At 67.4% G+C, this 55785-nt stretch carries 58 protein-coding genes (2 of these 58 running past the window's edge); 39 read left to right on the forward strand and 19 right to left on the reverse strand.

The window, feature by feature from the left end; all coding sequences use genetic code 11:
- The 4 genes from SH203_RS06890 to SH203_RS06905 form a co-directional block, all read left to right on the forward strand.
- Window positions 1-1048 carry the final stretch of a TonB-dependent receptor domain-containing protein gene (locus tag SH203_RS06890; RefSeq protein WP_087120094.1) on the forward strand. It extends 2021 nt beyond the left edge of the window, so only the last 1048 of its 3069 coding nucleotides appear in the window; its start codon lies beyond the left edge, outside the window; it ends in the stop codon at window positions 1046-1048.
- 21 nt (window positions 1049-1069) lie between these two features.
- Complete coding sequence (locus tag SH203_RS06895; protein ID WP_143275692.1) at window positions 1070-2410, forward strand: hypothetical protein; 1341 nt, start codon at window positions 1070-1072, stop codon at window positions 2408-2410.
- A gap of 119 nt (window positions 2411-2529) precedes the next feature.
- Window positions 2530-5052, forward strand: a complete 2523-nt coding sequence (locus SH203_RS06900) for a TonB-dependent receptor (protein WP_087120096.1) — start codon at window positions 2530-2532, stop codon at window positions 5050-5052.
- Between the two features lie 10 nt (window positions 5053-5062).
- Complete coding sequence (locus SH203_RS06905) at window positions 5063-6733, forward strand: alkaline phosphatase (RefSeq protein WP_087120097.1); 1671 nt, start codon at window positions 5063-5065, stop codon at window positions 6731-6733.
- Between the two features lie 79 nt (window positions 6734-6812).
- Here the strand turns inward: SH203_RS06905 and SH203_RS06910 are convergent, their stop codons facing one another.
- Window positions 6813-8165, reverse strand: coding sequence for an MFS transporter (locus SH203_RS06910; protein ID WP_087120098.1), 1353 nt, complete (start codon window positions 8163-8165; stop codon window positions 6813-6815).
- Window positions 8166-8378: 213 nt separating this feature from the next.
- Here SH203_RS06910 and cyoA point away from each other — a divergent pair, with 213 nt between their 5' ends.
- The 7 genes from cyoA to SH203_RS06945 are packed head-to-tail and all read left to right on the forward strand — an operon-like array spanning window position 8379 to window position 15253.
- Window positions 8379-9596 carry a ubiquinol oxidase subunit II gene (gene cyoA / locus SH203_RS06915; RefSeq protein WP_234989409.1) on the forward strand — a complete coding sequence of 406 codons (1218 nt, stop codon included), beginning with the start codon at window positions 8379-8381 and terminating at the stop codon, window positions 9594-9596.
- Between the two features lie 13 nt (window positions 9597-9609).
- Window positions 9610-11613 carry a cytochrome o ubiquinol oxidase subunit I gene (gene cyoB, locus SH203_RS06920; RefSeq protein ID WP_087120100.1) on the forward strand — a complete coding sequence of 668 codons (2004 nt, stop codon included), beginning with the start codon at window positions 9610-9612 and terminating at the stop codon, window positions 11611-11613.
- Between the two features lie 3 nt (window positions 11614-11616).
- Window positions 11617-12243: a cytochrome o ubiquinol oxidase subunit III gene (cyoC, locus tag SH203_RS06925; RefSeq protein WP_087120101.1), complete on the forward strand. Its 627-nt coding sequence runs from the start codon at window positions 11617-11619 to the stop codon at window positions 12241-12243.
- Window positions 12240-12629, forward strand: coding sequence for a cytochrome o ubiquinol oxidase subunit IV (gene cyoD, locus SH203_RS06930; protein WP_087120102.1), 390 nt, complete (start codon window positions 12240-12242; stop codon window positions 12627-12629). The genes cyoC and cyoD overlap by 4 nt, the downstream gene beginning before the upstream one ends.
- Before the next feature lie 46 nt (window positions 12630-12675).
- A complete protein-coding gene (locus SH203_RS06935; protein WP_087120103.1) occupies window positions 12676-13392 on the forward strand; it encodes an SURF1 family protein in 717 nt (238 codons plus the stop codon).
- Window positions 13389-14708, forward strand: a complete 1320-nt coding sequence (locus SH203_RS06940; protein ID WP_087120104.1) for an ATP-binding protein — start codon at window positions 13389-13391, stop codon at window positions 14706-14708. The genes SH203_RS06935 and SH203_RS06940 overlap by 4 nt, the downstream gene beginning before the upstream one ends.
- Window positions 14705-15253, forward strand: coding sequence for a response regulator transcription factor (locus SH203_RS06945; protein ID WP_087120105.1), 549 nt, complete (start codon window positions 14705-14707; stop codon window positions 15251-15253). The genes SH203_RS06940 and SH203_RS06945 overlap by 4 nt, the downstream gene beginning before the upstream one ends.
- A 4-nt stretch (window positions 15254-15257) precedes the next feature.
- Here SH203_RS06945 and SH203_RS06950 read toward each other — a convergent pair whose 3' ends face one another.
- Window positions 15258-15695 (reverse strand): HIT family protein, encoded by a 438-nt coding sequence (locus SH203_RS06950; protein WP_087120106.1) that lies wholly within the window; start codon window positions 15693-15695, stop codon window positions 15258-15260.
- 109 nt (window positions 15696-15804) lie between these two features.
- Between SH203_RS06950 and SH203_RS06955 the strand changes: the two genes are divergently transcribed.
- Window positions 15805-16164: a phage holin family protein gene (locus tag SH203_RS06955; protein WP_087120107.1), complete on the forward strand. Its 360-nt coding sequence runs from the start codon at window positions 15805-15807 to the stop codon at window positions 16162-16164.
- Window positions 16165-16167: 3 nt separating this feature from the next.
- Here the strand turns inward: SH203_RS06955 and cobS are convergent, their stop codons facing one another.
- Together cobS and SH203_RS06965 are read right to left on the reverse strand one after the other, a co-directional pair.
- Entirely contained in the window at window positions 16168-17172 is a 1005-nt protein-coding gene (gene cobS / locus SH203_RS06960) for a cobaltochelatase subunit CobS (RefSeq protein WP_087120108.1), read from the reverse strand.
- Between the two features lie 171 nt (window positions 17173-17343).
- A complete protein-coding gene (locus SH203_RS06965) occupies window positions 17344-17772 on the reverse strand; it encodes an organic hydroperoxide resistance protein (RefSeq protein ID WP_087120109.1) in 429 nt (142 codons plus the stop codon).
- A gap of 135 nt (window positions 17773-17907) precedes the next feature.
- Between SH203_RS06965 and SH203_RS06970 the strand changes: the two genes are divergently transcribed.
- From SH203_RS06970 to prfB, 3 genes are all read left to right on the forward strand, one after another.
- Window positions 17908-20322 (forward strand): penicillin-binding protein 1A, encoded by a 2415-nt coding sequence (locus tag SH203_RS06970; RefSeq protein ID WP_087120110.1) that lies wholly within the window; start codon window positions 17908-17910, stop codon window positions 20320-20322.
- A 52-nt stretch (window positions 20323-20374) separates the two neighbouring features.
- Window positions 20375-20575: a hypothetical protein gene (locus tag SH203_RS15625; RefSeq protein ID WP_200808846.1), complete on the forward strand. Its 201-nt coding sequence runs from the start codon at window positions 20375-20377 to the stop codon at window positions 20573-20575.
- Window positions 20504-21626, forward strand: a protein-coding gene (gene prfB / locus SH203_RS06975) for a peptide chain release factor 2 (RefSeq protein WP_143275693.1) whose coding sequence is annotated in 2 segments (ribosomal slippage) — window positions 20504-20572 and window positions 20574-21626 — 1122 coding nt in all. Because the reading frame shifts where the segments join, the coding sequence is not laid out codon by codon here. The genes SH203_RS15625 and prfB overlap by 72 nt, the downstream gene beginning before the upstream one ends.
- 48 nt (window positions 21627-21674) lie before the next feature.
- Here the strand turns inward: prfB and SH203_RS06980 are convergent.
- The 3 genes from SH203_RS06980 to tyrS form a co-directional block, all read right to left on the reverse strand.
- Window positions 21675-22217 (reverse strand): polymer-forming cytoskeletal protein, encoded by a 543-nt coding sequence (locus tag SH203_RS06980; protein ID WP_087120111.1) that lies wholly within the window; start codon window positions 22215-22217, stop codon window positions 21675-21677.
- 115 nt (window positions 22218-22332) lie between these two features.
- Complete coding sequence (locus SH203_RS06985) at window positions 22333-22797, reverse strand: peroxiredoxin (RefSeq protein WP_087120112.1); 465 nt, start codon at window positions 22795-22797, stop codon at window positions 22333-22335.
- 124 nt (window positions 22798-22921) lie between these two features.
- Window positions 22922-24175, reverse strand: a complete 1254-nt coding sequence (gene tyrS / locus SH203_RS06990) for a tyrosine--tRNA ligase (protein WP_087120113.1) — start codon at window positions 24173-24175, stop codon at window positions 22922-22924.
- A gap of 191 nt (window positions 24176-24366) precedes the next feature.
- Between tyrS and SH203_RS06995 the strand changes: the two genes are divergently transcribed.
- The 3 genes from SH203_RS06995 to SH203_RS07000 are packed head-to-tail and all read left to right on the forward strand — an operon-like array spanning window position 24367 to window position 25100.
- The gene (locus tag SH203_RS06995) at window positions 24367-24567 is read left to right on the forward strand and encodes a hypothetical protein (RefSeq protein WP_087120114.1); all 201 of its coding nucleotides are present in this window, start codon (window positions 24367-24369) and stop codon (window positions 24565-24567) included.
- A 3-nt stretch (window positions 24568-24570) separates the two neighbouring features.
- The gene (locus SH203_RS15505; RefSeq protein ID WP_159457545.1) at window positions 24571-24744 is read left to right on the forward strand and encodes a hypothetical protein; all 174 of its coding nucleotides are present in this window, start codon (window positions 24571-24573) and stop codon (window positions 24742-24744) included.
- Between the two features lie 44 nt (window positions 24745-24788).
- Window positions 24789-25100 (forward strand): hypothetical protein, encoded by a 312-nt coding sequence (locus tag SH203_RS07000; RefSeq protein WP_087120115.1) that lies wholly within the window; start codon window positions 24789-24791, stop codon window positions 25098-25100.
- Between the two features lies 1 nt (window position 25101).
- Here SH203_RS07000 and ahpF read toward each other — a convergent pair whose 3' ends face one another.
- The 5 genes from ahpF to SH203_RS07025 form a co-directional block, all read right to left on the reverse strand.
- Window positions 25102-26691: an alkyl hydroperoxide reductase subunit F gene (ahpF, locus tag SH203_RS07005; protein ID WP_087120116.1), complete on the reverse strand. Its 1590-nt coding sequence runs from the start codon at window positions 26689-26691 to the stop codon at window positions 25102-25104.
- Between the two features lie 181 nt (window positions 26692-26872).
- The gene (ahpC, locus tag SH203_RS07010; RefSeq protein WP_087120117.1) at window positions 26873-27436 is read right to left on the reverse strand and encodes an alkyl hydroperoxide reductase subunit C; all 564 of its coding nucleotides are present in this window, start codon (window positions 27434-27436) and stop codon (window positions 26873-26875) included.
- Window positions 27437-27548: 112 nt separating this feature from the next.
- Complete coding sequence (locus SH203_RS07015; RefSeq protein ID WP_087120118.1) at window positions 27549-27890, reverse strand: hypothetical protein; 342 nt, start codon at window positions 27888-27890, stop codon at window positions 27549-27551.
- 27 nt (window positions 27891-27917) lie between these two features.
- Complete coding sequence (locus SH203_RS07020) at window positions 27918-29120, reverse strand: exo-beta-N-acetylmuramidase NamZ domain-containing protein (RefSeq protein WP_087120119.1); 1203 nt, start codon at window positions 29118-29120, stop codon at window positions 27918-27920.
- Window positions 29117-29623 (reverse strand): DOMON-like domain-containing protein, encoded by a 507-nt coding sequence (locus tag SH203_RS07025; RefSeq protein ID WP_087120120.1) that lies wholly within the window; start codon window positions 29621-29623, stop codon window positions 29117-29119. Before SH203_RS07025 ends, SH203_RS07020 begins: the two co-directional genes overlap by 4 nt.
- Before the next feature lie 418 nt (window positions 29624-30041).
- On the opposite strand from SH203_RS07025, the gene SH203_RS07030 reads away from it, so the two are divergent.
- Complete coding sequence (locus SH203_RS07030) at window positions 30042-30998, forward strand: DMT family transporter (RefSeq protein WP_087120121.1); 957 nt, start codon at window positions 30042-30044, stop codon at window positions 30996-30998.
- 76 nt (window positions 30999-31074) lie between these two features.
- On the opposite strand, the gene SH203_RS07035 is transcribed toward SH203_RS07030, so the two are convergent.
- On the reverse strand, window positions 31075-31725 hold the full coding sequence (locus SH203_RS07035; RefSeq protein WP_017504016.1) for an alpha/beta hydrolase: 651 nt from the start codon (window positions 31723-31725) through the stop codon (window positions 31075-31077).
- A gap of 157 nt (window positions 31726-31882) precedes the next feature.
- On the opposite strand from SH203_RS07035, the gene SH203_RS07040 reads away from it, so the two are divergent.
- The 10 genes from SH203_RS07040 (at window position 31883) to SH203_RS07085 (ending at window position 39948) form a co-directional block, all read left to right on the forward strand.
- Window positions 31883-32362 carry an Rrf2 family transcriptional regulator gene (locus SH203_RS07040; RefSeq protein WP_087120122.1) on the forward strand — a complete coding sequence of 160 codons (480 nt, stop codon included), beginning with the start codon at window positions 31883-31885 and terminating at the stop codon, window positions 32360-32362.
- Entirely contained in the window at window positions 32359-33498 is a 1140-nt protein-coding gene (locus tag SH203_RS07045; RefSeq protein ID WP_087120123.1) for a cysteine desulfurase family protein, read from the forward strand. Before SH203_RS07040 ends, SH203_RS07045 begins: the two co-directional genes overlap by 4 nt.
- Window positions 33498-34964 (forward strand): Fe-S cluster assembly protein SufB, encoded by a 1467-nt coding sequence (gene sufB / locus SH203_RS07050; RefSeq protein WP_087120124.1) that lies wholly within the window; start codon window positions 33498-33500, stop codon window positions 34962-34964. Before SH203_RS07045 ends, sufB begins: the two co-directional genes overlap by 1 nt.
- A 62-nt stretch (window positions 34965-35026) precedes the next feature.
- Window positions 35027-35362 (forward strand): GIY-YIG nuclease family protein, encoded by a 336-nt coding sequence (locus SH203_RS07055; RefSeq protein WP_087120125.1) that lies wholly within the window; start codon window positions 35027-35029, stop codon window positions 35360-35362.
- A gap of 157 nt (window positions 35363-35519) precedes the next feature.
- Window positions 35520-36269 carry a Fe-S cluster assembly ATPase SufC gene (sufC, locus tag SH203_RS07060; protein ID WP_087120207.1) on the forward strand — a complete coding sequence of 250 codons (750 nt, stop codon included), beginning with the start codon at window positions 35520-35522 and terminating at the stop codon, window positions 36267-36269.
- Entirely contained in the window at window positions 36266-37420 is a 1155-nt protein-coding gene (gene sufD, locus SH203_RS07065; RefSeq protein WP_234989410.1) for a Fe-S cluster assembly protein SufD, read from the forward strand. Before sufC ends, sufD begins: the two co-directional genes overlap by 4 nt.
- Window positions 37399-38637, forward strand: coding sequence for an aminotransferase class V-fold PLP-dependent enzyme (locus SH203_RS07070; RefSeq protein ID WP_087120126.1), 1239 nt, complete (start codon window positions 37399-37401; stop codon window positions 38635-38637). Before sufD ends, SH203_RS07070 begins: the two co-directional genes overlap by 22 nt.
- A gap of 4 nt (window positions 38638-38641) precedes the next feature.
- On the forward strand, window positions 38642-39031 hold the full coding sequence (locus SH203_RS07075; protein ID WP_087120127.1) for an SUF system Fe-S cluster assembly protein: 390 nt from the start codon (window positions 38642-38644) through the stop codon (window positions 39029-39031).
- Between the two features lie 136 nt (window positions 39032-39167).
- Entirely contained in the window at window positions 39168-39557 is a 390-nt protein-coding gene (locus SH203_RS07080; RefSeq protein ID WP_087120128.1) for an iron-sulfur cluster assembly accessory protein, read from the forward strand.
- Between the two features lies 1 nt (window position 39558).
- Window positions 39559-39948 carry a TfoX/Sxy family protein gene (locus tag SH203_RS07085; protein ID WP_087120129.1) on the forward strand — a complete coding sequence of 130 codons (390 nt, stop codon included), beginning with the start codon at window positions 39559-39561 and terminating at the stop codon, window positions 39946-39948.
- On the opposite strand, the gene SH203_RS07090 is transcribed toward SH203_RS07085, so the two are convergent.
- From SH203_RS07090 to SH203_RS07110, 5 genes are all read right to left on the reverse strand, one after another.
- Window positions 39911-40663, reverse strand: a complete 753-nt coding sequence (locus tag SH203_RS07090; protein WP_087120130.1) for a 1-acyl-sn-glycerol-3-phosphate acyltransferase — start codon at window positions 40661-40663, stop codon at window positions 39911-39913. The two genes, SH203_RS07085 and SH203_RS07090, sit on opposite strands and share 38 nt — an antisense overlap.
- A 40-nt stretch (window positions 40664-40703) precedes the next feature.
- The gene (locus SH203_RS07095; protein WP_087120131.1) at window positions 40704-41765 is read right to left on the reverse strand and encodes a GGDEF domain-containing protein; all 1062 of its coding nucleotides are present in this window, start codon (window positions 41763-41765) and stop codon (window positions 40704-40706) included.
- Window positions 41766-41881: 116 nt separating this feature from the next.
- Entirely contained in the window at window positions 41882-43447 is a 1566-nt protein-coding gene (locus SH203_RS07100) for a DEAD/DEAH box helicase (protein WP_087120132.1), read from the reverse strand.
- A 174-nt stretch (window positions 43448-43621) separates the two neighbouring features.
- Window positions 43622-43804, reverse strand: a complete 183-nt coding sequence (locus SH203_RS07105) for a DUF3606 domain-containing protein (protein ID WP_087120133.1) — start codon at window positions 43802-43804, stop codon at window positions 43622-43624.
- A 93-nt stretch (window positions 43805-43897) separates the two neighbouring features.
- Window positions 43898-44545, reverse strand: coding sequence for a transcriptional regulator (locus SH203_RS07110; RefSeq protein ID WP_143275695.1), 648 nt, complete (start codon window positions 44543-44545; stop codon window positions 43898-43900).
- Between the two features lie 94 nt (window positions 44546-44639).
- On the opposite strand from SH203_RS07110, the gene SH203_RS07120 reads away from it, so the two are divergent.
- From SH203_RS07120 to SH203_RS07135, 4 genes are read left to right on the forward strand one after another with little or no spacing between them, the layout of a single operon-like run.
- The gene (locus SH203_RS07120; RefSeq protein ID WP_087120136.1) at window positions 44640-45503 is read left to right on the forward strand and encodes a 50S ribosomal protein L11 methyltransferase; all 864 of its coding nucleotides are present in this window, start codon (window positions 44640-44642) and stop codon (window positions 45501-45503) included.
- A 9-nt stretch (window positions 45504-45512) separates the two neighbouring features.
- A complete protein-coding gene (locus tag SH203_RS07125; protein ID WP_087120137.1) occupies window positions 45513-47318 on the forward strand; it encodes an aminopeptidase P family protein in 1806 nt (601 codons plus the stop codon).
- 15 nt (window positions 47319-47333) lie between these two features.
- Window positions 47334-47723: a CidA/LrgA family protein gene (locus SH203_RS07130; protein WP_234989411.1), complete on the forward strand. Its 390-nt coding sequence runs from the start codon at window positions 47334-47336 to the stop codon at window positions 47721-47723.
- Complete coding sequence (locus tag SH203_RS07135; RefSeq protein WP_087120138.1) at window positions 47720-48412, forward strand: LrgB family protein; 693 nt, start codon at window positions 47720-47722, stop codon at window positions 48410-48412. Before SH203_RS07130 ends, SH203_RS07135 begins: the two co-directional genes overlap by 4 nt.
- Here SH203_RS07135 and SH203_RS07140 read toward each other — a convergent pair.
- On the reverse strand, window positions 48360-50144 hold the full coding sequence (locus SH203_RS07140; protein ID WP_087120139.1) for a patatin-like phospholipase family protein: 1785 nt from the start codon (window positions 50142-50144) through the stop codon (window positions 48360-48362). The genes SH203_RS07135 and SH203_RS07140 overlap by 53 nt on opposite strands.
- Window positions 50145-50958: 814 nt before the next feature.
- Here SH203_RS07140 and serS point away from each other — a divergent pair.
- From serS to secD, 6 genes are all read left to right on the forward strand, one after another.
- The gene (gene serS / locus SH203_RS07145) at window positions 50959-52392 is read left to right on the forward strand and encodes a serine--tRNA ligase (protein ID WP_087120140.1); all 1434 of its coding nucleotides are present in this window, start codon (window positions 50959-50961) and stop codon (window positions 52390-52392) included.
- A 138-nt stretch (window positions 52393-52530) separates the two neighbouring features.
- Complete coding sequence (gene surE, locus SH203_RS07150; RefSeq protein ID WP_087120141.1) at window positions 52531-53325, forward strand: 5'/3'-nucleotidase SurE; 795 nt, start codon at window positions 52531-52533, stop codon at window positions 53323-53325.
- Window positions 53322-53966, forward strand: a complete 645-nt coding sequence (locus tag SH203_RS07155; protein ID WP_087120142.1) for a protein-L-isoaspartate(D-aspartate) O-methyltransferase — start codon at window positions 53322-53324, stop codon at window positions 53964-53966. The genes surE and SH203_RS07155 overlap by 4 nt, the downstream gene beginning before the upstream one ends.
- Before the next feature lie 192 nt (window positions 53967-54158).
- Window positions 54159-55280 (forward strand): M23 family metallopeptidase, encoded by a 1122-nt coding sequence (locus SH203_RS07160; RefSeq protein ID WP_234989412.1) that lies wholly within the window; start codon window positions 54159-54161, stop codon window positions 55278-55280.
- A 105-nt stretch (window positions 55281-55385) separates the two neighbouring features.
- Window positions 55386-55703, forward strand: a complete 318-nt coding sequence (yajC, locus tag SH203_RS07165; protein WP_087120143.1) for a preprotein translocase subunit YajC — start codon at window positions 55386-55388, stop codon at window positions 55701-55703.
- A 34-nt stretch (window positions 55704-55737) separates the two neighbouring features.
- Window positions 55738-55785 carry the 5' end (the start) of a protein translocase subunit SecD gene (secD, locus tag SH203_RS07170; RefSeq protein ID WP_087120144.1) on the forward strand. 1545 nt of this gene lie beyond the right edge of the window, so the window shows 48 of its 1593 coding nt (coding positions 1-48); its start codon is at window positions 55738-55740; its stop codon lies beyond the right edge, outside the window.

Genomic DNA, 55785 nt, shown 5'->3' on the forward strand with positions numbered 1-55785 from the left:
GCGTATCCGGGGCTCCTATTCCGAAGGCTTCCGCGCGCCGAACCTTGAGCAGACGAATGCGGCCCAATACGGCCGCCTGGCCACCACCAACGACTATGTGCGCTGCGAGGCGCAGCTTCGGAAAGATCCCAACTTCAAGTTCAACGAGTGTTCCCAACCCGCCAGCGCGTCCTTGCTGGTGTCCGGCAACCCCGATCTGCAGCCCGAGGAAAGCACCAACCAGTCCATCGGTCTGGTCCTGCAACCCTGGTTCATTCCCGAGCAATTCGGCCGTTTCACCTTCACCATCGACCGCTGGAAGATCGAGCAGGAGAAGATCGTCGGCCTGCTGGGCGCCCAGCCCAATGTGGTGCTGGACTATTTGAACATCCTTCAGGGCACGCGAAACCCGAACGTGACCCGCGCGCCCGTCAACGCCGACGACATCGCGCTGTTCGACGGCACGGGCATCACGCCGGTCGGACAGATCGTCTCGATCAGCGATCAGTTCATCAATCTGCTGCCTCAGACCGTCGAGGGCGTGGACATCGGCATGCAGTGGCGACTGCGGGGCACGCCGTGGGGCAACTTCCGCGCCAGCCTGAACGCCGCGCATCTGACCAAATTCGATCGGTCGCCCGGCGCCCTGGTGGACTCGCTGTTCGAAGCGCGCCAGGCGGGACAGATCAACGCCCTGACGCCGCTGCCGCTGTCGCAGACCTTGCTGGCCCGCAACGGTCGGCCGGAGTGGCGGGTGACGGGCTCCTTCACCTGGTCGCAAGGCCCGTGGCAGGTCGGCGCCTTCACCCAGTACAACAGCGCCGTGACCGAGACCGGCTTCCTGAGCGCCCAGGGCGATTCCTGGCAGGTCGACAGCCAGATCACGGCCAATCTGTACGGCCAATACGAGTTCGGGAAGGCCGCCGGATTCGCCTCGGACGCCACGATCCGCGTCGGCGCGCGCAATATCACGGACGAGCAGCCGCCGCTGACGTCTTCGGGCTATCTGGGCGCGCTCTACAACCCCTACGGCCGCTACTGGTACGTCAACGTCTCCAAGACGTTCTGAGGAAAAGGGAAGGGCGGCGCGATGAGGCTTCCTGTGCTTTCGACCCTGACGACTCTGGTCGCCGCCCTGATCGCGCCGACCGCTTCGGCGGCGGCGCCTCGCACGGCCGTTGATCCCGCACCGACGGTCGCGACCTGTCCCGATTTCCTGCCGGCGCAGACGCGATGCTGGACGGGCAGGGCGGCCAAGGGCGGCTTCTACTGGATCGCCGTTCCCAAAACCTGGAACGGCGTGCTGGTGGTCCACGCCCACGGGGGGCCGCGCACGGGCGCGCCGGAGGCGAACGATCCGCTGGAGGACCTGGAGCGGTTCTCCATGACGGTGCAGGAGGGCTTCGCCTGGGCCGGCTCGACCTATCGACGGGGCGGCTATGGCGTGCGGATGGCGGCCGAGGACACCGACGACCTGCGCCAGATCTTCTGGGACGCCTTCGGTCGCCCGCGTCGCACCCTGCTGCACGGTCAATCGTGGGGCGGCAATGTCGCGGCCAAGACGGCCGAACTCTATGCCCGCGACGCCGAGGGCAAGGTGGTGTGGGACGGCGTGGTCCTGACCAATGGCGTGATCGGCGGCGGCACGCGCACCTATCGCTTCCGCGCCGATTTGAGAGCCGTCTATCAGTTCTATTGCCGCAACCATCCGCGCCCGGACGAAACGCAGTATCCGCTGTGGCAGGGCCTGCCGGCGGACAGCGGCATGACCCGCGCGCAACTGGCCGAGCGGGTCCAGACCTGCACCGGGGTCGGCCTGCCGGAAGCCCGGCGCTCCGCCGCGCAGAAACGCAATCTGGCCGACATACTGGCTGTGACGGGCATCCGCGAGGATCAGCTGGTCGCCCATCTGTCCTGGGCCACCTTCCTGTTCCGCGACATGGTTCAACGCCGTCTGGACGGGTTGAATCCCTTCGACAACAGCCGGACGGTCTATCAGGGATCGCATGACGATGCGGCGCTGAATGCCGGCGTTTCTCGGTTCACGGCCGATCCGATGGGCGTGGCGCGTCTGGCCTATGACGCCGATCTCAGCGGCCTGATCGTGGCGCCGACCCTGACGATCCACGCCAAGAACGACCCGACGGCCTTCGTGTCGAACGAGGCGCTTTATCGCGATACGGTCGCCGCTGCGGGGCGCTCCGACCTGCTGGTCCAGACCTTCACCGACGAAGACCAGCACAGCCGGCTGGCGACGCCGGAATATGTCGGTCTTTTCCAGGCCATGATGCGCTGGCTGGACGACGGCGTCAGGCCGACGCCCGCCGGCGTCGCGGCCCTGTGTCAGGCGGCGGCCTCGCGCTATGACGGCGGCTGCTATTTCGACCCGGACTTCCACCCTTCGGCGGATGGCGCGTCGCCTCGTCGGTAGGCGGATCAATCGTCGCCGGTCTGTCTTTCCGGCGTTGCGAAGACGACGCGGCGGCGTCGTTCGGCCGACATGGCCCGCGCGTAGGCACGGCCCCAGCTTAGCCGAATCTGGGGAATCCGATGTTCAAGACCACGCTGAAGGCGCGCCTGCTGGCCGCCGCGACCCTGACGACCGCCATGATGGGCGGGACCGCCGCCTGGGCGCAGGAGGCCGCGCCGGTCAGCACCGTGGACGAGGTGATCGTCACCGCCCAGCTGCGCGAACAGAAGACCATCGACGTGCCCTTCGCCCTGACCGCCTATTCCGGCCAGTTCCTGGAGAATTTGGGCGTTCAGGAGTTCGATCAGCTGTCGGCCTTCGTGCCCGGCTTCCTGGTGCAGAACCAGTCTCCGAACAATCCGGGCTTCGTGATGCGCGGCATCACCTCCGACTCGGGATCGGCCACGGCCGAGCCGCGGGTGTCGGTGTTCCAGGACGGGGTGTCCATCTCCAAGTCGCGCGGCTCCTACGTCGAACTGTTCGATCTGGAGCGGGTCGAGGTGGCCAAGGGGCCGCAGTCGACGCTGTACGGGCGCGGCGCCCTGATCGGGGCGGTCAATCTGGTGCAGAACCGGGCGCGGCCCGGCGTGACCGACGCCTACGCCAATATCGAGGCCGGCAACGAGGGCTATCGCATGGTGGAGGGCGCACTGAACCTGCCGGTGGGCGAGACCGCCGGCCTGCGTCTGGCCACGCGGCTGAAGACCCGCGACGGTTCGGTCGATAATCTGCTGGGCGGCGAGGACTATAATTCCATCGACACCCGCGCCGTCCGTCTGTCCGGCGCCTGGACGCCGTCCGACGCCCTGCGGTTCGACGTGATCGGCAACTATCAGAAGGACAAGGCGTCCGGCACCTCGTTCAAATCCATCGCCTATGCGCCCGCCGATCCGAACACCGGCGCGGTGCTGGGCGGCAAAGCGCCGTGGGACGGGGCGGCGCTGACGCCGGGCGCGGCCTTCGACGGCGGCAAGGCGCTGGGTCTGGACCGCGAGGTCTGGGGCGTGACGGGACTGGCGCGGGTCGACCTGAACGCCGACTGGACGCTGAACTCGACCACCGCCTATCGCGAGTTCACCAACTACGAGACCTTCGACGCCGACGGCGTTTCCCTGCCGATCCTGACGGCGGCAGAGGACACCCACGGCGAACAGTGGAGCCAGGACCTGCGCCTGGGCTTCGACAACGGCGGGCGGCTCAGCGGCTTCGTCGGCGCGGGCTGGTTCCACGAAAAGGGGTATCAGCGCACGCCTACGCAGTTCGACGAGCGGCTGCTGCTGGTCCAGCTGGCCGGTCTACTGGACGGTGCGCCCACGGCGGCCGGGGATCGCACCCTGCCGATGGCCGCCTATCCGACCATCGCGCAACTGGCGCTGGGCGGGCTGCTGACGCCGCTGGGCGCCGGCGCCTTCGCCGGCCCCATCGCCGCCAATCTGAAGCCGGCGCATATCGAGACGCCGATCAACAGTTCGGAACTGACCTCCTACGACGTCTTCGCCGATGTGACCTACGCCTTCACCGATCGGTTCGAGATGTCGGCGGGCGTGCGCTACACCCGCGACGACAAGACCACCGGCTTCGCCAGTTCGGTGCAGAGCCGCTCGACCCTGGGCGGTCTGTTGGCGGTGCAGGCGGGCGCCGTTCCGTCGGCGCAGGTTTCGACCTTCCTAGGGGCCTTGGCCAATCCCGCCTATCTGGCCTTGCCGGCCAGCGTCTTCCCGCTGTTCGGTCTCACCTCGCAGCCGACGGCGAACAACGGCGACTTCGGCTATTTCGACTCCAGGGACGACGGCGTGACCTGGCGCGTCACGGCGCGATACGCCCTGACCGACGACGCTAATCTCTACGCCAACTATGCGCGCGGCCGCCGTCCCGAAGTCGTCAGCGCCCGCCCGCCGTCCGCGCCGGGCGTGGCCGCGCGTTTCACCCCCGTCGATGCGGAGACGGTCGACAGCTACGAGGTCGGCGCCAAGTCGGCCCTGATGGACGGGCGGCTGCGGCTGGACGGCGCGGTCTTCCTCTACGACTACCAGAACTTCCAGACGACGGTGCAGCAGGGCACGACCTTCGTGACCACCAACGCCGGTGAGGCCAAGTCCTATGGCTTCGAAGGCCAGGCCAACTTCGCCCTGTCGCCGACGTTCGACCTGTTCGCCACCTATGCCTACAACCACTCTCGGTTCGGCAACGGCGTCTATGACGGCAACCAGTTCCGCCTGTCGCCGGACCATGCCGCATCGATCGGCGCGACGTGGCGGCTGCCGACGGCGGGCGGCGCGTTCGAGGTTCAGCCGACCTACACCTGGCAGTCCAAAATCTTCTTCGACGACGACAACGACCGCCCGGACCTGCAGACGACAGCCCGCGGCGCGATCATCGCCGACCTGATCCAGGACGAATATCAGGACGCCTATGGCCTGCTGAACCTGCGGATTCGCTATGCGCCCGACGGCGCCCACTGGGGCGTGGAGGCCTTTGGCGAGAACATCTTGGACGAGAAATACATCAAGGACGCCGGAAACACCGGCGACGGCCTTGGCATGCCGACCTTCATCGCGGGACGCCCGGCCGCCTATGGCCTGACGTTCAAGCTGAAGCTCTGAGGCGCCTGAGATGAAACTGGATCGCCGCAGTCTGCTGGGGCTGATGGGGGCGGGGGCCGCGACGCCCGCCCTGGCGCAGGGCGCCGCCACGGGCCGGGTCGCCTTTCTGCACGGAGTGGCCAGCGGCGATCCCGACGCACGATCCGCCGTCTTCTGGACGCGCGTCACCCCGGCCGATCCGTCGGGCGGGGAGGTCTCCGTGGTGCTGGAGGTCGCGCGCGATGCGGATTTCCGCGACATCGTTCGCCGCGTCTCGGGTCTGAAGGCGTCGGCCGAGAGGGACTTCACCGTCAAACATGATCTGGACGGGCAAGGGCTGTCGCCCGGTCAGGACTATGTCTATCGCTTCGTCGCGGGCGAAGCCGTCTCGCCGGTCGGGCGGGTGCGGACCCTGCCGGAAGGGGCGACGCCAGAGCTGACGCTGGGCGTCGTATCGTGCCAGCTTTATCCCGGCGGACTGTTCAACGCCTATGACGCCCTGTCGAAGCTGGATCGGCTGGACGCCATCGTGCATCTGGGCGACTACATCTATGAATATGGCGCGGCGGCCGACGACTACGGTATGACGTCGGGGGCGGCGCTGAACCGGGCGCCCCAGCCGCCGCATGAGATCGTGACCCTGGCCGACTATCGGACCCGTCACGCCCAGTACAAGACCGATCCCGATCTGCAGGCCGCCCACGCCCGCGCGCCCTTCATCTGCGTGTGGGACGATCACGAAGTCGCCAACGATACCTGGATGACCGGGGCGGAAAACCACCAGCCTGCGACCGAAGGCGACTTCGCCACGCGCAAGGCCGCCGCGCTTCGGGCCTATTACGAATGGATGCCGATCCGCGAGCCCAGGGCGGACACGCTGAAGGAGGCGATCAACCGCAGCTTCGACTTTGGCGATCTGGCCACTCTGACCATGGTGGAGACGCGGCTGCTGGCGCGGGGCCGGCAATTGACTTTCGCCGACATTCCCAAGACGGCGGAAGGCGCGCCGGACGTCGCGGCCTTCGAGGCCCTGCGTCAGGCGCGGGATCGCGACCTGCTGGGCGAGGCGCAGCGGCGCTGGGTCGGCGAGACGCTCACCCGGTCCAGGGCGGCCGGGCGTCCGTGGCAGATCATCGGCAATCAGGTGGTCATGGCGCGGGTCAAGGGACCGGACATCTCGCGCATGATGCCGGCCGAACAGGTGCAGCAGATGGTCGCCAGCCTGCCTGCCGACGTGCGGCCCCAGGTCGAGGCGGCGATCCAGCTGTTCAAACTGGGCCTGCCGTTCAATCTGGACAGCTGGGACGGCTATCCGGCCGGGCGCGAGCGCCTGTATCAGACCTTTGCGGCGGCGGGCGTTTCGCCGGTCGTGCTGGCGGGCGACAGCCACGCCTTCTGGGTCAACACGCTGTACGACAACGCCGGCGCGCGCCGGGCGGTGGAGTTCGGCACGTCCTCGATCTCCAGCCCTTCGCCCGGCGATCACGTCGGCGGTCTGCCGCTGGGCGTGGCCCTGTCCGCCGCCAACCCGGAGGTCAAGTTCTGCGACCAGACGGCCAAGGGCTATGTGCTGCTGAACATCACGCGCGAGCGGATGACCGGCGAGCTGTGGGCCGTGTCCACCATCATGGCCAAACCGTATGAGCTGAAACGGTTGAAGGCCTTCGTGGTCACGCCGGAGGGCGACATGACCGAAGCCTGATTTCGACGACTCAGCCGAAACGAAAACAGGGCCCGCAGCGACTGCGGGCCCTGTTCTTTTGCGTCGTCGCCGACTGCGATCAAACCGGCTTGGCGCGGTCCTTGTCGGAGGAGCTGCGCGCCAGTTCGCGGTTCAGCCACAGGGCGATCAGGGTGCAGATCGCGCCCGACAGCAGATAGGCGCCGGCGGCGATCAGGCCGAACTCGCTAGAGATCCACAGGGCCGCCAGAGGGGCGAAACCGGCGCCGAACAGCCAGGCCAGGTCAGAGGTCAGAGCCGAGGAGGTGTAGCGGTTGGTCAGGCTGAAGCTGGACGCCACCGGACCCGACGCCTGGCCGAACGACAGGCCCAGCAGGATGAAGCCCGAGATCATGAAAACCAGTTCGCCGACCGCGCCGCCGTTCAGCAGCTGGGGCGCAAAGCCCGAGAAGGCGGCGATGCCGGCGGCGGTGATGGCCAGCAGCGTGCGGCGGCCGTAGCGGTCGGCCAGAACGCCCGACGCAAGAATGGCCATCAGGCCGCAGACGGCGCCGACCATCTCGATCACCAGGAAGCGCACCGGCGTCTCGTTGGTGAACAGCAGAACCCACGACAGCGGGAAGACCGTGACCATGTGGAACATGGCGAAGCTGGCCAGGGGGGCGAAGGCGCCGATGGCGATCTTGGGGCCTTCGTCGCGGATGGCCTGACCGACGGGCGTGGGTTGTAGTTCGCGCGTTTCGAACAGGTTCTGGAAGGCGGGCGTCACCACGATCCGCAGGCGGGCGAACAGGGCCACGACGTTGATGGCGAAGGCCACGAAGAACGGATAGCGCCAGCCCCAGTCCAAGAAGTCGGGGGCCGACAGGGTGTTCAGGAAGAAGGCGAACAGGGCCGAGGCGACCAGAAGGCCGATGGGCGCGCCCAGTTGCGGGATCATGGCGTACCAGCCGCGCTTCTTCTCCGGCGCATTCAGGGCCAGCAGGGAGGCCAGGCCGTCCCAGGTGCCGCCGAGCGCGACGCCCTGACCGATGCGGGTCAGGGCCAGAAGGACCGGCGCCCACATGCCGATGCTCTCATAGCCGGGGATGAAGGCCACCGACACGGTCGAGGTGCCCAACAGCAGCAGGGCGGTGGTCAGCTTGGCGCCGCGACCGAACTTCTGGTCGATGGCGATGAACAGCACCGTTCCCAGCGGGCGGAACAGGAAGGCCAGGGCGAAGATGGCGAAGGACAGCAGCGTGCCGCCGACCGCGCCCGCATAGGGGAAGATCAGCTGCGGGAACACGACCACGGAGGCGATGGCGTAAACAAAGAAGTCGAAAAACTCCGACGTTCGGCCGATAATGACGCCGATGGCGATCTCGCCGGCGTCAACCTTGCCGTGCCCCTCGTGAAGGGCTGCGGCGTCGCGTTCCAGCGACTCGGACGAAGGGGTCGTCGAGGCGGACATGGGCTTGGTCGCTCCGTGTGAGACAGTAATCTTTTGAGGCTTACGGCGGTTGGCCGCATTATGAACGGGCGCCCTTTGCGATGAAAGCGGCCGCAAGAGGATAGGACAGATTGTCCAATGTCGTTCCAGATCGAAGCTGACTATCGGGCGCAGTTCGAACGCCAACCGTCGCGGCGCCTCCCCCTTGCCCGACGCTTTCCGATTGGATCCGCCTTGCGCCGTCTGCGCCTACTTTTGCTCGCGCCCGTCGTGGCCCTGCTGTCGGCCTGTGACCTGGTCGTCCTGAAACCCGCCGGCGACGTGGCGACCCAGCAGGGCGACCTGCTGATGGTCTCCACCCTGCTGATGCTGATCATCATCCTGCCGGTGATGGGGCTGATCGTCTTCTTCGCCTGGAAGTACCGGGCGTCGAACAAGGCGGCCGAGTACCAGCCGGACTGGGATCACTCGACCTCGCTGGAACTGGTGATCTGGGCCGCGCCGCTTCTGATCATCATCTGCCTGGGCGCCCTGACCTGGGCCGGCACCCACCTGCTGGATCCCTATCGCCCCATCGACCGGATCAAGCCGGGCCAGGCCGTCGCCGAGAACGTCGAGCCGCTACAGGTCAATGTCGTGGCCTTGGACTGGAAGTGGATGTTCATCTATCCGCAGTACGGCGTCGCCACCGTCAATGAACTGGCCGCGCCGGTGGATCGCCCGATCCGTTTCCACATCACCTCGTCCTCGGTGATGAACAGCTTCTACATTCCCGCCCTGGCCGGTCAGATCTACGCCATGCCTGGCATGGAGACGAAACTGCACGCCGTCATCAACCGCCCTGGCGAGTATGAAGGCTTCTCGGCCAACTATTCCGGCGACGGCTTCTCGCACATGCGCTTCGCCTTCCATGGCCTGGACCAGGCCGGTTTCGATCAATGGATCGCCAGCGTGCGCCAGAGCGGTCAGACGCTGGACCGCGACCGCTATCTGGAGCTGGAAAAACCCAGCGAAAAGGCGCCGGCGATGCACTTCTCCAGCGTGGACGGCATGCTGTGGGACGCGATCCTGAATATGTGCGTCGAGCCGGGCAAGATGTGCATGGGCGAGATGATAGCCATCGACAAACAGGGCGGCATGACCATGGCCTCGGTGCGCAACACCATGCCGCTAGTCTATGACAAATACGCCGGGCGCGGTAAGTCGCCGGCCTATTTCGGCTCCAACGACAGCTACGTCATGACCATCTGCACGCCGCTGCAGGCCGAGGCGGCCGCCGCCGACCGGGTTCGCCGCGCCGCGCTGGACACGGTCGTCGCGCCGACCAGCCTGGATCGTCTGACCGGGCGCGGCCTGTCGCCCAAGCGGTCTTCGCTGGCCGCACTGAACAATGGGGCGCCCGGCGCCTTCGCTGCGGCGCCGATCGGCGTCCGCTCCGCACCCAACGCCTGAGCGATCGAGTTCGATGAACGCTGACCAAATCCTTCCGCTGATCTTCGGGCGCCTGACGCTTGAGGCTCTGCCCCTGCACGAACCGATCCTGGTCGTGACCATGATCGTCGTGGCCCTGGGCGGCGTCGCCCTGTTGGGCGCCCTGACCTATTTCAAACTGTGGGGCTATCTCTGGAAAGAGTGGTTCACCACGGTCGACCACAAGAAGATCGGGATCATGTACATGATCCTGGGGCTGATCATGTTCGTGCGTGGCTTCGCCGACGCCATCATGATGCGCCTCCAGCAGGCCATGGCCTTCGGCGGGTCCGAGGGTTATCTGAACGCCCACCACTACGACCAGATCTTCACCGCCCACGGCGTGATCATGATCTTCTTCGTGGCCATGCCGCTGGTGACGGGCATCATGAACTATGTCGTGCCGCTGCAGATCGGCGCGCGCGACGTGTCCTTCCCGTTCCTGAACAACTTCAGCTTCTGGATGACGACGGCCGGCGCGATCATCGTCATGGCCTCGCTGTTCGTGGGCGAGTTCGCGCGCACGGGCTGGCTGGCCTATCCGCCGCTGTCGGGCATCGGCTACAGCCCCGGCGTCGGCGTCGACTACTACATCTGGGCGCTTCAGATCGCGGGGGTGGGGACGACGCTGTCCGGCATCAACCTGATCGCGACCATCGTGAAGATGCGCGCGCCCGGCATGGGCATGATGAAGATGCCCGTCTTCACCTGGACCTCGCTGTGCACCAACGTCCTGATCGTGGCGTCCTTCCCGGTCCTGACCGCCGTTCTGGCCCTGCTGACGCTGGACCGCTACGTCGGCACCAACTTCTTCACGAACGACTTCGGCGGCAATCCGATGATGTACGTGAACCTGATCTGGATCTGGGGCCACCCGGAGGTTTACATCCTGATCCTGCCGCTGTTCGGCGTCTTCTCCGAGATCGCCTCGACCTTCTCCAGCAAGAAGCTGTTCGGCTATACCTCGATGGTTTACGCCACGGTCGTCATCACCGTGCTGTCGTATCTGGTGTGGCTGCACCACTTCTTCACTATGGGCTCGGGCGCCTCGGTGAACAGCTTCTTCGGCATCACGACGATGATCATCTCGATCCCGACCGGGGCCAAGATCTTCAACTGGCTGTTCACGATGTATCGTGGGCGCATCCGGTTCGAGCTGCCGATGATGTGGCTGATCGCCTTCATGCTGACCTTCGTGATCGGCGGGATGACGGGGGTTCTGCTGGCGGTGCCGCCGGCCGACTTCGTGCTGCACAACTCGCTGTTCCTGGTGGCCCACTTCCACAACGTCATCATCGGCGGCGTGCTGTTCGGCCTGTTCGCGGCTATCAACTTCTGGTGGCCCAAGGCCTTCGGCTTCAAGCTGGACCGCAAGTGGGGCCTGGTCAGCTTCTGGTGCTGGGTGCCCGGCTTCTGGCTGGCCTTCCTGCCGCTTTACGTGCTGGGCCTGATGGGCGTGACGCGCCGGATGCGCGTGTTCGACGATCCGTCGCTGCAGATCTGGTTCGTGATCGCCGCCATCGGCGCGGGCGTCATCGCCCTGGGCATCGCGGCCATGTTCGTCCAGTTCGCCGTGTCGATCATCAACCGCGACAAGCTGCGCGACACGACGGGCGATCCCTGGGGCGCCCGGACGCTGGAGTGGTCCACGTCGTCGCCGCCGCCGGATTACAACTTCGCCTCGACGCCGGTCGTCCATGACGCCGACGCCTGGTGGGACATGAAGAACAAGGGCTATCAGCGTCCGCTGAGCGGCTACAAGGCCATCCATATGCCGTCCAACACCGGGGCGGGGGTCATCATCTCGGGCCTGTGCCTGGTGATGGGTCTGGCGCTGGTCTGGTACATCTGGTGGCTGGCGGCCCTGTGCTTCGTCGGCGTCCTGGCGGTCGCGATCGGCCATACGTTCAACTACAAGCGCGACTACTACATCCCCGCGGATGAGGTTCGTGCGACCGAAGAGGCGCGCACCCGCGCCCTGGCCGGAACGGAGGCCTGATCCATGAGCGCGACCGCGATCAAGCTGGACGATCCCACCGTCTTCCACCTGGAAGAGGAGCCGCACCACGAGGAAGGCTCCAGCACCATGCTGGGCTTCTGGCTCTATCTGATGAGCGACTGCCTCATCTTCGCGATGCTGTTCGCCGTGTTCGGCGTGCTGGGCGGCAACTACGCGGCGGGGCCGGGGCCCAAGGAACTGTTCGATCTGGAGCTGGCGGCGGTTAACACCGCCATGCTGCTGTTCTCGTCGATCACCTATGGCTTCGCCATGCTGGCGATGGACCGGAACAATGTGCGCCAGACCTTGGTCTGGCTGGCCATCACGGGTCTGTTCGGCCTGGCCTTCCTGGGCATCGAACTCTATGAGTTCGGCCACCTGATCCACGAGGGCGCCACGCCGCAGCGCAGCGCCTTCCTGTCGGCCTTCTTCACCCTGGTCGGCACCCACGGCCTGCACGTCACCTTCGGCATCATCTGGCTGGTGACGCTGATGGTGCAGGTGGGCATGAAGGGACTGATCCCCGCCAACAAGCGCCGGCTGATGTGCCTGTCGATGTTCTGGCACTTCCTGGACGTCATCTGGATCGGCGTCTTCACCTTCGTCTATCTGCTGGGCATGCTGCGATGAGCGCTGAAAATCACTCGCCCGAGTCCCGCGAGACCGATCACCTGGGGCACGAGGCCCATAACCACGGCTCCTTCAAGAGCTATATGATCGGGTTCGTGCTTTCGGTGATCCTGACGGCCATCCCGTTCGCCCTGGTCATGACCGGCGTCCTGCCGAAACAGGCGACGGCGCTGATCGTAATGGCCTTCGCCGTGGTGCAGATCGTGGTCCACATGGTCTATTTCCTGCACATGAACTCCAAGTCCGAGGGCGGCTGGACCATGCTGGCGCTGATCTTCACCATCATCGTGGTGGTCATCGCCCTGTCGGGTTCGCTGTGGGTCATGTATCACCTGAACACCAATATGATGCCCGCGACGCACGACATGACGCAGATGATGGGCTGACGAGGGCGCAATCAGCGGACTTTCCAAAGACAGGACCCGACGACCGATGCGGCTGGCCGTGTCGGTCGGCCTGTTGACGCTGTTCGTCGGTTTCGTGGCGCTGGGCGTCTGGCAGGTTCAGCGCCTGGCCTGGAAGACCGAACTGATCGCCCAGGTCAATGCGCGGGTTCATGCCGCGCCGACGCCCGCGCCGGGGCCTGCCCAATGGCCCGGCCTGACCCGCCAGAACGATCAATATCGGCGCGTGGTGCTGCGCGGGACCTATCTTCACGACAAGGAAACCCTGGTTCAGGCCGTGACCGATGCGGGGGCCGGATTCTGGGTCATGACGCCGCTGGTCGATGCGCGCGGCTTCACGGTTCTGGTCAATCGCGGCTTCGTGCCCCCGGGTCGCAAGACGCCCGAGACGCGCGCCGATGGTCAGACGTCGGGCCCACAAAAGGTCGTGGGTCTGGTCAGGATGACCGAGCCCAAGGGTGGCTTCCTGCGCGCCAACGATCCCTCGCATGACCGCTGGCGGTCGCGCGACGTCGCCGCCATCGCGGCGCGGCGGGGGCTGAGCGATGTCGCGCCCTATTTCGTCGATGCGGATGCGACGCCCAATCCGGGCGGCTGGCCGCTGGGCGGGCTGACCGTCATCCGCTTTCCCAACAGCCACCTGATCTACGCCCTGACCTGGTTCGGTATGGCGCTGCTGACCTTGGTGGGGCTGGCGCTGTTCCGGCGCGAATGGCGGCGGGGCCCTGATCGGAGCCGGGCGTGACGACCTCGCTTCAGCGGCTGCTGGGCCTGGGCGGGCCGAGCGGCGAGGTGGCGACCCACGGTGGGGCCAACCGGCGCAACATGCTGCTGCTGATCCAGCTGCGCTGGCTGGCGGTGGCGGGGCAGATGGCGACCATAGTGATGGTCGAATATGTGATGGGCATTCCGCTGCCCATCGGCTGGTTGCTGGCGGCGCCGGCCGGTCTGGTTCTGGTCAATCTGATCAGCGCGCCGCTGGCCGCACGTCAGGCGGAGGTCGAGGATCGGTCGCTGATGATCGCGCTTCTGGCCGATGTGGCGGCCCTGACCTGGCTGCTGTTCCTGACCGGTGGCGCGGCCAATCCGTTCGCGGCGCTCTATCTGTTGCAGGTGGTTCTGGGGGCGGTTCTGCTGGCGCCGGTCTATGCCTGGGCGCTGATCGCGGTGACGACCCTGTGTTTCGCCGGCCTGGGCCTGCATTCGCGACCGCTGAACCTGCCGGCGGCGCGCGAGGGTTCGCTGCTGGGCCTGTATCTACAGGGCAGCCTGATCTGTTTCGTGCTGATGGCGGTGTTGCTGGTGCTGTTCGTCACCCGCATCAGCCGGAACCTGCGCGACCGGGACGCTGCGGTCGCCGCTATGCGCCAGCAGACGGCCGAACACGATCACATCGTCCGCTTGGGGCTGCTGGCCTCGGGCGCGGCGCACGAACTGGGCACGCCGCTGGCCTCGCTGTCGGTCATCCTCAGCGACTGGAAGCGGATGCCGGCCCTGACCCAGGACGCCGATCTGGATCAGGACATGGCGACGATGCGGGCCGAGGTCGAACGCTGCAAGGCCATCGTGACCGGCATTCTGCTGTCGGCGGGCGAGGCGAGGGGGCTGGCGCCCCAGCGCACAACCCTGCGGACCTTCCTGTCCGATGTCGTGGCCAGCTGGAGCCGCGACGGGGTGGCGGTGGATATTCGCGACGAACTGCAGGACGACCCGACCATCATCGCCGATCCGGCCCTGCGTCAGGTGCTGGGCGTGCTGTTCGACAATGCGGTTGAGGCGGGGGCCGGTCGGGTTCTGGTTACGACCGCACGCATGGGCGACGACTTGATCATCGCCGTGCGCGACGACGGGCCGGGGTTCGCACCCGTCGTGCTGAAAGACTGGGGCAAGCCCTATAATTCGACCAAGCCCCGGAGCGGCGCGGGCCTGGGCCTGTTCCTGCTGATGAATGTGGTGCGGTCGCTGGGCGGCCGGGTCGAGGCTTCCAATCCCCCCGCAGGCGGGGCAGAGGTGCGTCTTACCCTGCCGCTGTCGGCCCTGTCTCCAAAGGATCGTCCATGACCGATGACGCCGCCGCCGACGCCCGCCTGCTGTTGATCGTCGAGGACGACGAGTCCTTCTCGGCCACCCTGCGCCGGTCGTTCGAGCGTCGCGGCTATACGGTCGTCAGCGCCGCCAACCCGGACCAGATGGCCGATGTGCTGAAGGTGCATCGGCCAGGCTATGCGGTCGTGGACCTGAAGCTGGGCGGGGCGTCGGGCCTGACCTGCGTGGAGGCGCTGCACGCTTTCGATCCGGCCATGAACATCGTGGTCCTGACCGGCTTCGCCAGCATCGCCACGGCGGTCGAGGCCATCAAGCTGGGCGCGCGCCACTATCTGGCCAAGCCCGCCGGCACGGACGACATCGAGGCCGCCTTCGCCCGGGCCGACGGCGACGCCGAAACGCCGCTGGGCGCCCGGCCGACCTCGATCAAGACTCTGGAGTGGGAGCGAATCCACGAAACCCTGGTCGAGACCGACTTCAACATTTCCGAGGCCGCGCGACGCCTGGGGATGCATCGCCGCACCCTGGCTCGGAAGCTGGAAAAGCGCCGCGTGAACTGAGGCGTCAGTCCAGCTCGGCCGCGATCCGGTCGGCCAGGGCGCGCAGGGTCGCCGCATCGGCCATCGGCGCATGGCCGTGACCCTTCATCTCGCGGTCGGCCCAGCGGGGCACGATGTGGAAATGCAGGTGGAACACCGTCTGGCCGCCCGCCTCGCCGTTGAACTGCATGACCGCCAAACCCTCGGGCCGCAGGGCCTTTTCGACCGCCTTGGCCGTGCGCTGCAGGGCGGCGGTCATGCGGGCCAGAACCTCGGGCTCGACCTCCAGCAGATTGCGCGCCCGGGACTGTTTGGCGACGATCAGGACATGGCCTTCCGACTGGGGAAACACGTCCATGAGGGCCAGGACGTGGTCGTCCTCCCACACCTTCACCGAGGGTATGTCGCCGCGCAGGATCTTGGCGAAGATGTTGTTCGGGTCATAGGCGCCGTGCAGGCTCATGGGCGTTCTCCGTGCGGTCTGCGCCCTCGATAGCAGCGGCGGACGCGAAGGGGGAGCCTTCGTCCGTTTCACGCATTATGGTCACGCTTGAACAACTGCGAGGCGCGACATGATCCGTTTCATCATCCAGGCCCTGGTCACGATGGCCGGCCTGTGGCTGTCGGCCAAGGTCGTGCCGGGCGTGGACTTCACCAGCACAGGCTCGCTGATCGCGGCGGCCGTCATCCTGGGCCTGGTCAACGCCTTCGTGCGGCCGATCCTGGTCGTCCTGACCTTCCCGATCACCGTCGTGACTCTGGGCCTGTTCCTGCTGGTCGTGAACGCGGCCATGATCGGCCTGACGTCCGTTTTCCTGGGCGGCTTCGTGGTCGACGGCCTGTGGGCCGGCATCGGCGCGGCCATCGTCACCGGCGTCGTCAGCTGGATCGCCGGCGCCTTCATCGGCGGCGGCGAAGAGGCGCGGGGCTAGGCCTTATCCGACCTTCACCCGCGTCGCCGCCTCTGGCAGATCCTCGCCGAAGGCGCGCTGGTAGAATTCGGCGATGGTGGGGCGTTCCAGTTCGTCGCACTTGTTCAGGAAGGTCAGGCGGAAGCTGAGCGCCAGGTCGCCGCTGAAGATTTGGGCGTTCTGGGCCCAGGTGATGACCGTGCGGGGCGACATGACGGTGGAGATGTCGCCGTTCATGAAGGCGTTGCGGGTCATGTCGGCGACGCGGACCATGGCGGCGATGCGGCGTTTGCCCTCGGCGTCCGACCATTCGGGGACCTTGGCGGCGACGATCTCGGCCTCCACGTCATGGTCGAGATAGTTCAGCGTCGTGACGATGTTCCAGCGGTCCAGCTGGGCCTGATTGATCTGTTGCGCGCCGTGGTACAGGCCCGTGGTGTCGCCCAAACCGATGGTGTTGGTCGTGGCGAACAGGCGGAAGAAGCGGTTGGGCCGGATGACGCGGTTCTGGTCCAGCAGGGTCAGGCGGCCCTGCGCCTCCAGCACGCGCTGGATCACGAACATCACGTCGGGACGGCCGGCGTCGTATTCGTCGAACACCAGGGCGATGGGGCGTTGCAGCGACCAGGGCAGGATGCCCTCGCGGAACTCGGTGATCTGTTTGCCGTCCTTCAGGACGATGGCGTCCTTGCCGATCAGGTCGATGCGGCTGACGTGGCTGTCCAGGTTCACCCGCACCAGCGGCCAGTTCAGCCGGGCGGCGACCTGTTCGATATGGGTCGACTTGCCGGTGCCGTGATAGCCTTGGACCATGACGCGGCGGTCGAAGGCGAAGCCGGCGCAGATGGCGATGGTGGTCTGGGGATCGAAGCGATAGGCCTCGTCGATCTCGGGCACATGGCTGTCGCGCTCGACGAAGGCGGGCACGGTCATGTCGCTGTCGACGCCGAACGCCTCGCGCAGGGTCACGCGGCGGGCGGGTTCGAGCGTCATCAGGGCGTCGGGGGAGGCGTCGAGCGGGGAGGTCATGGATGTGCGATTAGCGCACGTTCGGGATCACTTAAACCCCGCTCGTCCCCGCGAAAGCGGGTAGCTTGTTGTTTTGCCCGGCGGTGCGTTGGACGATGACCTGTTGAAGACGTCAGTGATCATCGCCCAAAGCCCTGGGTTCCCGCTTTCGCGGGGATGAGCGGAGGTCTTTTACTTGGCTTCGAGCCGCACATCGACGTTGCCGCGCGTGGCGTTGGAGTAGGGGCAGATCTGGTGCGCCTTTTCGATCAACTCCTCGATCACGGCCTGATCCAGACCGTGGTCGGTGACGGTCAGGTCCACATCCAGGTTGAAGCCTTCACCCCGGGTGTTCTTGCCGAAGCCGACGCCGGCGGTGATCTTGGTGTCGGGGCTGACCGGCGTGCCGGCCTTGCCGCTGACCAGCCGCAGGGCGCCGAGGTAGCAGGCGGCGTAGCCCGTGGCGAACAGCTGTTCGGGATTGGTCCCGTCGCCGCCTTTGCCGCCCATCTCTCTGGGTGTGGACAGTTTCACGTCGATCTTGCCGTCGTCGGTGGCCGAACGACCGTCCTCGCGGCCTCCGCCGGACGCGGTGGCCTGGGCGCGATAGAGAACTTCCATGATGGCTCCTTGGGGCTGGGACGCTTGAGATGGGCGTTTAACGGCGGACGCCAAGGGGACGTTGCATCGCGGCTCTAGCCAGCGACCGGCGACGCGGGCTAAAGCACCCTTTGGGGCGCGTCGTCGGAGTACGCAGTGAAGATTGCCGAACGCTGGTTCGTGTGGGCGGGCATGGTTCTGCTGGGCGCCATCGCCCTGGCGGGGCTGGTGGTCGCCGTCTATGCCGCGTGGCTGTTCCACGACCTGCCCGACGCCTCGGACCTGGCCGACTATCGCCCGCCGACCGCGACGCGCGTCTATGCCGGCGACGGCACCCTGATCGGGGAATTCTCGGACGAGCGGCGAATCTATGTGTCCTACGACCAGATTCCCCAGCCGGTGATCCACGCCTTCCTGGCGGCCGAGGATCGCAACTTCTTCCAGCACGGCGGCATCGACGTGGGCGGCATCGGCCGGGCGTCGCTGAAGAACGTCCTCAACCTGGCGCAGGGGCGCCGGCTGGAGGGCGGTTCGACCATCACCCAGCAGGTGGCCAAGAACGTCCTGCTGACCAATGAATCCAGCCTGAACCGCAAGCTGAAGGAAGCCATTCTGGCCAACCGGCTGGAAGCGACCCTATCCAAGCAGCAGATCCTGGAACTGTATCTGAACGAGATCTTCCTGGGGTATCGCTCGTTCGGGATCGCCTCGGCGGCCTATAACTATTTCGGCAAGTCGCTGGCCCAACTGACGCCCGACGAGGCGGCCTTCCTGGCGTCCCTGCCCAAGGGGCCGAACAACTATCACCCCAAACGTCACCCCGGCGCGGCCAAGGGCCGGCGCGACTGGGTGCTGGGCGAGATGGAGCAGAGCGGCTGGCTGACGCCCGCGCAGCTGGTCGAGGCGCGGGCGCGGCCGCTGGTCACGCGCGATGCGCCCCAGCGCTCGGACTACAAGGACGCCGACTTCTTCGTGGAGGAGGCGCGTCGCCAGGCGGCGGCCAATCCCCAGTTCGGCGAACAGCTGCGCGCAGGCGGCTTCTATATGCGCACGACCCTGGACCCGACGTTGCAGACGGCGGCGCGGCGCGCCCTGATGCAGGGGCTGGAGAACTATGACCGGCGTCACGGCTGGCGCGGCGGCTGGGGCACGACCGAGTTCGAGGAGGGCTGGCAGGCCAAGGCCCTGCGCGGCCAGATTCCGCCCGAGCGCCGCACCTGGGAAGCCGCCGCCGTCGAAAGCGTCAGCGGCGGCGCGGTGCGAATCCGCACCGCCAAGACCGACAAGACCGGAACCCTGCTGGGCGCCGACGTGGCCTGGGCCAACGCCAACCATCCGCTGAAGCGCGGCGAGCTGATCTTCGTGGAGGCCAAGGGCGGCCAGTACGCCCTGAAACAGGTGCCGCGCGTCAACGGCGCCCTGGTGGCGATCGAGCCGCAGTCGGGCCGGGTGCTGGCCATGGTCGGCGGCTACTCCTACGCCCTGTCCAGCTTCAACCGGGCGACCCAGGCCAAGCGCCAACCGGGTTCGGCGTTCAAGCCGTTTGTCTATGCGACCGCGCTGGAAGGCGACTTCACCCCGGCCTCCATCGTGCTGGACGCGCCGATCAGCTTCGCCGGCGGCCCGAACGGCCAGCGCTGGACGCCCGAGAACTACAGTCGCCAATACTATGGCCCTCAGACGCTGCGGCGCGGGCTGGAGCTGTCGCGCAACGTGATGACGGTGCGCCTGGCCCAGTCTGTCGGCATGAAGAAGATCGTGGAGCAGGCGGATCGGATGGGCCTGCCCGGCATGACGCCCAATCTGTCGGTGTCGCTGGGCGCGGGCGAGGTGACGCCGCTGGACATCACGGCCGCCTATTCCGCCTTCGCCAACGGCGGACGTCGGGTGACGCCCTATCTGATCGACTATGTTCAGGACCGCGACGGCGAGACCATCTTCCGCGCCGACAACCGCAGCTGCCGTGAATGCGGCCGGGGCTTCTCGGGTCAGGAATCGCCGCGTCTTCAGCAGCGCGGAACCCAGGTCATCGACCCGATCACCGCCTATCAGATGAGTTCCATGCTGGAAGGCGTGGTCCAGCGCGGCACCGCCGCCAGCGCGCGCGGCCTGGGGCCGTGGGTCGCGGGCAAGACGGGCACGACCAACGAATACCGCTCGGCCTGGTTCGTCGGCTTCACCACCGACATCGTGGTGGGGGTCCTCATCGGCTTCGACGACAACCGTTCGCTGGGTTCCGGCGAGGCGGGGGCGTCGGCGGCCGTGCCGGTGTTCACCGACTTCATGCAGACGGCGCTGAAGGAGCGGCCGGCCCGCCCGTTCGTGCGGCCCAAGAACGCGATCTTCCGCAATGTGAACGGCATCGAGGAAGCCTTCCGCCCAGGCACCGAGCGTCAGGCCCCGCCGCCCGCCCCGACCGGGCCGGCGCAGCCCGCCGGACCTCAGAACTACTATGAGGTCATCCGCCGCGAGCAGGAGGCCGCGAGCGGGGCCGCCGCCGCCGCCCCCACGACCTCGGCCCCGCCGCCGCCGAAGAAGGCGCCGGCCGAGGACTTGAGCGGATTGTACTGAGGCTCTAACACCCACGCTCCGTCATCCTCGGGCTTGTCCCGAGGACCCATCGGTGGGCCGCATGAACCGCGAGAGGGTTCGACGACATCGCCGCAACGGTGATTTCGAGACGGCTCCAGCCTTGGGTCCTCGGGACAAGCCCGAGGATGACGATCATCAACTTCTGTCGCTGGAGATTGCGATGAGACCGGATGTCGAGGCCATGAAGGCCGACATCGAGCAGAGCGTCGCTCTGCTCAGGAGGCGTCTTTGACTGGGATGTCGCTCTAAGAAAGCTCGATGAGCTGAACGCGCGGGTCGAGGACCCGACGCTGTGGGACAAGCCGGATCAGGCCCAGGCCGTCAGCCGCGAACGCTCGCAGCTGGAAGGCAAGATCAACACCGTCAAGGCGATGGAGCAGGACCTGGAAGACGGGGTCATGCTGGCCGAGATGGCGGACGAGGAAGGCGACGAGGGCGCGCTGGAAGATGCCCGCGCGTCGCTGCGCGCCATCAAGGAACGCGCGGCGCGGGCCGAGCTGGAGGCCCTGCTGTCCGGCGAGGCCGACGGCAACGACGCCTATCTGGAAGTCAACTCCGGCGCCGGCGGCACCGAATCGAACGACTGGGCCGGGATGCTGCTGCGGATGTATTCCCGCTGGGCCAAGGCGCACGGCTACGAGGTCACCGTCGAGGCCCATGAAGAGGGCGAACAGGCGGGGGTCAAGTCGGCCACCATCCTGATCGAGGGACCGAACGCCTACGGCTGGCTGAAGTCGGAATCGGGCGTACACCGTCTGGTCCGCATCAGCCCCTATGACGCGGCGGCCAAGCGCCACACCAGCTTCGCCTCCATCGGGGTGTCGCCGGTCGTGGACGACGCCATCGAGATCGACATCAACCCCTCGGACGTGCGCACCGACACCTATCGCGCGTCCGGCGCGGGCGGGCAGCACATCAACAAGACCGACTCGGCGGTGCGTCTGACCCACACCCCGACCAATACGGTCGTGGCCTGTCAGGCGGGCCGGTCGCAGCACCAGAACCGCGAAATGGCCTGGAAGATGCTGCGGGCGCGCCTGTACGAGCTGGAGCTGCAGAAGCGCGAGGCGGCGGCCCAGGCGCTGGCCGACGCCAAGACGGACATCGGCTGGGGCCACCAGATCCGGTCCTATGTCCTGCAGCCGTATCAGATGGTGAAGGATCTGAGGACCGAGGTGGAGACGTCGGACACGCAAGGGGTGCTGGACGGCGACCTGGACGCCTTCATGGGCGCGGCCCTGGCGGCCCGGGTCGGCGAGACGCGCGGGTCCAGCGTGGACTAAGGGAAAAGGGCGGTCCGACGGGCCGCCCTTTTGTTTGTCGGGGTCTGGTCAGGCCGGGGTCTTGGGTTCCGGCTTGTCCGCCTTGTCGGGCTTGGGAGCGTGGGCTTCCAGCATGGCGGCGCCGGGGGTGTCGCGCTTGGCCTGGTTGCAGCGGCCCTGAAACCAGGCGCCCTGGTCGATGGCCAGCTGCTCCTGGGTGATGTCGCCCTCGACGCGGGCGGTGGCGTAGAGCTTGACCTGTTTGGCCACAATGGCGCCCGAGACGCGGCCGCGCACGTCCAGCACGTCGGCATGGACCGTGCCCTCGACCGAGCCGCCTTCGCCGATGACCACGCGCGAGACGCGCACATCGCCCTTCAGCGAGCCGTCGACCTGAAGCTCCCCGGCGCCGGAGATGTTGCCCTCGTATTTCACGCCTGCAGACAGGGTGGACAGGTTGCTGGACCGGGGCGTCGGGCGCGACGGTTCCGGCGCGCGCGGGGCGGAGGCGGCCGTCAGGGCCGATGGCGCGGGGGCCGGCGTCGGCTCGGGCGCCGGGGGGATGCCCAGCCCCTGCGAGCCGTGGTCGTGGGATTTGCTCTTGGTGAACATGGTGCGCTCCGCATCTGCCAGCCAAGGCCGGCCAAGCCCCTGTAGCCCTCAAGGCCCCACTAGGCCGTGGAGGGGCGGCCCAGGTCAAGCACGGGTTCCGAACGGCGCTCGCCGATCACAAAACCTTCACGGCCTCCAGCACGGCGGCGGCGTGGTCGGCGACCTTGACGTTGCGCCAGACGCGGGCGACCCGACCCTCGGTGTCGATCAGGAAGGTGGCGCGCTCGATGCCCATATATTCGCGGCCGTACAGCTTCTTCTGAACCCAGACGCCCCACGCCTCGCAGGCGGCGCCGTCCTCGTCCGAGGCCAGGACGACGGCGAGGTCGTATTTGGCCTTGAAGCGGTCGTGCTTTTTCACCGTGTCCCGGGACACGCCGATGACGGTCGCGCCCAGGGCGGCGAAGTCGGGGGCCAGGGCGGTGAAGTCCTGGGCCTCGCGCGTGCAGCCGGTGGTGTCGTCCTTTGGATAGAAATAGATCACGGCGGGCTTGCCGCGCAGGGCGGCGAGCGAGACGCGGCCGCCGCTGTCGGCGGGCAGGTTCAGGGCGGGGGCGGGTTGGCCTTCGGTGGCGGGCATTGGCTTCTCCTGCCGTCATCCTCGGGCTCGACCCGAGGATCGGATGCTGGTCGTGGAGTGCGCCGCCCGCTCGCATATGCGGCGGGCGGTTCGGCCCTCGGGTCGAGCCCGAGGGTGACGGAGGTTAGGTGGGGCGAACCAGCACGATCTTCTTCTTGCCGGCGGCCAGTTTGATCACGCCGTCCCGGGCGTCGGACTCGGTCAGGAGTTGGGCGCCGTCGGAGACGGGGGCGTCGTTGAGGCGCAGGCCGCCGCCCTGGGCCAGGCGGCGGGCCTCGCCGTTGGAGGCGGTCAGGCCGGCCTTGGCGACGACGGCGGCGATCATGGCGCCGTAAACCTCGGCCGCCGGCAGTTCGACGGTCGGCAGGTCGGCCGAGACCTGACCCTTTTCGAAGGCGGTTTCGGCGGCGGCGCGGGCGGTGGCGGCGGCGTCGGCGCCGTGCAGCATGGCGGTCGCCGCGTCGGCCAGAGCCTTCTTGGCGTCGTTGATGGCGGCGCCTTCCAGGGCCTCGTATTCGGCGATCTGCTCCAGCGACAGGTCGGTGAACAGGCGCATGAAGCGGCCGACGTCGGCATCCTCGGCGTTGCGCCAGAACTGCCAGTAGTCATAGGGGCTGAGCTGTTCGGCGTTCAGCCAGACGGCGCCCTGGGCGGTCTTGCCCATCTTGCCGCCCGAGGCGGTGGTCAGCAGCGGCGTGGTCAGGCCGAAAGCGGCCTTCTGGTCCACGCGGCGCACCAGATCGACGCCCGAGGTGATGTTGCCCCACTGGTCCGATCCGCCCATCTGAAGCGTGACCTTCAGGCTGCGGTTCAGCTCCAGGAAGTCCACCGACTGCATCAGCATGTAGTTGAATTCGAGGAAGGTCATCGGCTGCTCGCGCTCAAGCCGCAGCTTGACGGAGTCGAAGGCCAACATCCGGTTGACGGTGAAATGCGTGCCGAAATCACGCAGGAACTGGATGTAGCCATAGCCCGACAGCCAGTCGTCGTTATTGACCATGACCGCGTCGGTCGGGCCGTCGCCGAAGGTCAGGAATTTGGCGAAGACCGTCTGAATCGAGTCGATGTTGGCCTGGATCGTGTCCTGCGTCAGCTGCGGGCGCGAGGCGTCCTTGCCGGTCGGGTCGCCGACCTTGGTGGTGCCGCCGCCCATCAGGACGATGGGCTTGTGCCCGGTCTGCTGAAGGCGGCGCAGCATCATGATCTGGATCAGGCTGCCGACATGCAGCGACGGCGCCGTGGCGTCGAACCCGATATAGGCCGGAACCACGCCCGACGCCGCCGCCTTGTCCAGTTCGACGGGGTGGGTGATCTGGTGGATGTAGCCGCGCGCCTGAAGGGTGCGGAGGAAGTCGGATTTGAAAGCGTGTTCGGTCATGGCGAAGCTCCGTTAGCAAAGATGCCGACGGGCGTCTTCCCTTTGCTGGCCCGAGGTGGGGGAGGAGGGGTGGTTCAGACGGTCGAGCGAAAAACACCGTCTGAAACGTCTGAAATCGGGCCGGTACGAAATTGAACTGCACCCTCGAAAACAGTGCAATATGTTGCGTCCTCGACCAGGGCCGGTTGCAGATGGAGTTAGGTCTGTTCGACGTCTCGCGCCAGACACAGGCTGACACGCGCACCCAGACTTGGGACGCCGGCGATCTGCTGGTTCGCTATGGTCTGGACGAGCTGACAGAAGTGCAGCTGGGCCTGCCCGTCTGGAACCGCCAGCAGGTCACCGATCGCGCGACCGGCGCCCGCGCACGGCCCAGGGTCTCGGCGACCTGACGCTTGGCCTGCGTCGATCCCTGGCCAATCCCGACGGGTCGGGCCTGTCGGTCGCTCTCGCGGGCTTCGTCGCCGCCGTCCCTGCCCGACGCCCAACTGGACTTCGGCCTGAACCTGGGCCTGAACGACGACAGCCCCGACGTGGCCTTCGGCGTCGGCGTCGCGCGTCGGTTCTAGGGGCGCGGTTGCGAACCGATCCAACGGCTGCGACAAACGCAAACATGGCCGACCCGACCCACATTCCCGACGGCGGCGTGACGGGGCCAAAGCGGGATCGTTCGCTGATCGGGCGCCTGCGCCGGTTTCCCGTCTGGCCCTATCTGATGCTGACCCTGCCGATGTGGGTGGTCGCGCTGATCCTGGGCGCTGTCACCCATTCGGACCTGCCCTATACGATCTGGGCCATACTCTGGGCGGGGCCGTTCCTGATCCTGATGGCCGCGCGGTGGATCTATTTCATCGTCACCCTGATCTGGGCGCTTCTGGTCGAGATCATACGGGCCATGCGAAAAGCCTCCGCACGGCCCGACTAGATCAGGCCGCCTCGACCACCGTTTCGTCGGCCGGAACCGTGCGGATCATATAGTCGAAGGCCGACAGGCCCGCCTTGGAGCCTTCGCCTATGGCGATCACGATCTGCTTGTAGGGCACGGTCGTCACGTCGCCGGCGGCGAACACGCCCGGCTGGCTGGTCTCTCCGCGGTGATCGATCTCGATCTCGCCGCGCTGCGTCAGACCCACCGCCCCGTGCAGCCATTCGGTGTTGGGCACCAGGCCGATCTGCACGAAGATCCCTTCCAGATCGACGTCGTGCTGGGCATCGGAGTTGCGGTCCTTGTAGGACAGGCCCGTCACCTTCTCGCCGTCGCCGTGAACCTCGGTCGTCAGGGCCGAGGTGACGATCCGCACGTTCGGCAGGGTCGCCAGCTTGCGCTGCAGCACCGCATCGGCCCGCAGTTCGCTGTCGTATTCGATCAGGGTCACATGGGCGACGATGCCCGCCAGGTCGATGGCCGCCTCGACGCCCGAGTTGCCGCCGCCGATCACCGCCACGCGCTTGCCCTTGAACAGCGGCCCGTCGCAGTGCGGGCAATAGGCGACGCCCTTGTTGCGATACTGGTCCTCGCCCGGCACGTTCATCTGACGCCAGCGCGCGCCGGTCGACAGGATCACCGTGCGCGACTTCAGCGAGGCGCCGTTCTCCAGAACCACCTCGTGCAGGCCGCCCGCGACCTTGGCCGGGATCAGCTTGGCCGCCTTGTTCAGGTTCATGATGTCCACGTCGTATTCGCGGACGTGCTGCTCCAGATGGGCGGCCAGTTTCGGCCCCTCGGTGTGGGGCACCGAGATGAAGTTCTCGATGGCCATGGTGTCCAGCACCTGACCGCCGAACCGTTCGGCGACGACGCCGGTGCGGATGCCCTTGCGGGCGGTGTAGATGGCCGCCGCCGCGCCGGCCGGGCCGCCGCCGACGACCAGGACGTCGAACGGGTCCTTGGCCTTGATCTTCTCGGCGGCCTTGGCCTCGGCGCCGGTGTCGATCTTGGCGACGATCTGCTCCAGCTCCATTCGCCCCTGGCCGAACAGTTCGCCGTTCAGGAAGACGGTCGGCACGGCCATGATCTTGCGTTCGTCCACCTCGTCCTTGAACAGGCCGCCTTCGATGGCGACGTGTTTGATGCGCGGATTGATCACGCTCATCAGGTTCAGGGCCTGCACCACGTCGGGGCAGTTCTGGCAGGACAGCGAGAAATAGGTCTCGAACAGATAGTCGCCGTCCAGGTCCTTGACCTGCTGGATCACATCCTGCGCCGCCTTGGACGGATGGCCGCCGACGTGCAGCAGGGCCAGCACCAGGGACGTGAACTCGTGGCCCAGCGGAATGCCCGCGAACCGCACGCCGATGTCCGTGCCCTTCCTGCGGATCAGGAAGCTGGGCTGACGTTCGTCGTCATAGTCGCGCCCCATCTCGACCTTGCCGTGCGAGACGGAAACGATGTCCTCCAGCAGGGCCTTCAGCTCCTGCGACTTGGGCCCGGCGCCCAGCGAGGCGACCAGCTCGACCGGATGGACGATGTTCTTGAGATAGCCCTCAAGCTGAGTTTTCAGATTGGCGTCCAGCATGGGTTTCTCCTCAAACGTATGCGGCGCGTCGCCTGCCAGCCCGGCGTCCGGGCGAGGCGATCTGCGCGAAAAATCTCGGGGCGCCGACGGGGCGCCGAAGTCGGCGGGGGCCTGGAAACGCTACTCGCCCCCGCCGATGGCTCAGGTCCGGCCGAAGCCGGACCCGAAGGGTCGAAAGGTCTTAGATCTTGCCGACGAGGTCGAGCGACGGCGCCAGGGTGGCTTCGCCTTCTTCCCACTTGGCCGGGCAGACTTCGCCGGGGTGGGCGGCGACGTATTGCGCGGCCTTGACCTTGCGCAGCAGCTCCGAGGCGTTGCGGCCCACGCCTTCCGACGTGATTTCCATGAACTGGATCACGCCTTCCGGGTCGACCAGGAAGGTCGCGCGGTCGGCCAGGCCCACGCCCGGACGCATGACGTCGAAGTTGTTGGTGATCACGCCCGACTGATCGCCGACCATATAGTAGTTGATCTTGCCGATGGCGGGCGAGGTGTCGTGCCAGGCCTTGTGGCTGAAGTGGGTGTCGGTCGAGACCGAGAACACCTCGACGCCCAGGCCCTGCAGCGTCGAATAGGAGTCAGCCAGGTCTTCCAGCTCGGTCGGGCAGACGAAGGTGAAGTCGGCCGGATAGAAGAAGAAGATGGCCCATTTGCCCTTTACGTCGGCGTCGGTGATGTCGACGAACTTGCCTTCCTTGTAGGCGGTCGCCGCGAAGGGTTTGATCGTCGTGTTGATGAGGGCCATGTGCAATCCATCGGCTGGGGTGGTTAGGAGGACTCACTCCTACCGCACCGCAACACATAAGCCCAATCACTTATTTGCAGATGCACAATAGATTTTAGTTATAAAGCGACGATTAGGGTTCCATCCCCGGCACGGCCCCGGCCTTGATCGCTTCCTGAATGCAGGCGGTGCGTTCCGAGGCGAACCCGGCGGCGTCATCGGTTGCACGTTTCGCCACCGCAGCCTTGACCTCCGCTTGCCGGTCGTTCGTGGATTGCGCCTCGTCCAGCCTGGCGCCCCACCAGTCGCGAATGAACCAGCTCGGTCCCGCCACCCGGCCGGTTTCGCGCGCGGCCTCCTCGATCAAGAGCATGACATGGGCGTAGCAAACCTCGGCCCGCTGCATATCGGCCGGATAGGGCGTCGCCTGCGCCCCCGAGACCTGCAGCACCGCCGCCAACACTGACGCAATCATGATCCCGTCTCCCCTTGTCTCTTGCGATCAATACAGCAGGAACCGCCTGCGCGTCTCTTCCCACGCCGTCTCGTCGGACCGTGTCACGGCGTCCAGATCGACCGGCGCGGCGTCGGCGTCGTCCACCCATTCGCGCAAGCCCGGCCCGCCGTTGATCACGTCGATGGGCAGTTTGCCGAACGCATATTCATACGGAAAATCGCGCCACAGATCATAGTCGGGATACAGCCGCCGGATCGCCTTGAATCCCAGCGCCTGCACCCGCCACGGCCTGAACGCCGCATGGTCGTAGGCGGGGTCGTCGACGTGGATCTGCACACCGCTGCACAGCGTTCCGACATGTTTGTGGAAGGTCGGCTCGAACCACATGGGCCGCAGCACGCAGCCCGCCAGCCAGTCGGGCGCCAGCCGCTGCATCTCCGCGATCACCGCCCGCGCGTCGATGTCGGGCGCCCCGAACAGCTCCAGCGGCCGGGTCGTGCCTCGCCCCTCCGACAGGGTCGCCCCCTCCAGCATCACCGTCCCGGCATAGGCCCGCGCCATCGACAGGTTCGGCGCATTGGGGCTGGGGTTGACCCAAGACCGTTCGCCCAGCGGCCAGCCGAAGCCCGGCCCCTGTTCCGGCGCCCAGTCCTGCATCTGGATCACCCGGTATTCGACCTCCAGCCTGAACTGGTCGATGAACCACAGGCCCAGTTCGCCCATCGTCATCCCATGCCGCATCGGCATCGGGCCGGCCCCGACGAAGCTCTCGTATCCGGGCCGCAGCGTCAGCCCCTCGACCGGCCGCCCCGCCGGGTTGGGCCGGTCCAGCACCCACACCGCCTTGCCGTGTTTCGCCGCCGCCTCCAGCACATAGAGCAGGGTCGTGACATAGGTGTAGATGCGGCACCCCAGGTCCTGCAGGTCGATCAGGATGACGTCGAACGTCTCCATCCATTCGTCCCTGGGCCGCCGCACCTCGCCGTACAGGCTGAAGACCGGGATGCCATGCACCGGATCGCGATCATCCGGGCTCTCCATCATATTGTCCTGCAGGTCGCCCTTCATCCCATGCTGCGGCCCGAAGGCGGCGCTCAGCCTGATCTCGGGACAGGCGGCCAGCGCATCCACCGCATGGGTCAGGTCGCGCGTCACCGAGGCCGGATGCGCCAGCAGCGCCACGCGCCGCCCCTTCAACGGCGCCCGCAGCGCGTCATCGGACAGCAGGCGGTCGAGACCGAAATTCATGGCAGTTCCAGCGCGAAGGAGTCGGGATGATGAAAGTCCGGCTTATCCGACGAATGCCTCAGCGCCCAGTATCCGACCGAACCGTTCATCCCCTGTATCACGGCGGTCAGGCCGATCGCCCCCGTCGCTTCGTCCGGCAGGGTCACGTCCGCCGTCAGCGCGAACTGCCCCGGCGCCCGGCGCGTCATAATGAAGGGCGCCGCCATGTCGAAGGCCCGCATCCCCTGCCGATAGCCGTCGAATCGATAGGCCGCCCACGCCCCCGACGGCGACAGATTGTATTCGACATAGCCGTCCGGCGTCGCCGCGAACGCCTCGAAACAGGTCGCCCGCCACAGGTCGTCGGTCCGCGCCCGCGACGCGCCTTGCGGCCACAGCACCGTCTCCACCGGCCCCGACAGCGCATAGTCCAGACTGAGCCGACCGCCCTGCCGCCGCGCCTCCACCTCCAGGGTCAGCCCGTCGTGGCGCGAAATCGGATGGGGGATCAAGGGCAGCCGCATCCCCCTTCGTATCGCACGCGGGGCGCCGGTCAACGCGCCCAGCGCCGCAGCCGTCCTATTTCGCGACGCCAATCCCTTGCCCGGCAAGGGTTTGCGCCCTCCGCCCCGGCTTTTGGCGCCCACGACCCGAGGCCGATCTATAATCGGCCGCGCCCGCACGTTTGGAAGGAGCCGCCAAATTGCACTCAACTGGGCGGCGTTCCCTTGCCGGGGCGGTCGGCGCAGAAGTCGCGGCCGTCCCGGGCCGCGGCGGGAAAGGCGGCGGCCGAGAGCAGAAGGGCAAGGGTGCAGGCGGCGATACGCATGGAATATCCTGACGCGAGTTCGGCGCCATGATGGGCGCGTCGGCTTAACCGGCGGTGTTCGCCGCGTGACGAACGGTGTAAGCGCCGATCGGGTTTCGAACGATGGAGCGAGCATGGCGGCGGCATCCCGCGAACGTCTGTGGGGCGTGGCGGCCGGATTGGGCGCGGGCGCGCTGTGGGGGCTGGTGTTTCTGGCGCCTAAGCTGTCGCCCGAGGCGTCGCCGCTGTTGCTGACCGCGGGGCGGTATCTGGCCTATGGGGTGATCGCGGCGGTTTTGATCGCGCCGCGCTGGCGACGGCTGGCGCCCTTGATCGATGTGCGGGCGTGGCGGGCCCTGGTCTGGCTGAGCTTGGCGGGGAATCTGGTCTATTTCGCCTTTCTGGTGGTTGCGGTGCATCTGGCGGGCGTGGCCGCCTCGGCCCTGATCGTCGGCATGGTGCCGGTGGTGGTGGCCCTGTGGGGGCTGAGGGATCGGAACGGACCGCCGCTGTCGCGGACGGCGCCGCCCATCGCTCTGGCGGCGCTGGCGGTCGGGTTGATCGGCTGGCGCGCGTTGGGGCAAGGGACGGCGGGCGGGCCGACGGGGGCGCAGGCCCTGATCGGCCTAGCCTGCGCCTTCGGCGCGCTGGCGTCCTGGACGGCCTATGCGGTGGGCAACAGCCGATGGATGGCGCGGCTGACGCAGGTGTCGCCGCACGACTGGTCGCTGCTGACCGGGGTGGTCACGGGCGGCCTGGCCCTGGTGCTGGCGGTCCCCGCCGTGATGACGTCGCCCGTGCTGGACGCGGAGGCGTGGGCGCGGCTGGCGGGCGTGTGCCTCGGGGTTGCGCTGCTGGCCTCCATCATCGGCAACGCCCTGTGGAATCAGGCCAGCCGGCGTCTGCCCCTGACCATGCTGGGCCAGATGATCGTGTTCGAGACGGTGTTCGCCTTTCTCTACGGCTATGTTCTGGAACGGCGCGCGCCGGCGGCGGTGGAGATCGTCGCCATCGTCCTGATGATCGTCAGCGTCGTCTGGTGCGTGCGCGCGCACGGCGTGGCCCACGCCGTCGAGGAAACGCCGCACTGAAACCCCGCACTGAAACGACGAACGCCGCCTCAGCGAGGCTGAAGCGGCGTCGGGAAAACGGGCGGAAGAGGCGGCGTCAGGCCGGCTTTTCTTCCAGCCGCTTGTCCAGATAGGCGCCGACGCGGGTTTCGACCGCGCTCATATGGTCCTGCCAGAAGTGGCTGGCGCCCTCTTCCAGTTCATAGTCGATGATGATGCCCTTCTGGGTCCGCAGCTTGTTGACCACGCGCTCGACCTCGACCGGCGGAACGATGGTGTCGGCCGTGCCATGCAGGAACAGGCCGGACGCCGGGCAGGGGGCCAGGAAGCTGAAGTCGTACATGTTCGACGGCGGGGACACCGAGATGAAGCCGTCCGTTTCGGGGCGACGCATCAACAGCTGCATGCCGATATAGGCGCCGAACTGATAGCCGGCGACCCAGGTCTGGCTGGCGCCGGGATTGTTGGCCTGAAGCCAGTCCAGTGCGGTGGCGGCGTCCGCCAGCTCGCCGATGCCCGAATCGAACTCGCCTTGCGACTTGCCCACGCCGCGCGAATTGTAGCGCAGGGTCGCAAAGCCCCGCTGCTGGAACAGCTGGTGCAAGGTGACGGCGACCGGGTTGTTCATATGCCCGCCCGCCTTGGGGTGCGGGTGCAGGATCAGGGCGATCGGGGCGTTCGGGCGCTTGCCCGGGGAATAGCGGCCTTCGATGCGACCGGAGGCGCCGGGCAGGATGACTTCAGGCATTGGGCTCTGGAATCCGTTCAACTGTCATTTCGCGAGTGCGTAATACTTGACCGCCGAGGTGGGACTTTATAAGTCCCTCCGCAAGCGCGCCGCCTTTGCGAAGGCGCGGGTTCTAGCACAGGAGCCCCGAAAAGCGCGCAATTTTTGAAGGTGCGAAATGCGTCTGTCGACCAAGGGACGATACGCCGTGATGGCGATGGCCGATCTGGCCAAGAACGGGCGCGGCGAGGGCGGCGAGATCCGGGCCGTGTCGCTGGCCGAAATCGCCGCGCGTCAGGAAATTTCGCTGAGCTATCTGGAGCAGTTGTTCGCCCGTCTGAGAAAGAGCGAACTGGTCAGGAGCGTGCGCGGACCCGGCGGCGGATACCGTCTGGCCAAGGGCGCGCACGAGACGGTGGTGGCGGAAATCGTGCTGGCGGTGGACGAGCCGATCCGGGCGACGCGATGCGTGGCGCATGGCTCGCCCAAGGGCTGCATGTTGGCCGGCGAACGCTGCATCACCCATAATCTTTGGGAAGACCTGGGCGACGAGATCCATCGCTATCTGGCCGGCGTGTCGCTGGAGGACGTGGTGATGAACCGCACGGGCCAGCGTCGGCGCAATGTCGAAGCCTCGGCCGTGGGGGTGGCGGCATGAGCGGCGTCTATCTGGATTACAACGCCTCGGGCCTGGTGCGGCCGGAAGTGCTGGACGTCATGGCGCGGGCGCTGGCCGACAACGGCAATCCGTCGGCGGTCCATGCGGCCGGCCGTCGGGCGCGGGCGCGGGTCGAGACGGCGCGGGCCCAGGTCGGCGAACTGGTCGGGGCGGACCCGACGGCGGTGATCTTCAACTCGGGCGGCACGGAAGCCAACGCCCAGGGGATCGCCAGCGCCCTGGCGGCCGGTTGCGAACGGCTGATCGTGTCGGCGACCGAACATCCTTGCGTGGCCGAGGCGGCGGCGAACGCGGGCGCGCCGGTCGAAGTTCTGCCGGTCGATGCCAACGGGGTGATCGATCTGGACGGGCTGGCCGAGGCGCTGAGCCGTCCGGGCCGGGCGGTCGTGGCCATTCATCACGCCAACAACGAAAGCGGCGTCATCCAGCCGATCGCCGAGGCGGCGAAACTCGTGCGGGCGGCGGGCGGCTGGCTGCACGTCGACGCCATCCAGTCGGCGGGCAAGATCGCGGTCGACATCCGGGCGCTGGACGCCGACAGCCTGACGCTATCGGCGCACAAGCTGGGCGGATCGCAGGGCGTCGGCGCCCTGATCCTGAAGGAAGGCGTGTCGGGCGTTCGCATCCTGCACGGGGCGGGGCAGGAGCGGGGCCTGCGCGCCGGGACCGAGAATGTGCCGGGCATCGCCGGCTTCGGCGTCGCCGCCGACTGCGCCGCGCGCGATCTGGAGACGATGGGGTCGCACGTCGCCTGGCGCGATGCGGCCGAGGCCAGAGTCAAGGCGGCGGGCGCCGTCATCATCGGCGGGTCGGTCGCCCGTCTGCCCAACACCCTGTTCATGGCGGTCGAGGGCTGGGACAGCCCGCAGCAGCTGATCACGCTCGATCTGACCGGCGTCATGGTGTCGGCGGGGTCGGCCTGTTCGTCGGGCAAGGTCAAGCCGTCCAAGACCATCAGCGCCATGGGCCTGACCGCCCTGGCGACCGGGGGCGTGCGCGTGTCCGGCGGCTGGGGGACCACTGAGAACGACTGGGTCCGGTTCGCCGACGCCTGGGTCGCCGCCTATGAAAAGCACAAGACACGCGCCGCCGAGCGCGTGAGAGAGGTCGCCTGATGGCCGCCGTCAAGGAAACCATCGACGCCGTCGCCGCGCTGGAAAAATACGCGCACGGCTTCACCTCGGACATCGAGCAGGAGTTCGCTCCCAAGGGGCTGAACGCCGACATCGTGCGCTTCATCTCCGAGAAGAAGGGCGAGCCGGAATGGATGCTGGAATGGCGCCTCGCCGCCTATGAGCGCTGGCTGGCGATGGAGGAGCCGACCTGGGCGGCGGTGAAATACGAGCCGGTCGATTATCAGGACCTGTTCTACTATGCGGCCCCCAAGCAGAAGGAGGGGCCGAAGTCTCTGGACGAGGTCGATCCCGAGATTCTGGAGGTCTATAAGAAGCTGGGCATCCCGCTGAAGGAGCAGGAGGTGCTGGCGGGCGTGCAGGGTGCGCCGCGCGTGGCCGTGGACGCCGTGTTCGACAGCGTGTCGGTGGTCACGACCTTCAAGGAGGAACTGGCCAAGGTCGGCGTGATTTTCATGCCGATTTCCGAGGCTTTGCGCGAATATCCTGATCTGGTGCGGCAATATCTGGGGTCGGTGGTGCCGGTCTCGGACAACTATTTCGCGGCTCTGAACAGCGCGGTGTTTTCGGACGGGTCGTTCGTCTACATCCCGCCGGGCGTGCGCTGCCCGATGGAGCTGTCGACCTATTTCCGCATCAATGCGAGCCAGACGGGCCAGTTCGAACGGACCCTGATCATCGCCGACAAGGGGGCTTACGTCTCCTATCTGGAGGGCTGCACCGCGCCGATGCGCGACGAGAACCAGCTTCACGCGGCTGTGGTCGAGATCGTGGCGCTGGACGACGCCGAGGTGAAATATTCGACCGTCCAGAACTGGTATCCCGGCGACGCCGAGGGGAAGGGCGGCATCTACAACTTCGTCACCAAGCGCGCCGACTGCCGGGGCGATCGGTCCAAGGTGTCGTGGACCCAGGTGGAGACGGGTTCGGCCGTGACCTGGAAATACCCGTCCTGCATCCTGAAGGGCGAGGAGTCGTCGGGCGAATTCTACTCCATCGCCATCACCAATGGGCATCAGCAGGCCGACACCGGCACCAAGATGATCCACTTGGGCCGGAACTCGAAGTCGCGGATCATCGCCAAGGCGGTGTCGGCGGGCCGGTCGGATTCGACCTATCGCGGCCTGGTCTCGGTGCATCCGAAGGCGACGGGGGTGCGGAACTTCACCCAGTGCGATTCCTTGCTGATCGGCAAGGACTGCGGCTCGCACACCATCCCCTATATCGAGGCCCGCAACGGCTCGGCCCAGTTGGAGCACGAGGCGACCACGACGCGCCTGTCCGACGACCAGCTGTTCTACGCCCAGCAGCGCGGCCTGTCGGAGGAGGAGGCGGTGGCCCTTCTGGTCAACGGCTTCGTCCGCGACGTGCTTCAGGAACTGCCGATGGAGTTCGCGGTGGAGGCGCAGAAGCTGGTGGCGATCAGTTTGGAGGGGTCGGTTGGCTGATCCTCTAAGATCGTCACCCTCGGGCTTGTCCCGAGGGCCCATGCTGCTGCAAGCTTTGGCGTATGCCGAATGCGCGCCCGTTCATCGCCGCCTACATCGTGACGAACAAGCCATACGGGACATTGTACACCGGCGTCACCAGCGACCTGTATCGGCGTGTGCGCCAACATCGGGACGGAACCTTCGACGGGTTCACCAAGACGCACGGCCTGTCGCAACTGGTTTGGTTCGAACCGTTCGAAATGATGACGGCCGCGATCAGGCGGGAAAAGGCCATCAAACGCTATCTTCGCGACTGGAAGATCAATCTGATCGAAAGAGACAATCCGCGCTGGGCGGACCTTTCGCTGGAATGGGATCGACCGGCAGTTTGGATGCACGGGCCGACGGAAGAGTAGCGGGCGCGGCTTTCGCTCCTTTCCGTCATCCTGGGGCTCGGATCAGCGCGTGCGATCCGTTGGTCAAGGCTCCAACCGGCCCTGCGTTGGAACAATGGGTCCTCGGGACAAGCCCGAGGATGACGATATTCAAGATTCAGAATTCAGGTTCATTCGCGTGCTGAAGATCAACAACCTCCACGTCTCCGTCGGTGAAAAGCCGATCCTCAAGGGGCTGACGCTCGATGTTCCGGCGGGCGAGGTCCATGCCATCATGGGGCCGAACGGGGCGGGGAAATCGACGCTGGGTTACGCCCTTTCGGGACGGCCGGGCTATGAGGCGACGCAAGGGTCGGTCGAATGGGCGGGCCAGGACCTGCTGGCGTTGGACCCGGCCGAGCGGGCGGCCAAGGGCGTCTTCCTGTCGTTCCAGTATCCGATCGAGATCCCCGGCGTGCCGGCCCTGACCTTTGTGCGGACGGCGCTGAACGCTCAGAAGCGCGCGCGGGGCGAGGAGGAGGTGGCGGCGCCGGCCTTCCTGAAGCTGGTGCGGGAAGCGTCAAAGGCGTTGAAGATGGACTTCGACATGCTGAAGCGGCCGCTGAACGTCGGCTTCTCCGGCGGCGAGAAGAAGCGGATGGAAATCCTGCAGATGGCGCTGCTGGAGCCGTCGCTTCTGATCCTGGACGAGACGGATTCGGGCCTGGACATCGACGCCCTGCGGATCGTGTCGGAGGGGGTGAACGCCCTGCGTTCGCCGGACCGCGCCATGTTGGTCATCACCCACTATCAGCGCCTGCTGGACTATATCAAACCGGACCGGGTGCATGTGCTGGCGGGCGGCCGCATCGTCGCCTCGGGCGGGCCGGAGTTGGCGCTGGAGCTGGAGGCGGAAGGGTACGACAAGTATCTGCCGCAGGCGGCATGAGCGCCCCAATTCGTATTGATTTGAAGGCCATCGAGACCATTCCGTCACGACGCACTGAGGCCTGGAAGTATTCCGATCTGCGTCGCTGGGTTCGTGATGAACCGCCGCTGTCCCCGGCCTTGCTCCAAGGCGAGCCGAACGACGGGCCGTTCAATACACTGACCACCAATGAAGTGCTGATCGCCAATGGTCGCTTGAACTGGTGGTCGGAAGACAGCCTGGAGGCAGGCGTCGAGGTTGTGCGTCACGCCGGTCCCGATGCGCCTCGGATGGCTGACGAGATGCCTATGGGCGCGTTGGCTGCCGCCAAGGCGCTGGAAGGCGTCTGCATCATTTCATTCAAGGCAGGCGAACCGCGCTCTATTGCATTGCGCCTGCTGAGCGATGCCGTGAAGACCGGCCACCATGCGCGCATCGGCTTGCTGGTCGAGGCCGGCGCCCACGCCACCGTTCTGGAGTCCCATGAGGGTTGGGGTGAAGCCTATCTCTCCAACACGCTGATCGAGTTCTTGGTCGATGAGGGCGCTACACTTGAGCGTATCGTTTTGATCGAAGAGCCACATGATGCGATTTCTGTCACGTCGGCCGAGGTGCATCTCTCGAAGAACGCCACCTATCGTCAGACCATTGTCGCGACCGGTGCGCGGTTGCAACGACTGGAAACCCGCATCGCCCATGCCGGGGAAGGCGCGACGGTTCGCATGGACGGCTTGTATGTCCTGAACGGGGAAAGGCACGTCGATCTGACGAGCGTTGTTGATCATCGGGGACCGGACGGCGCGACCTCACAGCTGATCAAGGGCGTGGCCCGGGATACGGCGCGGGGCGTCTTCCAGGGCAAGATCGTGGTCGAGCGCGGGGCGGACGGCACCGATGCGCGGATGGGCCACCACGCCCTGATCGCCAGCGAGCGGGCCGAGATCGACGCCAAGCCGGAACTGATCATCTATGCCGACGACGTGCAGTGCGCGCACGGCAATACGGTGGGGACGCTGGACGAGAGCGCCCTGTTCTACATGCAGCAGCGCGGCATTCCGGCCGAGGAAGCGCGCGCCCTGCTGACGCAGGCCTTCCTGATCGAGGTCATCGACCGGATCGAGCACGAAGGCGCGAGAGAGGTGGCGCGGGAATGGCTGACGGCGCGGTTGTGAACACCTTCGATCCCTATGCTGTGCGGGCGCAGTTCCCGATCCTGTCGCGACAGGTGAACGGCAAGCCGCTGGTCTATTTGGACAATGCGGCCTCGGCCCAGAAGCCGCGCGCGGTGATCGACGCCCTGGTCGCGACGATGGAGGGCGGTTACGCCAACGTCCATCGCGGCCTGCACACCCTGTCGAACGAGGCGACCGAGGCGTTCGAAAAGGCGCGCGAGATCGTGGCCCGGTTCCTGAACGCCGAGACGGCCGAACAGGTCGTCTGGACCAAGGGCGGAACCGAGGCGATCAATCTGGTCGCCAATGGCCTCGGCCTGTCGATTCGGCCGGGTGACGAGATCATCGTCACCGAGATGGAGCATCACTCCAACATCGTGCCGTGGCACTTCCTGCGCGAGCGGCATGGGGCGGTGCTGAAATGGGCGCCGATCCGGGATGACGGGTCGCTGGACATGGCGGCCTATGCCGACCTGCTGGGGCCCCGGACGCGGATGGTCGCCGTCACCCATATGTCGAACGTGCTGGGGACGGTGAATCCGGTCGCGGAGATCACGCGGCTGGCTCATGCGACGGGGGCGCAGGTGCTGATCGACGGCTGCCAGGGCGCGGTCCATGCGACGCCGGACGTGCAGGCCATCGGCTGCGACTTCTATGTCATCACGGGCCACAAGCTGTTCGGCCCCACCGGCATCGGCGCCCTGTACGGCAAGGCCGAGGCGCTGGAGGCCCTGCCGCCCTATCAGGGGGGCGGGGAGATGATCGAACGGGTCGAGCAGGACCGGATTACCTATGCCCGGCCGCCGCATCGGTTCGAGGCGGGGACGCCGCCGATCCTGGAGGCCATCGGCCTGGGCGCGGCGCTGGAGTGGCTGGCGCAATACGACCGGGCGGCGGTTCAGGCGCACGAACACGCCCTGTATCGTCACGCCGTCGAGCGACTGCAGGGCCAGGACTGGCTGCGGATTCTGGGGCAGGCCGAGGGCAAGGGCGCCATCCTGACCTTCGCCGTCGAGGGGGCGCACGCCCATGACGTGGCTCAGATCATGGACCGTTACGGCGTCGCCGTGCGGGCCGGGACCCACTGCGCCGAACCGCTGGCGAAAAGATTGGGCGTGACGTCGAGCACCCGCGCCTCCTTCGCCCTATATAACACCGTGGAGGATGCAGACGCCTTCGTGGACGCGCTGATCAAGGCGCGGAACTTCTTCGTGTAAGCCGATGACAGAGAACACCATTCAGGACAGCGACGCCTTCCAGGCCGCCTGGGACGAGCCGCAGAAAAGCGCCCTGTCGCAAGGGGAGCTGGACAAGCTGACCGAGGACCTGATCGAGGCGCTGAAGACCGTCTATGACCCGGAAATCCCGGTCGACATCTATGAATTGGGCCTGATCTATCGCGTGGACGTCAACGACGACCGCGACGTGGTGGTGGACATGACCCTGACGGCGCCCGGCTGTCCTGTGGCGGGCGAGATGCCCGGCTGGGTCGAGACGGCGGTGGAGAAGGTCGAGGGGGTCCGCAGCGCCAAGGCCAATCTGGTGTTCGATCCGCCGTGGGATTCCTCGAAGATGAGCGACGAGGCCAAGCTCGCGCTCAATATGTTCTGATGGCCGCCGCCGATAACGCCGTTACCCCCGGGCTTGACCCGAGGGCCGGATTGTCAGCCGCTCATGCGCGGACGCCGTGCGACGGCGTATCCGATCCTCGGGTCAAGCACGAGGATGACGGAGAAGGGAAGGCCCGATGACCGAGCTTCAAGCCACATCCCGTCCGCGCCGTCCGCGCCCCAAGGCCGTCACCCTGACCGACGCGGCCGCCGAGCGGGTGCGCGAAATTCTGGATAACGCCGACAACGCCCACATCGGCCTGAGGATCGGGGTCAAGAACGGCGGCTGCGCGGGGCAGGAATACACCTTCGCCTATGCCGACGAGATCGGGCCGCTGGACGAGGTGGTCGAGGACAAGGGCGTCACCATTCTGATCGAACCCAAGGCCGTTCTGTTCCTCATCGGCACCGAGATCGATTTCGAGACGACGCGGCTGGCCTCCAAATTCGTCTTCAACAATCCGAACCAGACCGACGCCTGCGGCTGCGGCGAGAGCGTGACCATCGTTCCGGCCGCCGGCGCCTGAGATGGCCTACGACGCCGACTTCGGGGAATGGGTCCGCGAGCATTTCCAGGCGCTGGGCCGGCTGGAGATCAAGCGGATGTTCGGCGGGGCGGGGGTCTATGCGTCGGGCGTGATCTTCGCCCTGCTGGACGACGGCGTGGTCTGGCTGAAGGGCGACGAAGCGCTGGGCGAGGCGTTCGAGGCGGCGGGCTCACGGCCGTTCACCTTTCCGACCAAGGACGGGCGGACGATGAGCATGAGCTATTGGACCCTGCCCGAGACGGCGCTGGACGATCCCGACGAGGCGGTCGACTGGGCGCGGCGGTCGCTGGCGGTGGCGGTCAGGAAGGCGTCGGGGAAGACGCCCAAGTCCGCTACTTCGTCGGCGCGTCGATCAGAACGGCGGGCGTGACGGGCCGACCCGTCGCCTCGGCGACCAGTTCGGCGGTGCGGGCCTCGATCACGGCCTCCAGCCGGGCCAGGAATTCGTCCTTGGGCAGGCCGGTGGGGATCGGGTCGAGGAAGTCGAGCGTGGCCGTTCCGGCGTGCTTCTCGTACTTCTCCTCGGGCCAGAACAGGCCGAGGTTGGTGGCCAGGGGCACGACCGGCATGTCGAAGTCGCGATACATGTGCCAGACGCCGGAACGGTATTTGTACTTCTGCCCGACCGGGGCCAGGTGGCCCTCGGGATAGATCAGGATCTTGCGGTTTTCGGCGCGGGCTTCGGCGGCCCGCATGGCCAGGGCCTTGCGGGCTTCGTGGCCGCCGCAGGAGTTGACGACGATGGCGCCCAGCTTCTTCAGCACCCCGCCCAGCAGGGGAAACTTCTCCAGATGGTCGCCGGTGACGAAGGCCAGGTCGTCGAACTGGTCGTAGGTGGCGAAGCCGTCGCCCCAGCTCTGGTGTTTCGAGGCGACGATGAAGGCGCCGGCGGGCAGGCGGTCCTTGCCCAGCACCCGCAGGCGGATGCCCGCGAACAGGGCCATGGCCTGAACCATCCGCTTCACATAGCGGCGGATGACCCAGCTGGCGGGGCCGCGACCGGGGGCCAGGGCGGCGAAGGCGGCGGTCAGGCCGTAGCCGACCGACAGAATCCAATAGGCGATGTTGAAGGCGAAGCTGCGCATGGGGCGACTATGGCAGAAAGCTTCGCCTTGTCAGAGGGCTTCAGGCGACCTGTCGCGCCGCCAGATCCGCCGAGGGGGCGGCGGTGATGCAGTTGCGGCCCTTGCGCTTGGAATCGTAGAGGGCGGCGTCGGCGCGTTCCAGCAGGCTGGCGGCCGTCTCGCCCTTGCGACGGAGGGCGAAACCGGCCGAAATGGTGACGGAGCCCAGGTCGTCGTTGGTCGAGCGGCGGCGCAGGGCGCGAGAGGCGACCTCGCTGCGGATGCTCTCCATCGCCGCCATCACCACGCCGGCGCTTTCGCCGGGGAAGATGATCGCGAACTCCTCGCCGCCGAACCGGGCCGCGAATCGGTGCTTGCCGCAGATGTTGGACAGGACGGTCGAGACGTAACGCAGCACCTGATCGCCCGTCTGGTGGCCCCAAGTGTCGTTGAACCGCTTGAAGTGGTCGATGTCGAGGATGGCCAGGGCCAGGGGCGAGCCGTCGTCGGGGGCGCAGGCGGCCTCCAGCCGTTCGTCGAACGCCTTGCGGTTGGCCAGGTTGGTCAGGGCGTCCGTCATGGCGTCGCGGCGAACCTGTTCCAGGTTTTCGCGCAGGCGGACGATCTCCTTGTTCGACTTTTCCAGCCTCTTTTCCAGGATGGCCGTCTCGCGGCGAACGCGCTTGGTCGCGGTGGACAGGCCGCCGACCAGGGATTTCAGCGCCGACGGGTCCTCGGCGTTCTCCATGGTATGCGACGCATCGGCCAGGGTCTCGCCATAGTCGGCCTGGGTCTTGTGCGCCATGGCGATGGCGTTGGCGACGCTGGCCAGTTCGCGGTCCAGCACGGCGCCGACGTTGCGAATCTGGTCCGGCAGGCGGCCGCGCGGCAGGAATTCCGCCGCCAGCATCTCGGCGGTCTTGTCGGAAATGGCGACGGATTGATCGAGAAGCAGGCGAATCTCGCGCGCCAGGGCGCCTTCGGGATCGCTGACGTAATGCAGCCAAAGCTCGAAATTCAGCGGCGTCGGCCAGACGCCCGCCTTCTCCATCTCGGCGATGACGTTGCGCGCCAGGGCATAGGCTTCAGGGCCCCTCAGCGCCGTCTCGACCTGCTTGGACATTCTTTAACTTCCCCCGATCCCCGTTCTGGGGACGTCTTCGAGGGGCAGACTAAGGGCTGTTCCGTAATGCAGGGTAAACGGCGCGGACTTTCTGCGCGCCGTTTCCGTTCACGGGGTCAGGCGCGGACAACCACGGGGCGGCGCAGGAAGGCGGGGATGTCGTCGCCGAAACCGCGCACGCCCTGACGCGGATTGTCGTCGCGGGCAGCCTTGCGGTCGCCGCGACGATCCGACTGGAGCAACTGGGGTTCGCGGTCGGCGCGTGGGGCGCGCGGGGCCTCGACCGAAGCGGGGGTCTCGACGGCGGCTGCGGCGACGACCGGCGTTTCGACCTCGGCCCTGGCCTCGGGGCGGGTCTTGCGGCGGCTGCGGCTGCGGGGAGCCTCGGCGTCCTGAACCTCGGTCGCGACGGCGACTTCGGCCTGTTCGACGGCGGGCGCGGCGCTGTCGCCGCTGCTGCGCGAGCGTCCGCGACCGCGTTCGCCCGATCGTTCACGGCCGCCCGAGCGTTTGTCGTCGCGGCGCGGGCCGTCCTTGATGGCGGCGAAGTCGATGCCGTCCAGGACCAGTTCCTCGGGGTCCTTCTTGATCAGCTTGAGCACCTTATCCAGCGACTTGTCGTCGGAGGGGGTGACGATCATGAAGGCCTGGCCCAGGCGTCCGGCGCGGCCCGTGCGGCCGATGCGGTGGACGTAGTCGTCGGCGTGGTGCGAGACGTCGTAGTTGAAGACGTGACTGACGTCGGGGATGTCCAGACCGCGTGCGGCGACGTCGGAGGCGACCAGGATCTTCAGATTGCCGGCGCGGAAATCGGCCAGGGTCTTCATCCGGTGCGCCTGGTCCAGGTCGCCATGGATGGGGGCGGCGTCGAAGCCGTGCTTCTGCAGCGACTTGGCGACGATATCGACTTCGGACTTGCGGTTGCAGAAGACGATGCCGTTCTTGACGTCGGCGCGTTCGACCAGGGCGCGCAGGGCGGTGCGCTTGGCCTTGGGGTCGCTGGTCGGGATGCGGACCAGATACTGGGTGATGGTGTCGGCGGTCTGGGCCGGACGCGACACCTCGATCCGGGTCGGGTCCTTCAGGAAGGCCGTGGTCAGGCGCGTGATCTCGGGCGGCATGGTCGCCGAGAAGAACAGGGTCTGGCGACGCGGCGGCGTCAGTTTGAAGATGCGCTCGATGTCGGGGATGAAGCCCATGTCCAGCATCCGGTCGGCTTCGTCGACGACCATGATCTCCACGCCCGTCAGCAGCATCTTGCCGCGTTCGAACAGGTCCAGAAGGCGGCCGGGGGTGGCGATCAGGACATCGACGCCCTTGTTCAGCGCGGCCACCTGATCGCCCATGGAGACGCCGCCGATCAGCAGCACCCAGCTGAGCTTGGTGCCCTTGGCGTATTTGGCGAAGCTTTCGGCGACCTGATCGGCCAGTTCGCGGGTCGGGGCCAGGACGATGGCGCGCGGCATCCGGGCGCGGGCGCGGCCCGTGGCCAGCCGCTCGACCAGGGGCAGGGTGAAGGCGGCGGTCTTGCCGGTGCCGGTCTGGGCGATGCCCAGGACATCGCGTCCGGCCAGGGCGACCGGAATGGCCTGTTCCTGAATGGGGGTGGCGGTGGTGTAGCCCGTCTCGGCGACGGCCTTCAGGGTCGTGGGCGAAAGGCCCAGTTGGGAAAATTCGGTCATGAATCCTAGGGAAGAAAAGCGTCTGCGTGCATAGCAGCGACGGAACCGCCCCTCTGTGGGCGAGCGGGCGGCGCGTATCGCAGACCTGTCCCGAGGCTGGGGCGCATATAGAAGCCCCTGCGTCAAAGTCAAGTATTCATGGTTTTTGCGGGCTGCCCGACACGGCCGGCTCGATCAGCGTTTCTTGCCCAGTTCGGCGGCGATGTCCTTGGTCATGCGGCCGACCTTGCGGTGGGCGGCCGTGATCTGGTCCTTGGTCACGCCCCAGCGCTTCATCCAGTATTCGACGGCCTGACGTTCGGACAGGTCCAGCCGGTCCTTGTCGATGAAGCCGCGTTTGTCCTTCAGTCCCGCCATCGGGTCGTCTCCGTCTCGTTTCTATTGGGGCCTAAACGCAAATCGCCGGGCGGAGTGATCCGCCCGGCGATCCCGTTCGCTGCAAATGCGAGATCAGCGCTTGCCGAAGATCATGTCGCCCAGCTTGGCGAAGAAGCCCTTGCTTTCCTCGACCTTGGGAGCTTCGGCCTTGGGCGTCGCGGCCGGCGCGGGCTTGGGGGCCTCGACGGGTTTGGCGGCCTCGACCGGCTTGGGCGCAGGCGCGGCGGCCGGGGCGGGCGACGGTGCGACAGCGGCGGGAGCCTTGGTTTCGGTTTTGGGCGCAGCGGCGGCCTTCGGCGCCGTGGTCTTGGGTGCGGCGGCCTTGGTCGCGGCGGGCTTTGCAGCGGGTTTGGCGGTCGCCTTGGGCGCGGCCTTGGCGGCCGGCTTTGCGGCGGCGGGCTTGGCCGCAGGCGCCTTGGCGACGGGTTTGAGCGTCGCGGTCTTTGCGGCGGTCTTCGGAGCCGCTGCCTTTGCGGCGGGCTTCGGCGCAGCAGCCTTCGGAGCCGCCTTGGAGGCGGCGGCCTTCGCCGCCACAGGCTTGGCGGTCGCGGCCTTCGCCGCAGGCTTTGCGGCTGCGGGCTTGGTCGCGGCGGCCTTGGGCTTTTCGGCCGGCTTCACGGCCTTGGGCGCAGCGGCCTTGGCGGCGGTTTTCTTGGACGCCGGTTTGGCGGTCGCCGACTTTTCGGCGGCAGGTTTAGACGCGGATGGTGCTTTGGCCATGTATTTCCCCGACCCCTCGGTTTAGACGAACGCGACAAACGGGCCGGCACAGCGCCGGGCCGCAATGATTCGCCATGATACCGGTGTTTGAGAAATGTCCGAGTCCGCTCTTCAGATAATCGCCCGCGGCCCCCGCGCCGCCGCCGAGGCCGCCGCAGAGGCCATCGACCTCGATCCCCGACTGGAGGGCGCGACCTATTCCATTCTGGAGGAGGACGAGGATCGCGAGATCTGGCGCATCGACGCTTTCCCGACGACCGACGACGAGGTCGAGGGGCTGAAGGCGGTCCTGGCCGGTCATGCGGTGACGGTGGAGGTTGAAAAGCTGGCCGACGCCGACTGGCTGGCCATGTCGCTGTCGGGCCTGCCGCCGGTCGAGGCCGGGCGGTTCTTCGTCTATGGGGCGCACGATCAGGGCAAGGTGCCGGAAGGGCGGGTCACGCTGAAGATCGACGCCGGCGCGGCCTTCGGCACCGGCCACCACGGCACGACGGTGGGATGCCTGGAGGCGTTCGATAATCTGTTGAAGACCGAGACGTTCGAAAAGGTGCTGGACGTCGGCTGCGGCACGGGCGTCCTGGCCATTGCGGCGGCCAAGACCGGATCGCCTATCGCGGTCGGCACCGACATCGACGAGCCGTCGGCCCGCATCGCCAACGAGAACGCCGAGATCAACGACGCCAAATGCGACTTCTATTTCGCCGACGGACTGAGCGATCCGCGCATCGCGCAGCATGCGCCCTATGATCTGGTGTTCGCCAACATCCTGGCCGCGCCGCTGGTGCATCTGGCGCCCGAGATCGGCGCTGCGCTGAAGTCGGGCGGGGTCGCCATCCTGTCCGGCCTGCTGCGGACGCAGGAGGAGCGGGTGCTGGAGGCCTATCTGCCGCTGGGCTTTGCGGTCGAGCAGACCATCCATCATGACGCCTGGAGCGCGCTGCAACTGCGCAAGGCCTGAGGAAAGACGATGCGCCAGACCTTCGACGAAACCACCGATCCGTCCTTCGGGGCCAAGCACCTGCCGCTGCTGCGTGCCGAAATGGCGAAGCAGGGGCTGGACGGCTTTCTGATCCCGCACGAGGACGAGCATCAGAACGAGTATCTGCCCGACGCCAACGAGCGGCTGGCCTGGGCCACGGGCTTCACCGGCTCGGCCGGGGCTGCGGTGGTGTTCCAGGACCGGGCCAGCATGTTCACCGACGGGCGCTACACTGTGCAGGTCAAGGCCCAGACCGATCCGGCCCTGTTCGAACGGCGCGACCTGAACGATGTCGCCGCCTATCTGGAGACGGCGGCGAAAGGGGCGGTGATCGGTTACGATCCGCGTCTGCACAGCCCCGACGCCTTGGTCGGTTTCAAGGGGGCGGCCGAGAAGGCGGGGGCGACGCTGAAGCCCGTGGACGCCAATCCGCTGGACCTGGCCTGGGGCGCGGATCGCCCGGCCCAGCCGACGGCGCCGGTCGTGCCGCACGAGGACGCCTATTCCGGCGAAAGCCATGCGTCGAAGCGGGCGCGGATCGGCAAGGCCGCCGCCGATGCGGGCGCGGACGCCGTTGTGCTGACCGCGCCCATGTCCATCGCCTGGCTGTTCAATGTGCGCGGCGGCGACGTGATCCGCTCGCCCCTGCCGATCGGTCAGGCCGTGGTCAAGGCGGACGGGCGGGCGCGGCTGTTCCTCGATCCGGCCAAGGTGACGAATGCGCTGCCTGAATGGCTGGGCGACGCGGTTCAGCTGGAGGCGCCCGAGCGGCTGGGCGAGGCGCTGGACGGCCTGGCCGGGCGCAAGGTGATGATCGACCCGTCCCTGTCGTCGGCCTGGTATTTCGACCGGCTGGAGCAGGCGGGGGCGACGGTGGTGCGGGCGATGGACCCCTGCGCCGTGCCGCGCGCCGTCAAGAATGCGGTCGAGATCGAGGGCAGCCGCCAGGCCCATATCCGCGACGGGGCGGCGCTGAGCCGGTTCCTGCACTGGGTCGATACGGTGGCGCAGGAGACGCTGCCGGATGAGCGCGAGGTGGTCGAGACGCTGGAACGGTTCCGCGAGGCGACCGGCGCGCTGAAGGATCTGAGCTTCGACACCATCGCCGGGGCCGGGCCGAACGGCGCCCTGCCGCATTACAAGCCGGTCGGCGCCACGATCCGCAAGGTCGAGAAGGGCTCGCTGCTGCTGGTGGACGGCGGCGGCCAGTATCTGGACGGCACGACCGACGTGACCCGCACCATGGCCATCGGCGAGCCGACCGAGGATCAGAAGCGCAAGTTCACCCTGGTCCTGAAATCGCACGTCGCCATGGCGACCATCCGCTTCCCGGCCGGGACCAGCGGCATGGCGCTGGACGCCATCGCCCGGGCGCCGATGTGGGCGGCGGGGCTGGATTACGATCACGGCACCGGCCACGGCGTCGGCAGCTATCTGGGCGTCCACGAGGGGCCGCAGCGGATCGCCAAATGGGGCACCAGCCAGCCGCTGCTGGAGGGGATGATCCTGTCCAACGAGCCGGGCTATTACCGCGAGGGCCATTGGGGCATCCGCATCGAGACGCTGCAGGTGGTGACGCCGGCTGTGGTCCCGGAAGGCGGCGAGCGGCCCATGCACGGGTTCGAGCAGCTGACCTTCGCCCCCATCGACCGTCGGCTGATCGCCGTCGAGATGTTGACCCCGGACGAGCGGGCCTATGTCGACGCCTATCACGCCGAGACCCTGGCCAAGGTCAGGCCTCTGATGGACGGCGCGGCGGGCGAGTGGCTGAAGGCGGCCTGCGCGCCGCTGTGATCCCGGACTGATCCGATGACCATGATCGGCGCCATCGCCCTGCTGCTGTTCTGCCAGCTGGCCGGGGAGGTGATCCATCGGCTGACGGGCCTGCCGCTGCCGGGCGCGGTCATCGGGCTGATGCTGCTGCTGGCCTGGCTGGCGCTGGTGCCGAAGGAGCGGCCGACGCTGACGGCGGTGACGGGCTGGCTGACGGCGCATCTGTCGATCATGTTCGTGCCGGCGGCGGTGGGGTTGATCGACGAGGGCGGGCCGCTGTCGCGATACGGCGTCGGGATTCTGGCGGCGACGGCCGTGTCGACGCTGCTGACCATGGTGGTGACGGCCGTGGTGTTCCGCTGGGCGGTCAAGCGGTTCGGGCCGCCCGAGCCCCAGCCGGAAGCGGTCGAGGAGGCGGCGTCGTGAAGGATTTGCTGACCACGCCGCTGTTCTGGCTGGCCCTGACGCTGGTGGTGTTCGAGGGCGCCGACCAGATGTCGCGGCGCAGCGGGCGCCATCCGCTGTGCCACCCGGTCCTGCTGGCGACGCCGGTGTTGATCGGCCTGCTGCTGCTGACCCGCACGTCCTATGCGACCTATGGGTCCGGGACGCAGGCGCTGAGCTTCCTGTTGGGACCGGCGGTCGTGGGGCTGGCGGTTCCGGTCTGGGCGCAGCGCGATCTGATCCGGCGGCTGGCCCTGCCGATCGGCCTGGCCCTGATGGCGGGCGCCGTGACGGCGGTGGTCAGCGCGGTCGGCGTGCTGGCTCTGTTCGGGGCGCCGCTCGAAATCCTGGCCTCCATCGCGCCGAGGGCGACCACGACGCCGGTGGCCATGGCGGTGGCCCAGCAGTTGGGCGGAGTGCCCGCCCTGGCGGCGGTGATCGTGCTGATCGCCGGGGTGATCGGGGCGATGACGGCGACGCCGTTGTTCAACGCCATGAAGATGACCGATTACCGGGCGCGGGGCCTGGCGGTCGGCGTCTCGGCGCACGGGTTCGGCGCGGCGCGGGCGTTCCAGGTCGATTCGACCGCCGGGGCCTTCGCCAGCCTGGGGATGGCGCTCAACGCCGTGGCGACGGCGACGCTGCTGTCGGTTCTGGCGCTCCTTCTGTAGCGGGCGCGGCGGGCGGGCAGCGGCGGATGCGCTGGACCGGGCAGGGCAGGGCCTCCAGCGCGGCGGTCATGGCCGCATAGCCGGTGGCGACCGGGCCGTCGTAGGTCTTCCAGTCGCGGATGTCGCTGCCCGCGACCTGAGGCAGGACCAGGACGTCGGCGTCGGCGCGGGCCTGCTCCATCTCCGTGTCGGTGGTGATGGTCGCCGACCGCATCAGGATGGAGACGATGGGCGGGCCGCTCTTCCAGGCGCCCGACAGCACCCATTTCCACCAGGAGGGCGGATTCTCCAGCGCCTGGGGATCGACGCCGCGCGTCTGGGACATATCCACGCCGACGATGGGGCCGCTGTTCAGCTGGCGCATGACGCTGGTGGGGAAGTTCTTCAGCACGGCGCCGTCCACCAGCACCTGACCGTCGATGACGACGGGCGGCAGGACGCCGGGAATGGCGATGGAGGCGCGCATGGCCCGGCGCATCAGGCCGGTGCGATGCACCTCGATCCGGCCCGAGGTCAGGTTGGACGACACCGCGAAGAAGGGCAGGGCCAGGTCCGCCAGGTCGATGTCGCCATAGGCGCGCTGCAACAGGCCCGCGACCTTGCGCGCGCGGGACATGGCGATGATCGGCACGGCGAGGTCCGACAGGGGATCGGATTCGACGAAGGCGCGGCGGATTTCGAAATCCAGCCGCTCGTGATCCCAGCCCAGGGCCGGGCCGGCGGCGACGACCGCGCCCATCGAGGCGCCGCCGGCGAAGTCGATGGGGACCCCGGCGTCCCGCAAGGCCTTGACCGCGCCGATGTGGCAATAGGCGCGCGCCCCGCCGCCCGACAGCACCAGACCGACCGCCGTGCCGGTGACGACGCGGGCGATCCGCTCGGCGTCGGTCGCCAGACCCTCGACGCAGTGGAACCAGCGGTCGGGCTGAAGCGCGTCCAGCCAGACGCGGGTGTTGGCCGGATGATGCATCCGGGGATCGCGCAGCAGGATCAGATCGGTCAGCCGGCGCCCGTCGCCGAAGCCGTGACGACGCGGCACGGACGACGGCGGCGCCAGAAGCCCGCTGCCGACGATGAACATCCGGTCCACCTGGCGCGCGCACAGATTGGACCAGGCGGGCTGATCGTGTTCGGCGACATAGAGGACGTAGTCGTGTTCGCCCTCGACGCGGCTGAACCATTCGGACGCCGAGGTCAGGGCCGACTGGTCGATGACCTGGCAGGTGAAGCCCATGGCCTGGATGGCCGCGCCGATCCGCTCCACGAAGGCGCGGATGGGGCGGGGGCGGGCCGAGACGAAGCCGAAGACGCTGGGCTCGGACGCGCCGGAGGAGCGTTCGCGCGCGCGCCGGATCATCAGGCGCGACAGTTCGACCATCAGGTCCGGCTCGGTGCGGGCGGCCTCGAAGAAGGCCTCGCGCGGCAGGGCCAGGATTTCGCTGTCGCGCAGGGCGACGACGGTGGCGGTGTGGGGCGTGCCGGCCAGCATGGCCATTTCGCCCACCGGCTCGCCCGCCTTGACCACGCCCAGCATATGCGGCGGCTGATCCGCCTCCATGCGGAAGACGCCGAGCCGGCCCGAGCGCAGCAGATACAGGGTGTCGGCCGGCTCGCCCTCGGCGAACAGCGGCTCGCCGCCGGTCAGGGCGAACCAGCTGGCGCGGTCGATCATGCGACCTTCGAAAATGCGCGCGAGCGACGCCGCCAGCGTATCGGGACGAACCGTGGCCATGGAAAGGGTTGTAGGCGAGATTCCGGGGCGGGTGGAATGGGTCTGACGCGGACACGCGAAAGCGGCCTCGCGCTTTCGCAGCGAAGTTGGAGGGCTGGGCGGAGCGCCGGGCCTTCGCCCGGAGTTTGGTTTCAGAGTTACCGTTTCGACGAAGGTGTTGACGCTCCGCGCGGAAGGTTGGCCTGCAAGCTCGGGGCGTCGAGCGGTGGCGGTCTTATCGCCTAACCCCATAAGCCTGCGACGGGTCGGCGGGGTCTGCGAAACCCCGTCCCGAGTGCGGCCGAGTATCCCCCTCGACCCTCCGACGGCGCTCCATGAGTCGCCGCCGGCGCGATGGAGTTTCACCACCGCTCCCGTTCCCTCCGCTCTCGCCGCCGCAAGGTCGCAGGCCAGGCGAGCCCTCCATGCGACGAGACGGGTTTAGAATACGCCCGTTTCGGAGGGGGGATGGGAGATGAGGGACATAATTCGGCAAGCGGTTGGATTCGCTGGGAATGCACCAGCCGCATTGTGATGGTTGGGGGCCTTCGTCTCCTCCCCATGTCATGGGGAGGTGGCTCGGAGCGGAGCGGAGAGCCGGAGGGGTTCTTAGCCGCATCGCAGGCGCCAGTGAGGCTTCAAGAGCCCCTCCACCGCTTCGCGGTCCCCCTCCCCATGAGTGGGGGAGGAGACGGTGGGCGAGTCCTTCTCCCGAGGGAAGAGGGGCGTTGTTTGGCTGCCTCGTCGGCGGTGTTGGCGTCGCTTCCCGCGTTGCCCGTGACCGCGCGGGCGGGTAGAGCGTTCGGCTTCTCCCGCCCAGCCGAAGTTTCAGACCATGCACGACATCAGAGCCATTCGCGAGAACCCGCAGGTTTACGTGGCGGGCTGGTCGTCGCGCGGGGTGGAGGAGGCGGATGGGCTGGTCGCCGACATCCTGCGGCTGGACGCCGAACTGCGTCACGCCCAGACGACGGGTCAGGACGCCCTGGCCAGGCGCAATGCGGCCTCCAAGCTGATCGGCGCCGCCATGGGGCGCAAGGACATGGCCGAGGCGGATCGCCTCAAGGCCGAGGTCGAGACGCTGAAGGGCGACATCGCGGCGGCGGCCGAGGTCGAGGCGCGCGTCGGCAAGGAATTGCGCGACCTGCTGGCGGCCCAGAAGAACCTGGCGGCCGAGGACGTGCCGGACGGCGAGGACGAGGCGGGCAATGTCGAGGTTTCGACCTGGGGCGAGCCCCGTCGGAGCGGCCCGGCCAAGGATCACGCCGACCTGGGCGAGGCGCTGGGGCTGCTGGACTTCGAGGCGGCGGCGAAGATGTCGGGCGCGCGGTTCGCGGTCCTGAAAGGCCAGTTGGCGCGGCTGGAACGGGCCGTGGGCCAGTTCATGCTGGATATGCAGACGGATCAGCACGGGTATCTGGAAGTGAACCCGCCCTATCTGGTGCGCGACGAGGCGATGTTCGGGACCGGGCAGTTGCCGAAGTTCAAGGACGATTTGTTCGCGGCGACTTCGTTTGATTTCGACAAGTTGCTTGAAGACTACAATGCCCTGACGGCCGCGATGTGGGAAAGCAAAGAGGCGGGCCAAGAGGTTGCGGCCATGAAGGCTTTCTTCCGTCGGGTTGCTGTCGCCCACAAAGGCCCTGAGATTGCAAAGCACTTTCTCATCCCCACCGCCGAAGTCTCCCTGACGAACCTCGTTCGGGAGACGATCCTGTCCGAGGACGAACTGGCGACGCCGATGCGGATGACGGCGCTGACGCCGTGCTTCCGGGCCGAGGCGGGGTCGGCGGGGCGCGACACGCGCGGGCTGATCCGTCAGCACCAGTTCTCCAAGGTCGAGATGGTGTCGATCACGCGGCCGGAGGACTCCGACGCCGAGCATGAGCGGATGACGGGCTGCGCCGAGGCGGTGCTGAAGGCGCTGGAGCTGCCGTTCCGGCGGATGCTGCTGTGCAAGGGCGACATGGGCTTTTCGGCGCAGAAGACCTTTGACCTGGAGGTCTGGCTGCCCAGCCAGGGGACCTATCGCGAGATCAGCAGCTGCTCGAACTGCGGCGACTTCCAGGCGCGGCGCATGGACGCCCGGTTCAAGCGCGCCGGCGAGAAGAAGACCGAGTTCGTCCATACGCTGAACGGCTCGGGCCTGGCGGTCGGCCGGACGCTGGTGGCGATCATGGAGACCTATCAGCAGGAGGACGGCCGCATCGCCGTGCCCGCCGTGCTGCGGCCCTATATGGGCGGGCTGGAATTCGTGGGCGGGCAATGAATTTTCCGCTCATCCCCGCGAAGACGGGGACCCAGTGCTTTGGGCGACAATCGGATGATGTTCGCGCGCCCTTGATCCAACGCACTGCCGAGCGACAGAACGGGGTCCCCGCCTTCGCGGGGATGAGCGGAGTTTGAAGTGCGGATTCTTCTGACCAACGACGACGGGATCGAGGCCGAGGGGCTGGCCTGTCTGGAGCGGATCGCGCGGACGATCAGCGACGACGTCTGGGTGTGCGCGCCCGCCGTCGAACAGTCGGGCAAGGGGCGGGGGATCACCCTGACCGAGCCGCTGCGCGTGCTGAACCTGGGCGAAAAGCGGTTCGCGGTGACGGGGACGCCGACCGACTGCGTCGTGCTGGCCGTCAACGACCTGATGCCGGACAAGCCCGATCTGGTGCTGTCGGGCGTCAATCGCGGGCACAATATCGGCGAGGACGTCAGCTATTCCGGCACGGTGGCGGGCGCCTTGCAGGGGATGGCGTTCGGCATCCGCTCCATCGCCCTGAGCCAGAGCCTGGAGCGCTTCCATGACGAGGTCGTGGCCCACTGGGAGACGGCCGAGGCCTTCGCCCCCGCCATCATCGCCCGGCTGCTGGAGCAGAAATGGGCGCCGGGCGTGGTGATGAACCTGAACTTCCCCAACCGCCGCCCCGAAGAGGTGGATCAGGTCGAGGTGACGACCCAGGGGTTCCGCGACGTGGGCGAGATGCACGCCGTGCGGCGCACCGACCTGCGCGGGCGCGACTATTACTGGATGAGCTTCCGCGGCGAAAAGCGCGAACACGCCGAGGGCACGGACCTGAGGGCCATCGACGAGGGGCGGATTTCGGTCACGCCGCTGCACATCGACCTGACCCATATGTCCAGCGTCCACGACCTGAAGAAGGTGCTGGGCGGGGCGCCGCCGAAGAAGACGGATCGCGCCGCTTGAACCTGCACGACGACCGCGCCGGCCGCCTGATCCTGTCGCTGCGCCAGCAGGGGGTCACGGAGCCGCGCGTGCTGAAGGCGATGGAGAGCATCGACCGGGCCGTCTTCGTACACGAGAAGTTTCTGGACCAGGCGTGGGAGGATCAGGCCCTGCCGATCGATTGCGCCCAGACGATCAGCCAGCCCTATATCGTCGGCCTGATGACCCAGGCGCTGGACGTGCAGGCGCGGCACCGGGTGCTGGAGATCGGCACCGGCAGCGGATACCAGTGCGCGGTGTTGAGCCGGCTGGCGCGCTATGTCTATTCGGTCGAGCGCTACCGCAGCCTGCTGATCGAGGCCGAGGCGCGGCTGCGGACGCTGAAGATTGAGAACGTCATCACCAAGCACGGCGACGGCGGACTGGGCTGGGCCGAACAGGCGCCTTTCGACCGGATCATGGTCACGGCCGCCTCGCCGACCGAGCCGACCGAACTGCTGAAACAGCTGAAGCCGAACGGGGTGCTGGTCGCGCCGGTGGGCCGGACCTCGGTGCAGATGCTGCATCGCTACGTCGGCCAGGGCGACGGCGCCTTCCGTCGCGAAAGCCTGACCGAAGTGCGGTTCGTGCCTCTGGTCGAGGGGACGGCGAAGGAGGGGTGACTGGTGAGTCGGGAAGAGTGAGTGGTGAGTAGTGAGCCAGAGGGCGACCGATCACGATTCACCACTCACTACTCACCTGCTTGCCTGCTCCATTAACCTTCGTGCCCCAATTCCGCGACGATTGCGGGGTTGGCTTATGGGGCGCGAGCGGGCACACCGGGCGGGCGAGTTTAACCATGCGAGGAGCGGCCGGTGGCGGTGATTTCGGGCTGGATGAGAGCGGCGTTGATCGCGGGGGCGTCGCTGAGCGCGGCGGCCTGCATGACCTATCCGTCCGAGCCGCGGTACTCCACCCACGCCTCGCCCGCGCCGGCGCCGGATCGCGGCGCCTATCCGCCCGCAGGCGGTCGGCCGTCGGCCTATCCCGGCGGGGCGCAGACCCAGCCCAGTCGCCCCGCGCCCTATGAATCGCCGCCGCCGGCGACGGCGCCCATCGGTCAGGTGGAGGGCGGGGCCCTGCCGCCGCCGGTGACGGTGACGCCCACCCAGCCGACCTATACGCCGCCCGCCGCTCAACCGCCCGCGTCGCAGACACCCGCCTATCAGTCCCCGGCTGCAGCTCCGTCGGGTTCGACGCGGCCCGGCGCGGCCTATGTGATCCAGCCGGGCGATACGATCTCGGGCGTCGGGCGGCGGTTCCAGACGCCGGTGCAGACCCTGATCGACCTGAACGGCCTGGGGCCGCGCGGCGCGATCACCAGCGGCCAGCGAATCATCCTGCCCGAGGCGGCGGTGGATACGGGCCACGACCCCTATGCGACCGGCGCCTCGCCCGTCGGGGTTCTGGTGCCCAACAACGGCGTGATTCCGCCGCCCCCGCCGCCGCGTTCGGGCAATGCGGCCCTGCCGGTGCAGACGCGGCCGACGCCCGCGCCTGTCACCCAGGCCGGAACGCAGGCTGGCGGGTCCGCCGTGGCGACGGGCCAGCCGAACCTGCTGTGGCCTGTGCGGGGCGACATCGTGCGCCGCTTCGGTCCCGTCGGCATGGGCGAGCGCAACAACGGCATCAACATCGGCGCCTCGGCCGGGGCGGCGGTCAGCGCCTCGGCGCCGGGACGGGTGGCCTATGTCGGCAGCGACCTGGTCGGCCAGGGGCTGACGGTGCTGGTCGTCCACGCCAACGGCTGGCGCACCGTCTATGGCCATCTGGGCTCGGCGACGGTGAAGGACGGCGACGACGTGCGCGCGGGCCAGCAGATCGGCACCGTGGGCCTGACCGCCGGCGACGGCCGCCCTTCGATCCACTTCGAGACGCGCCAGATGCGCGGCGACGACCCCGTGGCGGTCGATCCCCTGACCGTATTGCCGCGCTGACGTTTTAGCCGCGTTGCATTCTTCAGGGACCAGCCCTAGGTTCCGCGCCTCGTTTTAATGGGGGCGCCGACGAGGGCCGCCCTTTTTCGTATTCGGAGACTACCCATGGGCGGAGCGGCTGACGGCGGCTTGATGGCGCAACTGATCGGCTTCGCGCCCATCATCGGCATCTTCATCCTGTTCTACTTCCTGCTGATCCGTCCGCAGCAGAAGCGCGCCAAGGAACATGCGACCGCCATCGCCGCCGTCAAGCGCGGCGACACCGTGGTCCTGGGCAGCGGCATGATCGGCAAGGTGACGCGCGTCGAGGACGCCGAGGTCAATGTCGAGATCGCGCCCAGCGTCAATGTGCGCGTGGTCAAGTCGATGATCGCCGAGGTGCGCAACCGCACCGCCATCGCCGCCAACGATTCCAAGGCCTGATACGCGCTCGTATCGCTGAGACCCGGACCGCCTCATGATTCAGCTGTCGCGCTGGAAAGTCATCCTCGTCGTCGCCTCGGCG

The organism is Brevundimonas sp. SH203 (assembly GCF_002157625.1).
Classification (GTDB): Bacteria; Pseudomonadota; Alphaproteobacteria; order Caulobacterales; family Caulobacteraceae; genus Brevundimonas.

Coding starts and splice junctions, on each gene's coding strand:
- yajC (WP_087120143.1), top strand. CDS start 55,386: ATGGGCGGAGCGGCTGACGGCGGCTTGATGGCGCAACTGATCGGCTTC.
- sufB (WP_087120124.1), top strand. CDS start 33,498: ATGGCCGCCGTCAAGGAAACCATCGACGCCGTCGCCGCGCTGGAAAAA.
- SH203_RS06910 (WP_087120098.1), bottom strand. CDS start 8,165: ATGTCCGCCTCGACGACCCCTTCGTCCGAGTCGCTGGAACGCGACGCC.
- SH203_RS06945 (WP_087120105.1), top strand. CDS start 14,705: ATGACCGATGACGCCGCCGCCGACGCCCGCCTGCTGTTGATCGTCGAG.
- SH203_RS06900 (WP_087120096.1), top strand. CDS start 2,530: ATGTTCAAGACCACGCTGAAGGCGCGCCTGCTGGCCGCCGCGACCCTG.
- SH203_RS06995 (WP_087120114.1), top strand. CDS start 24,367: ATGGAGTTAGGTCTGTTCGACGTCTCGCGCCAGACACAGGCTGACACG.
- SH203_RS07140 (WP_087120139.1), bottom strand. CDS start 50,144: ATGGCCACGGTTCGTCCCGATACGCTGGCGGCGTCGCTCGCGCGCATT.
- SH203_RS07105 (WP_087120133.1), bottom strand. CDS start 43,804: ATGGCGGGACTGAAGGACAAACGCGGCTTCATCGACAAGGACCGGCTG.
- SH203_RS07100 (WP_087120132.1), bottom strand. CDS start 43,447: ATGACCGAATTTTCCCAACTGGGCCTTTCGCCCACGACCCTGAAGGCC.
- cobS (WP_087120108.1), bottom strand. CDS start 17,172: ATGACCTCCCCGCTCGACGCCTCCCCCGACGCCCTGATGACGCTCGAA.
- cyoC (WP_087120101.1), top strand. CDS start 11,617: ATGAGCGCGACCGCGATCAAGCTGGACGATCCCACCGTCTTCCACCTG.
- SH203_RS07000 (WP_087120115.1), top strand. CDS start 24,789: ATGGCCGACCCGACCCACATTCCCGACGGCGGCGTGACGGGGCCAAAG.
- SH203_RS07015 (WP_087120118.1), bottom strand. CDS start 27,890: ATGATTGCGTCAGTGTTGGCGGCGGTGCTGCAGGTCTCGGGGGCGCAG.
- SH203_RS07040 (WP_087120122.1), top strand. CDS start 31,883: ATGCGTCTGTCGACCAAGGGACGATACGCCGTGATGGCGATGGCCGAT.
- SH203_RS07085 (WP_087120129.1), top strand. CDS start 39,559: ATGGCCTACGACGCCGACTTCGGGGAATGGGTCCGCGAGCATTTCCAG.
- SH203_RS06950 (WP_087120106.1), bottom strand. CDS start 15,695: ATGAGCCTGCACGGCGCCTATGACCCGAACAACATCTTCGCCAAGATC.
- SH203_RS07020 (WP_087120119.1), bottom strand. CDS start 29,120: ATGAATTTCGGTCTCGACCGCCTGCTGTCCGATGACGCGCTGCGGGCG.
- SH203_RS07035 (WP_017504016.1), bottom strand. CDS start 31,725: ATGCCTGAAGTCATCCTGCCCGGCGCCTCCGGTCGCATCGAAGGCCGC.
- cyoB (WP_087120100.1), top strand. CDS start 9,610: ATGAACGCTGACCAAATCCTTCCGCTGATCTTCGGGCGCCTGACGCTT.
- SH203_RS07070 (WP_087120126.1), top strand. CDS start 37,399: ATGGCTGACGGCGCGGTTGTGAACACCTTCGATCCCTATGCTGTGCGG.
- SH203_RS06980 (WP_087120111.1), bottom strand. CDS start 22,217: ATGTTCACCAAGAGCAAATCCCACGACCACGGCTCGCAGGGGCTGGGC.
- SH203_RS06955 (WP_087120107.1), top strand. CDS start 15,805: ATGATCCGTTTCATCATCCAGGCCCTGGTCACGATGGCCGGCCTGTGG.
- ahpF (WP_087120116.1), bottom strand. CDS start 26,691: ATGCTGGACGCCAATCTGAAAACTCAGCTTGAGGGCTATCTCAAGAAC.
- SH203_RS07075 (WP_087120127.1), top strand. CDS start 38,642: ATGACAGAGAACACCATTCAGGACAGCGACGCCTTCCAGGCCGCCTGG.
- SH203_RS07125 (WP_087120137.1), top strand. CDS start 45,513: ATGCGCCAGACCTTCGACGAAACCACCGATCCGTCCTTCGGGGCCAAG.
- SH203_RS07110 (WP_143275695.1), bottom strand. CDS start 44,545: ATGGCCAAAGCACCATCCGCGTCTAAACCTGCCGCCGAAAAGTCGGCG.
- SH203_RS06935 (WP_087120103.1), top strand. CDS start 12,676: ATGCGGCTGGCCGTGTCGGTCGGCCTGTTGACGCTGTTCGTCGGTTTC.
- SH203_RS07120 (WP_087120136.1), top strand. CDS start 44,640: ATGTCCGAGTCCGCTCTTCAGATAATCGCCCGCGGCCCCCGCGCCGCC.
- SH203_RS07055 (WP_087120125.1), top strand. CDS start 35,027: ATGCCGAATGCGCGCCCGTTCATCGCCGCCTACATCGTGACGAACAAG.
- SH203_RS07080 (WP_087120128.1), top strand. CDS start 39,168: ATGACCGAGCTTCAAGCCACATCCCGTCCGCGCCGTCCGCGCCCCAAG.
- SH203_RS06965 (WP_087120109.1), bottom strand. CDS start 17,772: ATGGAAGTTCTCTATCGCGCCCAGGCCACCGCGTCCGGCGGAGGCCGC.
- SH203_RS07130 (WP_234989411.1), top strand. CDS start 47,334: ATGACCATGATCGGCGCCATCGCCCTGCTGCTGTTCTGCCAGCTGGCC.
- SH203_RS06895 (WP_143275692.1), top strand. CDS start 1,070: ATGAGGCTTCCTGTGCTTTCGACCCTGACGACTCTGGTCGCCGCCCTG.
- sufD (WP_234989410.1), top strand. CDS start 36,266: ATGAGCGCCCCAATTCGTATTGATTTGAAGGCCATCGAGACCATTCCG.
- ahpC (WP_087120117.1), bottom strand. CDS start 27,436: ATGGCCCTCATCAACACGACGATCAAACCCTTCGCGGCGACCGCCTAC.
- SH203_RS07030 (WP_087120121.1), top strand. CDS start 30,042: ATGGCGGCGGCATCCCGCGAACGTCTGTGGGGCGTGGCGGCCGGATTG.
- SH203_RS07045 (WP_087120123.1), top strand. CDS start 32,359: ATGAGCGGCGTCTATCTGGATTACAACGCCTCGGGCCTGGTGCGGCCG.
- SH203_RS07025 (WP_087120120.1), bottom strand. CDS start 29,623: ATGCGGCTGCCCTTGATCCCCCATCCGATTTCGCGCCACGACGGGCTG.
- SH203_RS06985 (WP_087120112.1), bottom strand. CDS start 22,797: ATGCCCGCCACCGAAGGCCAACCCGCCCCCGCCCTGAACCTGCCCGCC.
- cyoD (WP_087120102.1), top strand. CDS start 12,240: ATGAGCGCTGAAAATCACTCGCCCGAGTCCCGCGAGACCGATCACCTG.
- SH203_RS06905 (WP_087120097.1), top strand. CDS start 5,063: ATGAAACTGGATCGCCGCAGTCTGCTGGGGCTGATGGGGGCGGGGGCC.
- serS (WP_087120140.1), top strand. CDS start 50,959: ATGCACGACATCAGAGCCATTCGCGAGAACCCGCAGGTTTACGTGGCG.
- SH203_RS07095 (WP_087120131.1), bottom strand. CDS start 41,765: ATGTCCAAGCAGGTCGAGACGGCGCTGAGGGGCCCTGAAGCCTATGCC.
- tyrS (WP_087120113.1), bottom strand. CDS start 24,175: ATGACCGAACACGCTTTCAAATCCGACTTCCTCCGCACCCTTCAGGCG.
- SH203_RS07090 (WP_087120130.1), bottom strand. CDS start 40,663: ATGCGCAGCTTCGCCTTCAACATCGCCTATTGGATTCTGTCGGTCGGC.